This is a genomic window from Streptomyces xingningensis, assembly GCF_054957865.1.
Window position 1 is genome coordinate 111,616 of the sequence record NZ_JBDJPF010000001.1, and the last position, 55,448, is coordinate 167,063.

The 55,448-nt window shown below is 69.5% G+C and carries 57 protein-coding genes, 1 tRNA gene and 1 pseudogene (1 of these 59 running past the window's edge); 30 read left to right on the plus strand and 29 right to left on the minus strand.

Going from position 1 to position 55,448, the window contains the following annotated elements; all coding sequences use genetic code 11:
- Positions 1-97 precede the first annotated feature (97 nt).
- A complete protein-coding gene (locus ABCR83_RS00555) occupies positions 98-1,099 on the plus strand; it encodes a LacI family DNA-binding transcriptional regulator (protein WP_462692320.1) in 1,002 nt (333 codons plus the stop codon).
- A gap of 64 nt (positions 1,100-1,163) precedes the next feature.
- Here the strand turns inward: ABCR83_RS00555 and ABCR83_RS00560 are convergent, their stop codons facing one another.
- Positions 1,164-2,099, minus strand: coding sequence for an NADP-dependent oxidoreductase (locus ABCR83_RS00560; RefSeq protein WP_462692130.1), 936 nt, complete (start codon positions 2,097-2,099; stop codon positions 1,164-1,166).
- Positions 2,100-2,244: 145 nt separating this feature from the next.
- Between ABCR83_RS00560 and ABCR83_RS00565 the strand changes: the two genes are divergently transcribed.
- Positions 2,245-3,228 carry a GlxA family transcriptional regulator gene (locus tag ABCR83_RS00565; RefSeq protein WP_462692131.1) on the plus strand — a complete coding sequence of 328 codons (984 nt, stop codon included), beginning with the start codon at positions 2,245-2,247 and terminating at the stop codon, positions 3,226-3,228.
- Between the two features lie 60 nt (positions 3,229-3,288).
- Here ABCR83_RS00565 and prcA read toward each other — a convergent pair whose 3' ends face one another.
- The 5 genes from prcA to arc all read right to left on the minus strand — a co-directional run bounded on the left by prcA (position 3,289) and on the right by arc (position 9,006).
- The gene (prcA, locus tag ABCR83_RS00570) at positions 3,289-4,050 is read right to left on the minus strand and encodes a proteasome subunit alpha (RefSeq protein ID WP_462692132.1); all 762 of its coding nucleotides are present in this window, start codon (positions 4,048-4,050) and stop codon (positions 3,289-3,291) included.
- A 47-nt stretch (positions 4,051-4,097) separates the two neighbouring features.
- Entirely contained in the window at positions 4,098-4,943 is an 846-nt protein-coding gene (prcB, locus tag ABCR83_RS00575) for a proteasome subunit beta (protein ID WP_462692133.1), read from the minus strand.
- Positions 4,944-5,045: 102 nt separating this feature from the next.
- Positions 5,046-5,264 (minus strand): ubiquitin-like protein Pup, encoded by a 219-nt coding sequence (locus ABCR83_RS00580; protein ID WP_030608326.1) that lies wholly within the window; start codon positions 5,262-5,264, stop codon positions 5,046-5,048.
- 157 nt (positions 5,265-5,421) lie between these two features.
- Positions 5,422-6,933, minus strand: a complete 1,512-nt coding sequence (gene dop, locus ABCR83_RS00585; protein WP_462692134.1) for a depupylase/deamidase Dop — start codon at positions 6,931-6,933, stop codon at positions 5,422-5,424.
- 306 nt (positions 6,934-7,239) lie between these two features.
- Positions 7,240-9,006 carry a proteasome ATPase gene (gene arc, locus ABCR83_RS00590; protein WP_462692135.1) on the minus strand — a complete coding sequence of 589 codons (1,767 nt, stop codon included), beginning with the start codon at positions 9,004-9,006 and terminating at the stop codon, positions 7,240-7,242.
- A 244-nt stretch (positions 9,007-9,250) separates the two neighbouring features.
- On the opposite strand from arc, the gene ABCR83_RS00595 reads away from it, so the two are divergent.
- Positions 9,251-9,571: a ferredoxin gene (locus tag ABCR83_RS00595; protein WP_462692136.1), complete on the plus strand. Its 321-nt coding sequence runs from the start codon at positions 9,251-9,253 to the stop codon at positions 9,569-9,571.
- Positions 9,572-9,575: 4 nt separating this feature from the next.
- Here ABCR83_RS00595 and ABCR83_RS00600 read toward each other — a convergent pair whose 3' ends face one another.
- From ABCR83_RS00600 to ABCR83_RS00610, 3 genes are all read right to left on the minus strand, one after another.
- On the minus strand, positions 9,576-10,142 hold the full coding sequence (locus ABCR83_RS00600; RefSeq protein ID WP_462692137.1) for a hypothetical protein: 567 nt from the start codon (positions 10,140-10,142) through the stop codon (positions 9,576-9,578).
- A 187-nt stretch (positions 10,143-10,329) separates the two neighbouring features.
- Positions 10,330-11,268, minus strand: a complete 939-nt coding sequence (locus tag ABCR83_RS00605; protein WP_462692138.1) for a tRNA (adenine-N1)-methyltransferase — start codon at positions 11,266-11,268, stop codon at positions 10,330-10,332.
- A gap of 44 nt (positions 11,269-11,312) precedes the next feature.
- A complete protein-coding gene (locus tag ABCR83_RS00610) occupies positions 11,313-12,551 on the minus strand; it encodes a site-2 protease family protein (RefSeq protein ID WP_462692139.1) in 1,239 nt (412 codons plus the stop codon).
- Positions 12,552-12,684: 133 nt separating this feature from the next.
- Between ABCR83_RS00610 and ABCR83_RS00615 the strand changes: the two genes are divergently transcribed.
- Together ABCR83_RS00615 and ABCR83_RS00620 are read left to right on the plus strand one after the other, a co-directional pair.
- On the plus strand, positions 12,685-13,605 hold the full coding sequence (locus ABCR83_RS00615) for a RecB family exonuclease (RefSeq protein WP_462692140.1): 921 nt from the start codon (positions 12,685-12,687) through the stop codon (positions 13,603-13,605).
- A gap of 15 nt (positions 13,606-13,620) precedes the next feature.
- On the plus strand, positions 13,621-14,292 hold the full coding sequence (locus ABCR83_RS00620) for a response regulator (RefSeq protein ID WP_087928839.1): 672 nt from the start codon (positions 13,621-13,623) through the stop codon (positions 14,290-14,292).
- A gap of 82 nt (positions 14,293-14,374) precedes the next feature.
- Here ABCR83_RS00620 and ABCR83_RS00625 read toward each other — a convergent pair whose 3' ends face one another.
- The 3 genes from ABCR83_RS00625 to metH form a co-directional block, all read right to left on the minus strand.
- On the minus strand, positions 14,375-15,970 hold the full coding sequence (locus ABCR83_RS00625) for an ABC transporter substrate-binding protein (protein WP_462692141.1): 1,596 nt from the start codon (positions 15,968-15,970) through the stop codon (positions 14,375-14,377).
- Positions 15,971-16,344: 374 nt separating this feature from the next.
- Positions 16,345-17,040 carry an HAD family hydrolase gene (locus tag ABCR83_RS00630; protein WP_462692142.1) on the minus strand — a complete coding sequence of 232 codons (696 nt, stop codon included), beginning with the start codon at positions 17,038-17,040 and terminating at the stop codon, positions 16,345-16,347.
- 252 nt (positions 17,041-17,292) lie between these two features.
- The gene (gene metH / locus ABCR83_RS00635; RefSeq protein ID WP_462692143.1) at positions 17,293-20,796 is read right to left on the minus strand and encodes a methionine synthase; all 3,504 of its coding nucleotides are present in this window, start codon (positions 20,794-20,796) and stop codon (positions 17,293-17,295) included.
- Positions 20,797-21,037: 241 nt separating this feature from the next.
- On the opposite strand from metH, the gene ABCR83_RS00640 reads away from it, so the two are divergent.
- The 6 genes from ABCR83_RS00640 (at position 21,038) to ABCR83_RS00665 (ending at position 28,458) form a co-directional block, all read left to right on the plus strand.
- The gene (locus ABCR83_RS00640) at positions 21,038-21,802 is read left to right on the plus strand and encodes an IclR family transcriptional regulator (protein WP_462692144.1); all 765 of its coding nucleotides are present in this window, start codon (positions 21,038-21,040) and stop codon (positions 21,800-21,802) included.
- Between the two features lie 277 nt (positions 21,803-22,079).
- The gene (locus tag ABCR83_RS00645) at positions 22,080-22,862 is read left to right on the plus strand and encodes an MIP/aquaporin family protein (RefSeq protein WP_462692145.1); all 783 of its coding nucleotides are present in this window, start codon (positions 22,080-22,082) and stop codon (positions 22,860-22,862) included.
- 44 nt (positions 22,863-22,906) lie between these two features.
- Entirely contained in the window at positions 22,907-24,478 is a 1,572-nt protein-coding gene (gene glpK, locus ABCR83_RS00650) for a glycerol kinase GlpK (protein WP_462692146.1), read from the plus strand.
- A 12-nt stretch (positions 24,479-24,490) separates the two neighbouring features.
- Positions 24,491-26,116 (plus strand): glycerol-3-phosphate dehydrogenase/oxidase, encoded by a 1,626-nt coding sequence (locus ABCR83_RS00655; protein WP_462692147.1) that lies wholly within the window; start codon positions 24,491-24,493, stop codon positions 26,114-26,116.
- Positions 26,117-26,235: 119 nt separating this feature from the next.
- Entirely contained in the window at positions 26,236-27,264 is a 1,029-nt protein-coding gene (locus ABCR83_RS00660) for a glycoside hydrolase family 18 protein (protein ID WP_462692148.1), read from the plus strand.
- A 144-nt stretch (positions 27,265-27,408) separates the two neighbouring features.
- The gene (locus tag ABCR83_RS00665) at positions 27,409-28,458 is read left to right on the plus strand and encodes a PAC2 family protein (RefSeq protein WP_462692149.1); all 1,050 of its coding nucleotides are present in this window, start codon (positions 27,409-27,411) and stop codon (positions 28,456-28,458) included.
- 76 nt (positions 28,459-28,534) lie between these two features.
- On the opposite strand, the gene ABCR83_RS00670 is transcribed toward ABCR83_RS00665, so the two are convergent.
- Entirely contained in the window at positions 28,535-28,861 is a 327-nt protein-coding gene (locus ABCR83_RS00670; RefSeq protein WP_462692150.1) for a rhodanese-like domain-containing protein, read from the minus strand.
- Between the two features lie 35 nt (positions 28,862-28,896).
- Here ABCR83_RS00670 and ABCR83_RS00675 point away from each other — a divergent pair, with 35 nt between their 5' ends.
- A complete protein-coding gene (locus ABCR83_RS00675; RefSeq protein WP_462692151.1) occupies positions 28,897-29,511 on the plus strand; it encodes a TetR/AcrR family transcriptional regulator in 615 nt (204 codons plus the stop codon).
- A gap of 40 nt (positions 29,512-29,551) precedes the next feature.
- Here ABCR83_RS00675 and ABCR83_RS00680 read toward each other — a convergent pair whose 3' ends face one another.
- A complete protein-coding gene (locus ABCR83_RS00680; RefSeq protein ID WP_462692152.1) occupies positions 29,552-30,778 on the minus strand; it encodes a hypothetical protein in 1,227 nt (408 codons plus the stop codon).
- A gap of 77 nt (positions 30,779-30,855) precedes the next feature.
- A complete protein-coding gene (locus ABCR83_RS00685; protein ID WP_462692153.1) occupies positions 30,856-31,581 on the minus strand; it encodes an SDR family NAD(P)-dependent oxidoreductase in 726 nt (241 codons plus the stop codon).
- Between the two features lie 150 nt (positions 31,582-31,731).
- Here ABCR83_RS00685 and ABCR83_RS00690 point away from each other — a divergent pair, with 150 nt between their 5' ends.
- On the plus strand, positions 31,732-32,178 hold the full coding sequence (locus tag ABCR83_RS00690) for a winged helix-turn-helix transcriptional regulator (protein ID WP_462692154.1): 447 nt from the start codon (positions 31,732-31,734) through the stop codon (positions 32,176-32,178).
- Between the two features lie 423 nt (positions 32,179-32,601).
- Here the strand turns inward: ABCR83_RS00690 and ABCR83_RS00695 are convergent, their stop codons facing one another.
- The 3 genes from ABCR83_RS00695 to ABCR83_RS00705 all read right to left on the minus strand — a co-directional run bounded on the left by ABCR83_RS00695 (position 32,602) and on the right by ABCR83_RS00705 (position 33,928).
- Positions 32,602-32,814, minus strand: coding sequence for a hypothetical protein (locus tag ABCR83_RS00695; RefSeq protein WP_462692155.1), 213 nt, complete (start codon positions 32,812-32,814; stop codon positions 32,602-32,604).
- 40 nt (positions 32,815-32,854) lie between these two features.
- Complete coding sequence (locus tag ABCR83_RS00700; RefSeq protein ID WP_462692156.1) at positions 32,855-33,622, minus strand: GntR family transcriptional regulator; 768 nt, start codon at positions 33,620-33,622, stop codon at positions 32,855-32,857.
- Positions 33,623-33,802: 180 nt separating this feature from the next.
- Positions 33,803-33,928 carry a hypothetical protein gene (locus tag ABCR83_RS00705; protein WP_462692157.1) on the minus strand — a complete coding sequence of 42 codons (126 nt, stop codon included), beginning with the start codon at positions 33,926-33,928 and terminating at the stop codon, positions 33,803-33,805.
- Positions 33,929-34,023: 95 nt separating this feature from the next.
- Here ABCR83_RS00705 and ABCR83_RS00710 point away from each other — a divergent pair, with 95 nt between their 5' ends.
- Positions 34,024-34,473, plus strand: coding sequence for a hypothetical protein (locus ABCR83_RS00710; protein ID WP_462692158.1), 450 nt, complete (start codon positions 34,024-34,026; stop codon positions 34,471-34,473).
- A 33-nt stretch (positions 34,474-34,506) separates the two neighbouring features.
- Here ABCR83_RS00710 and ABCR83_RS00715 read toward each other — a convergent pair.
- Positions 34,507-34,692: pseudogene (locus tag ABCR83_RS00715) on the minus strand (Lrp/AsnC ligand binding domain-containing protein); the annotation flags it as partial.
- 115 nt (positions 34,693-34,807) lie between these two features.
- On the opposite strand from ABCR83_RS00715, the gene ABCR83_RS00720 reads away from it, so the two are divergent.
- From ABCR83_RS00720 to ABCR83_RS00730, 3 genes are all read left to right on the plus strand, one after another.
- Entirely contained in the window at positions 34,808-35,059 is a 252-nt protein-coding gene (locus tag ABCR83_RS00720) for a hypothetical protein (RefSeq protein ID WP_462692159.1), read from the plus strand.
- 49 nt (positions 35,060-35,108) lie between these two features.
- Positions 35,109-35,408, plus strand: coding sequence for an ArsR/SmtB family transcription factor (locus tag ABCR83_RS00725; RefSeq protein ID WP_462692160.1), 300 nt, complete (start codon positions 35,109-35,111; stop codon positions 35,406-35,408).
- 63 nt (positions 35,409-35,471) lie between these two features.
- Complete coding sequence (locus ABCR83_RS00730; protein ID WP_462692161.1) at positions 35,472-36,116, plus strand: GNAT family N-acetyltransferase; 645 nt, start codon at positions 35,472-35,474, stop codon at positions 36,114-36,116.
- Between the two features lie 57 nt (positions 36,117-36,173).
- Here ABCR83_RS00730 and mshC read toward each other — a convergent pair whose 3' ends face one another.
- From mshC to ABCR83_RS00755, 5 genes are all read right to left on the minus strand, one after another.
- Positions 36,174-37,403 (minus strand): cysteine--1-D-myo-inosityl 2-amino-2-deoxy-alpha-D-glucopyranoside ligase, encoded by a 1,230-nt coding sequence (gene mshC / locus ABCR83_RS00735; RefSeq protein WP_462692162.1) that lies wholly within the window; start codon positions 37,401-37,403, stop codon positions 36,174-36,176.
- 118 nt (positions 37,404-37,521) lie between these two features.
- Positions 37,522-38,361 (minus strand): SCO1664 family protein, encoded by an 840-nt coding sequence (locus tag ABCR83_RS00740; protein WP_462692163.1) that lies wholly within the window; start codon positions 38,359-38,361, stop codon positions 37,522-37,524.
- Positions 38,325-38,915 (minus strand): DUF3090 domain-containing protein, encoded by a 591-nt coding sequence (locus tag ABCR83_RS00745; protein WP_462692164.1) that lies wholly within the window; start codon positions 38,913-38,915, stop codon positions 38,325-38,327. The genes ABCR83_RS00740 and ABCR83_RS00745 overlap by 37 nt, the downstream gene beginning before the upstream one ends.
- Positions 38,916-39,012: 97 nt before the next feature.
- Complete coding sequence (locus ABCR83_RS00750) at positions 39,013-39,708, minus strand: histidine phosphatase family protein (protein ID WP_462692165.1); 696 nt, start codon at positions 39,706-39,708, stop codon at positions 39,013-39,015.
- A 190-nt stretch (positions 39,709-39,898) separates the two neighbouring features.
- A complete protein-coding gene (locus ABCR83_RS00755; RefSeq protein ID WP_462692166.1) occupies positions 39,899-40,948 on the minus strand; it encodes an LLM class F420-dependent oxidoreductase in 1,050 nt (349 codons plus the stop codon).
- Between the two features lie 129 nt (positions 40,949-41,077).
- On the opposite strand from ABCR83_RS00755, the gene ABCR83_RS00760 reads away from it, so the two are divergent.
- Complete coding sequence (locus tag ABCR83_RS00760; protein WP_462692167.1) at positions 41,078-42,061, plus strand: aldo/keto reductase; 984 nt, start codon at positions 41,078-41,080, stop codon at positions 42,059-42,061.
- A complete protein-coding gene (locus ABCR83_RS00765) occupies positions 42,058-44,214 on the plus strand; it encodes a helix-hairpin-helix domain-containing protein (RefSeq protein WP_462692168.1) in 2,157 nt (718 codons plus the stop codon). Before ABCR83_RS00760 ends, ABCR83_RS00765 begins: the two co-directional genes overlap by 4 nt.
- Positions 44,215-44,235: 21 nt before the next feature.
- Here ABCR83_RS00765 and ABCR83_RS00770 read toward each other — a convergent pair whose 3' ends face one another.
- Positions 44,236-45,009 (minus strand): hypothetical protein, encoded by a 774-nt coding sequence (locus ABCR83_RS00770; RefSeq protein WP_462692169.1) that lies wholly within the window; start codon positions 45,007-45,009, stop codon positions 44,236-44,238.
- 47 nt (positions 45,010-45,056) lie between these two features.
- Here ABCR83_RS00770 and ABCR83_RS00775 point away from each other — a divergent pair, with 47 nt between their 5' ends.
- Complete coding sequence (locus ABCR83_RS00775; protein WP_045932285.1) at positions 45,057-45,245, plus strand: DUF5703 family protein; 189 nt, start codon at positions 45,057-45,059, stop codon at positions 45,243-45,245.
- A gap of 91 nt (positions 45,246-45,336) precedes the next feature.
- Here ABCR83_RS00775 and ABCR83_RS00780 read toward each other — a convergent pair whose 3' ends face one another.
- The 3 genes from ABCR83_RS00780 to ABCR83_RS00790 form a co-directional block, all read right to left on the minus strand.
- Positions 45,337-46,197, minus strand: coding sequence for a chaplin (locus tag ABCR83_RS00780; RefSeq protein ID WP_462692170.1), 861 nt, complete (start codon positions 46,195-46,197; stop codon positions 45,337-45,339).
- 155 nt (positions 46,198-46,352) lie between these two features.
- Positions 46,353-46,586: a chaplin gene (locus ABCR83_RS00785; protein ID WP_462692171.1), complete on the minus strand. Its 234-nt coding sequence runs from the start codon at positions 46,584-46,586 to the stop codon at positions 46,353-46,355.
- Between the two features lie 142 nt (positions 46,587-46,728).
- Positions 46,729-48,069 (minus strand): M20/M25/M40 family metallo-hydrolase, encoded by a 1,341-nt coding sequence (locus ABCR83_RS00790; protein WP_462692172.1) that lies wholly within the window; start codon positions 48,067-48,069, stop codon positions 46,729-46,731.
- 251 nt (positions 48,070-48,320) lie between these two features.
- On the opposite strand from ABCR83_RS00790, the gene ABCR83_RS00795 reads away from it, so the two are divergent.
- A tRNA-Leu gene (locus ABCR83_RS00795) sits at positions 48,321-48,408 on the plus strand.
- 88 nt (positions 48,409-48,496) lie between these two features.
- Here ABCR83_RS00795 and ABCR83_RS00800 read toward each other — a convergent pair.
- Positions 48,497-49,768, minus strand: a complete 1,272-nt coding sequence (locus ABCR83_RS00800; RefSeq protein ID WP_462692173.1) for a tyrosine-type recombinase/integrase — start codon at positions 49,766-49,768, stop codon at positions 48,497-48,499.
- A gap of 144 nt (positions 49,769-49,912) precedes the next feature.
- Between ABCR83_RS00800 and ABCR83_RS00805 the strand changes: the two genes are divergently transcribed.
- The 9 genes from ABCR83_RS00805 to ABCR83_RS00845 all read left to right on the plus strand — a co-directional run.
- A complete protein-coding gene (locus ABCR83_RS00805; protein WP_462692174.1) occupies positions 49,913-50,464 on the plus strand; it encodes a hypothetical protein in 552 nt (183 codons plus the stop codon).
- 71 nt (positions 50,465-50,535) lie between these two features.
- Positions 50,536-50,706 (plus strand): helix-turn-helix domain-containing protein, encoded by a 171-nt coding sequence (locus ABCR83_RS00810; protein WP_462692175.1) that lies wholly within the window; start codon positions 50,536-50,538, stop codon positions 50,704-50,706.
- On the plus strand, positions 50,703-51,206 hold the full coding sequence (locus tag ABCR83_RS00815) for a hypothetical protein (protein ID WP_462692176.1): 504 nt from the start codon (positions 50,703-50,705) through the stop codon (positions 51,204-51,206). The genes ABCR83_RS00810 and ABCR83_RS00815 overlap by 4 nt, the downstream gene beginning before the upstream one ends.
- Positions 51,207-51,579: 373 nt before the next feature.
- Positions 51,580-51,846: a helix-turn-helix domain-containing protein gene (locus ABCR83_RS00820; protein ID WP_462692177.1), complete on the plus strand. Its 267-nt coding sequence runs from the start codon at positions 51,580-51,582 to the stop codon at positions 51,844-51,846.
- 45 nt (positions 51,847-51,891) lie between these two features.
- Positions 51,892-52,797 carry a P22 phage major capsid protein family protein gene (locus ABCR83_RS00825; RefSeq protein WP_462692178.1) on the plus strand — a complete coding sequence of 302 codons (906 nt, stop codon included), beginning with the start codon at positions 51,892-51,894 and terminating at the stop codon, positions 52,795-52,797.
- A gap of 119 nt (positions 52,798-52,916) precedes the next feature.
- Complete coding sequence (locus ABCR83_RS00830) at positions 52,917-53,264, plus strand: phage terminase small subunit (RefSeq protein ID WP_462692179.1); 348 nt, start codon at positions 52,917-52,919, stop codon at positions 53,262-53,264.
- 742 nt (positions 53,265-54,006) lie between these two features.
- Positions 54,007-54,510, plus strand: a complete 504-nt coding sequence (locus ABCR83_RS00835; protein WP_462692180.1) for an Lsr2 family DNA-binding protein — start codon at positions 54,007-54,009, stop codon at positions 54,508-54,510.
- Between the two features lie 173 nt (positions 54,511-54,683).
- A complete protein-coding gene (locus ABCR83_RS00840) occupies positions 54,684-54,893 on the plus strand; it encodes a hypothetical protein (RefSeq protein WP_462692181.1) in 210 nt (69 codons plus the stop codon).
- Positions 54,890-55,448: the 5' portion of a DUF3987 domain-containing protein gene (locus ABCR83_RS00845; RefSeq protein ID WP_462692182.1), read on the plus strand. The gene runs 818 nt beyond the window's last position; the window shows 559 of its 1,377 coding nt (coding positions 1-559); it begins with the start codon at positions 54,890-54,892; the stop codon falls past the right edge of the window. The genes ABCR83_RS00840 and ABCR83_RS00845 overlap by 4 nt, the downstream gene beginning before the upstream one ends.

Sequence of the window (55,448 nt, forward strand, 5' to 3'; positions counted from 1 at the left end):
GGGGCTCGCAGCCGTGACAGAGGCCGATGACTCCGGGGGCCGGTGGCCGACGGCACGGGAGACCCATGCGCCCACCGCGCGGGCGACCAGCCGGGACGTGGCACGGGCCGCGGGGGTGTCCCAGGCGACCGTCTCGCTGGTGATGGGCGACAAATGGCGGGGCAGGGTCTCCGAGCGGCGGGCCGAAGCGGTGCGCTCGGCCGCGCGGGAGCTCGGCTACCGGCCCAATCTCGCCGCCCGCAATCTCCGTCTGGGCCGGGCCCGGACCGCGCTGCTGGTGGTGCCCGCGCTCACCAATGAGTTCTTCGCCCGGGTCTATGCGGGCGCGGCCCGGATCGCGGGCGAGCATGGCGTCGGTGTCCTGCTCTATCCGTCCCTGGAGGGGATCGGCCCGGCCCGCGACCCCTTCGCCTCGGCCCGGGCGACGCTCGACGGCGTCATCGCCTCCTCGATGGCGGCCGACGCCCTGGCCGGCATCCGGGCCGGCGGCCTCCCGCTGGTGATGCTGGACAGCGATCCCCGGCGGCCGGAGGCGGCCGCCACCGTCAACTTCGACATCGCCGACGGCATGCGGCAGGTGACGGAGCACCTGCTCGCGCTGGGCCACCGCCGCTTCGCGCGCCTGGCGGCCGACGTCGACTCCTGGACCTTCCGGGTGCGGGCCCGGGCACTGGCCGAGGCACTGCACGGCGTCGCCGACGCCACCGTGGTCCGCACCGAGTCCGCCGCGCTCGACGTGGCGGCCGGCCGGGAGGCCGCCGAGCGGGCCCTCACCGGCCCCTGGCCGCGCCCGACCGCGCTGGTCTGCGACGACGACATCCTGGCGGCGGGGGCCTGCAAGGCGGCCCGGCGGCTCGGCCTGCGGGTGCCCGGCGATGTCTCGGTGACCGGATTCGACGACCTGTCCCTGGCCACGGCGGTCGACCCGGAGCTGACCACGGTCCGGCTGCCGGCGGAGGCGGTGGGCGAGGCGGGTATGCGGGCACTGCTGGACGTGCTCGACGAACGGCCCGTGGGGGCGACGAACCTGCCGGTGGAGCTGGTCGCGCGCGGCTCCACGGGGCGACCCGCGCGGGGCGGCCCGGACGGAGGCCGGTAGGACTCCGTCACCCGGGAAGGCACCTCCGGGCGGGGGTCGTGCGGACCCGGATGCGGCCGACGGTTCAGTCGGCCACGGTGAGCACGAGTTTGCCGGCCGTACGGCGGGTCTCGCCGCGCCGGTGCGCCTCGGCGGCCTGCTCCAGCGGCAGCACGCCTTCGCTCTCGGCGCGCAGGAGGCCCCTGCCGACCAGTGCGGCGATGGCCGTCAGGCCGGCGTGGTCGGCTTCGACGGTCAGATATTCCAGCCGGACGCCACGGTCCTTGGCCGCGGACTTCACTTCTTCAACCCGCGAGAAGACGATGGCGACGAGAATGCCGCCCGGGCGCAGGGTTCGCAGCGAGCGCAGGCCGTAGTCACCGCCGACCGCGTCGAGCACCACATCGACGTCTCGCACCGCCTCGGCGAAATCGGTCTTGGTGTAGTCGATCACTTCATCGGCGCCCAGGCGGCGGACGAAGTCGTGTTTGGGCGCACTGGCGGTACCGATCACCTGCGCGCCGCGGGCCTTGGCGATCTGCACGGCGAGGTGGCCCACCCCGCCCGCCGCGGCATGCACGAGCACGCGCCGGCCGGGCTGTACGTCGGCCGTGTCCACCAGGGCCTGCCAGGCGGTGAGCGCGGCCACCGGCAGCGCGGCGGCCTGTGTGTGGTCGATCCCGGCCGGCTTGCGGACGAAGTTCCGGGACGGGGCGGCCACGTATTCGGCGTAGGCGCCGGCGCCCCGCGGGTAGTCGAGCATGCCGAAGACTTCCTCGCCCGGCTTGTGCAGCGTGACGCCTGCGCCGACTGCCTCGACGACGCCGGACACGTCCCAGCCCAGGACGAACGGCGGCGCGCCCAGATAGAGCCCCGTCGCGCGGTGCAACCAGTCGGTCGGGTTGACGCCGGCGGCGTGCACCCGCACCAGGACGTCGGTGGGCCCGAGCACCGGCCGGTCGAGCTCGACGACCTTGAGGACCTCCGGGCCGCCCAGGGTCTCTTGGCTGATCGCACGCATCAGCGGTTTCCTTCCTCGTGGCACCTTCCGTGCGTACGCCTTCCTCGCGGTCCGTTCCGCGTGCGTACGACGACTGCGATCAGTGTGCTGACATCGGCAGACGGCAGAAAGTGGCCTGATGGCCATGGTGTGCAAGGATCTGGTCATGCACCGAGTCGTCGTACTCGTCCTGGAGAACGTCTATCCATTCGAGCTGGGGATCCCTGCGCGGATCTTCGGCGCGGCCCGGGGCCCCGCGGGAGAGCGGCTCTACGAAGTGATCACGTGTTCGCTCGATGGCGGCCCGGTCGCCACCTCCGCCGATTTCGCCATCGCGGTGGAACACGGCGTCGAGGCGCTCGAGACCGCCGACACCCTGGTCATCCCGCCGTTCGTCTGGGAACCCGAGGACGAGGAGGACCCGCTCGTACTGCCGCCGGACCTGTTCGCCACGCTGCGGCCGGGCACCCGCGTGGTGTCGATCTGCACCGCGGCCGTCCTGCTCGCCGCGGCCGGTGTTCTCAACGGCCGCCCCGCGACCACGCATTGGCAGGAGGCCGAGCGCTGTCGACGACTGTTCCCCCAGGTCCGATGGGACGCGGACGTGCTGTTCGTGGACGACGGGAACGTGCTCACCTCCGCCGGAGTGGCCGCCGGTATCGATCTGTGCATGTACATCATCCGTCGCGACCACGGCAGCGCGGTCGCCAACCGCACGGCCCGCCACTGCGTCGTGCCGCCCTGGCGCGACGGTGGGCAGGCGCAGTACATCGAACAACCGGTGCCAAGCCCGTCGACGGCCGCGACCGCGGCCACTCGGGCCTGGGCGCTGCAACGGCTGGAGCGCCCGCTACCGCTGAGCGAGCTCGCCCGGCACGCCCGGATGAGCGTGCGGACCTTCAGCCGCCGTTTCCGGCAGGAGGTCGGGGTGAGCCCCGGCGACTGGCTGATCCGGCAGCGGGTGGATCTCGCTCGCCACCTGTTGGAGGCCAGCGACCTCCCCATCGACCAGATCGCCCGCCGCGCCGGGTTCGGCACGGCCGCCTCGCTCCGCCAGCACCTGCACACCGCGATCGGCGTATCGCCGCTCGCCTATCGGCGGACGTTCCGCACGGCCGACGGACCCGCGGGCCGACCACCAAGCGGTTGACCCCGGGGCCCGCACCGACCCATGGACACTCCTAAGCGTGCCCCGCCTCCCCGAGACCGCTTAGGACTCGGCGTCCTCCGCGGAGTCCGGACCCGACTCCGGTTCCGACTCGGCCGGCCCCGACCCACCGTCCAGCAGCCGGGACAGCTGACGGCCCAACAGCCGCTTGAATTTGCGCTGTTGCGGACGGGTCCGGTCCAGCACCGCGACCTCGAGCTGCTCGGCGGTCAGGCTCCGCTCCCCGCCGTTGTTGTCACGGGCGAGCGACTCGACGGCGAGCTTGAGCGCTTCGCTCAAGGTCATCCCGTCCCGGTGGCGCTGGTCGAGATAGCTGCTGATCTGGTCGGCATTGCCACCGACCGCCACCGAACCGTGCTCGTCGACAATCGAGCCGTCATGCGGCAGCCGGTAGATCTGGTCGTCCTCGGGGCCCGCGCCGACCTCGGCGACGATCAGCTCGACCTCGTACGGCTTCTCGCCCGCGCTGGAGAAGATGGTGCCCAGGGTCTGTGCATAGACATTGGCGAGACCGCGGGCCGTGACATCGTCACGGTCATAGGTGTAGCCGCGCAGATCGGCGTAGCGCACCCCGCCGATGCGCAGGTTCTCGAACTCGTTGTACTTGCCGACCGCCGCGAACGCGATCCGGTCGTAGATCTCGCTGACCTTGTGCAGCGCGCGGGACGGGTTCTCGGCGACAAAGACAACGCCATCGTTGTATTGGAGGACCACGACGCTGCGGCCACGCGCGATGCCCTTGCGGGCGTACTCGGCACGGTCGGCCATGGCCTGCTGGGGTGAGACATAGAACGGCGTCGACACCGGTTATCCGTCCCTTTCTGTCAGTGGCGAAAACATTCCGGGAAGCCTCAGAGCAGCGCGGCCCGCGGGCCGTCCGGCTCCTCGAGCCGGCGCTCGTGGATCGCGCGGACGACCTCGGAGCACTGGGCCTCGGTGAGCTTCCGGAACCCCTCGTCGGTGATGACGGTGACGATCGGGTAGATGCGGCGTGCGAGATCGGGCCCGCCGGTCGCCGAATCGTCGTCCGCCGCGTCGTACAGCGCCTGGACGACGAGCGTGGTGGCCTGCCCCTCCGTGAGGTCTTCACGGAAGAGCTTTTTGAGCGCACCGCGCGCGAAGAGCGAGCCGGATCCGGTGGCCGAGAAGCCGTGCTCCTCGGAACGCCCGCCGGTTACATCGTAGGAGAAGATGCGGCCCTTCTGGCGGTCCACGTCCCAGCCCGCGAAGAGCGGCACCACGGCCAGGCCCTGCATGGCCATGCTGAGATTGCCGCGGATCATGGTGGAGAGCCGGTTGGCCTTGCCCTCCAGCGAGAGCTGGACGCCCTCGACCTTCTCGAAGTGCTCCAGCTCGAGCTGGAAGAGCTTGACCATTTCCACCGCCAGCCCGGCGGCGCCGGCGATGCCGACGGCCGAGTACTCATCGGTGGGGAAGACCTTTTCGATGTCGCGCTGCGCGATGACATTGCCCATCGTCGCCCGCCGGTCGCCCGCCAGCACCACCCCGCCGGGGAAGGTCGCCGCGACGATGGTGGTGCCGTGCGGGATCTCTATGGCGCCCTTGACGGTGGGCAGGTGCCGGTTGCCCGGCAGCAGCTCCGGCGCATGACTGCCGAGGAAGTCCATGAACGACGAGGAGCCCGGCGTCAGGAAGGCAGCCGGCAGTCGCCCGGTGCTACGAGGGTTGGCTTCCACACGAATCCTTCCAACGGATCTTGAAATACTGCAGGACCTTACCTTCGGGCGGTGAGCAGGCCGTCCCGCACCCCCGCCCGGGGCGCGGGACGGGACTGCGCTCTACTGCCCGCCCTTCTGAACGAACGAGCGCACGAAGTCCTCGGCGTTCTCTTCGAGCACATCATCGATTTCGTCCAGCACGGAATCCACGTCGTCCGACAGCTTCTCGTGACGTTCCTTGAGGTCTTCGGACGCTTGCGCATCCTGCGCCTGCTCCTCGACCTCCTCGGTGGAACGCGTCGCTTTCTGCTGTCCGCCGCCGGTGTCCTTGGTCGCCATGTCCCTCACCCCGCTCGGTTTGACGTACAAGACGCGTACAAGTGCCGTACAAGATCAGACCCTACAAGCAGGGTCGGACATCGGCCCTGTAGTTGCCGGAACGTCCCGGAACCACGGTGATGATTCCCGGAACGCACCCTCCTCAGACCCTCCGCCGTCAGCCGCCGGACAGGACCCGCACCAGGTCCTCGGCCGTCCGGCAGCGGTCCAAGAGCTCCTTGACGTGGTTGCGCGTGCCCCGCAGCGGCTCCAGCGTGGGCACCCGTTGCAGGGAGTCACGGCCCGGGAGGTCGAAGATGACCGAGTCCCAGGAGGCCGCGGCCACGTCGTCCGCGTACTGCTCGAGGCAGCGGCCGCGGAAGTAAGCCCGGGTGTCCTCGGGCGGCGCGGTACGGGCGCGCTCGACATCGGCCTCGTCGAGCAGCCGCTTCATCTTGCCGCGGGCCGCGAGGCGGTTGTACAGCCCCTTGTCCGGCCGTACGTCCGCGTACTGCAGGTCCACCAGGTGCAGCCGGGCCGCGTCCCACTCCAGGCCGTCGCGGCGCCGGTAGCCCTCCAGCAGCTCGCGCTTGGCCACCCAGTCCAGCTCGCCGGACAGGCTCATCGGATCGCGCTCCAGCCGGTTCAGCACGTCCTCCCAGCGGGCCAGGACATCCTTGGTCTGCTCGTCGGCGTCGGCACCGAAGCGGTCCTCCACATGCTTGCGGGCCAGCTCGAAGTACTCCATCTGCAACTGCACCGCCGTCAGCGTGCGCCCGCTGCGCAGCGTGATCAGCCGGCGCAGCGTGGGGTCGTGGCTGACCTGGTGGAGGGTTCGGACCGGCTGTTCCACCGCGAAGTCGGCGGAGATGAAGCCGTCCTCGATCATGGACAGCACCAGCGAGGTGGTGCCGAGCTTGAGGTAGGTGGAGATCTCCGAGAGGTTGGCGTCGCCGATGATGACATGCAGCCGGCGGTACTTCTCGGCATCCGCGTGCGGCTCGTCGCGGGTGTTGATGATGGGCCGCTTCAGGGTGGTCTCCAGGCCGACCTCGACCTCGAAGTAGTCGGCGCGCTGGCTGATCTGGAAGCCGTGCTCGCGGCCGTCCTGGCCGATGCCCACCCGCCCCGCCCCGGTGACGACCTGGCGGGAGACGAAGAAGGGCGTCAGATGGCGCACGATGTCCGAGAAGGGGGTCTCCCGCTTCATCAGGTAGTTCTCATGGGTGCCGTAGGAGGCGCCCTTGTTGTCGGTGTTGTTCTTGTAGAGGTGGATCGGCTGGGCACCGGGCAGCTGGGCAGCGCGCTCGGCCGCCTGCGCCATAATGCGTTCCCCCGCCTTGTCCCACAGGACGGCGTCGCGGGGGTTGGTGATCTCCGGGGAGCTGTATTCGGGGTGGGCGTGGTCCACGTACAGCCGCGCGCCATTGGTGAGGATGACATTGGCGAGGCCGATGTCCTCGTCGGTGAGCTGGCTGGAGTCCGCGGCCTCACGGGCGAGGTCGAAGCCTCGGGCGTCCCGCAGCGGGTTCTCCTCCTCGAAGTCCCAGCGGGCACGTCGTGCCCGGTGCATCGCGGCCGCATAGGCGTTGACGATCTGGGACGAGGTGAGCATGGCATTGGCGTTCGGGTGACCGGGGACGGAGATCCCGTACTCCGTCTCGATGCCCATTACTCGCCGTACGGTCATGCGGCCCTCCTTGCCCGGCGGCGCCCCCTGGTGGGTTCGGCGCTCAAGTACCGCTGCGCAACCGGTGCGTGTACCGTCCCCGGTCCCCCACTGCGCGTCGCGGCGGTACCGAAGAGCCTAGAACGGCTTTGCGGCGGTGGGGAGATCATTACAGTCATTGCTCCGGTTCGTGCCGTGCCGTGCGTTCCTGGCGCAAAACACATCCGGCTGCGGATTCCCGCGGCCCGCCAGGGGCGGGGTGCGGGGAAGGTCCGCAGCCGGACGGGCGGTGCTGTGCCGGCCGGGGGGACGGCCCCCGGGCCCCCGCTACAGGTACTGGCCGGTATTGGCCACGGTGTCGATGGAACGGCCGGTGTCCGCGCCCTGCTTCCCGGTGACCAGGGTGCGGATGAAGACGATCCGCTCGCCCTTCTTGCCGGAGATGCGGGCCCAGTCGTCCGGGTTGGTGGTGTTGGGCAGGTCCTCGTTCTCCTTGAACTCGTCCACGCAGGCGGCGAGCAGATGGGAGACGCGCAGGCCCTTCTGGTTGTGGTCGAGGAAGGCCTTGATGGCCATCTTCTTGGCCCGGTCCACGATGTTCTGGATCATCGCGCCGGAGTTGAAGTCCTTGAAGTAGAGGACTTCCTTGTCACCGTTGGCGTAGGTGACCTCAAGGAAGCGGTTCTCCTCGGACTCCGCGTACATCTGCTCCACCACCGACTGGATCATGCCGTCGATGGCGGCCTTGGCCGATCCGCCGTGCTCGGTGAGGTCGTCCGCGTGCAGCGGCAGGCTCTCGGTCAGGTACTTGGAGAAGATGTCCTTGGCGGCCTCCGCGTCCGGACGCTCGATCTTGATCTTCACATCGAGCCGGCCGGGCCGCAGGATCGCGGGGTCGATCATGTCCTCGCGGTTGGAGGCGCCGATGACGATGACGTTCTCCAGGCCCTCCACGCCGTCGATCTCGGAGAGCAGCTGGGGGACGATGGTGTTCTCCACGTCCGAGCTGACCCCGGAGCCGCGGGTGCGGAAGAGGGAGTCCATCTCGTCGAAGAAGACGATCACCGGCGTGCCCTCGCTGGCCTTCTCCCGGGCCCGCTGGAAGATCAGCCGGATATGCCGCTCGGTCTCGCCGACATACTTGTTGAGCAGTTCGGGGCCCTTGATGTTGAGGAAGAAGCTCTTCCCCGCGGGCTTGCCGGTGACCTCGGCGACCTTCTTGGCAAGGGAGTTGGCCACCGCCTTGGCGATGAGGGTCTTGCCGCAGCCGGGCGGGCCGTACAGCAGCACGCCTTTGGGCGGCCGGAGTTCGTGCTCCTTGAAGAGGTCGGGGTAGAGGTAGGGGAGCTCGACCGCATCGCGGATCAGCTCGATCTGGTTGCCCAGTCCGCCGATCTTCGTGTAGTCGATGTCCGGGACCTCTTCGAGGACGAGCTCCTCGACCTCGCTCTTCGGAATGACTTCGTAGACGTAGCCGGAGCGGGGTTCCAGCAACAGGGCGTCGCCGGGGCGGATGGTGATGTCCAGCAGCGGCTCGGCGAGCCTCACCACGCGCTCCTCGTCGGTGTGCCCGATGACCAGGGCCCGTTCGCCGCCCTCGAGGATCTCCTTGAGGGTGACGATGTCCCCGGCCCGCTCGAACGCCATGGCATCGACCACATTGAGCGCCTCGTTGAGCATGACCTCCTGGCCGGGCCTCAGCTCGTCGGCGTCGACGCTCGGGCTGACGTTCACCCGGAGCTTGCGGCCGCCGGTGAAGATGTCCACCGTGTCGTCGTCGTTCGCCTGGAGAAAGACCCCGAAGCCGGCGGGCGGCTGGGCGAGCCGGTCGACTTCTTCCTTGAGGGCCACGATCTGGTCGCGGGCCTCGCGCAGGGTGTTGGCGAGCCGCTCGTTCTGAGCGGACACTCCGGCCAGGTTGGTCTGGAGCTCAACGATCCGCTCTTCGAGAATCCTCGTGTGTCGCGGAGAGTCGGCGAGCTTCCGCCGCAGGACGGCGATCTCCTGCTCGAGATAGGCAACCTGGCTCGCGGGGTCGTCAGACCCTCGTCCCGGCCGGATGCCGCGGTTCATGTCGTCGTCGTGGGCTGCCACGGTCCTCACCTCCTCCAAGGGGAGCTGGACGCTTCCAGACCCTACCTGGGCCGGTGCAGGTTGAAACCCCTAGATCACAAACCCGGTCGGAGTGTGTCCGATCTTCACCCTTGCGCACGTCCTCACGAGAGGGGAATACCCACCCATCAACATCGGAAAGCGGGCGGTTGTATTGTCGAACTCGGTCAACACCCGTCAGTGCTGGCTCCAATTGGTTCACGCAGGGAGAGGAACGGCAGACGAGATGACCGTGCAGAACGAAGACCGCGCGGCAGTGGCCGAGGCGCCCCAGGACGGTCTCGAGGTGTGGATCGACCAGGACCTGTGCACCGGCGACGGCATCTGTGTGCAGTACGCCCCCGAGGTCTTCGAGCTGGACATCGACGGCCTGGCCTATGTGAAGAGCGCCGACGACGAACTGCTGCAGGACAAGGGCGCCACCACTCCGGTACCGCTGACGCTGCTGGCCGACGTCCGGGATTCGGCGAAGGAGTGCCCCGGGGAGTGCATCCATGTGCGCCGCGTCTCGGACAAGACCGAGGTGTACGGCCCCGACGCCGGGTGACGGCTCACACACTCCCCGCGACGGGCAGTGCGGTCAGCGCGAACTTCCCGTTCTTCCAACGCCATTCGACCGCCCGGCGCAGATCCGGACAGCAGCGCGGCACCTTCATGGAGGAGTAGCCGAGCAGGGTGGCCGAAATGATGCCGTTCCGCACCGCGAAGCCGGTGACGCTCATCCGCTGTGCGGGATCGACCAGGGTGGCCACCACCCGGGGGCCTGCGTACACATCCGAGTCCTTGGGCTGTTCCCGGGTCTTCAGGACGTAGACCCCGCTCGGCGCGGTGCCCGCTCCGGAGCGGCAGCGCACCACGGCGACCGCCTCGGCCCGCTCGTCCCCGTCGAAGTCGGCGGCTGCCCAGCGCACCACCTGCACGCCCGTATTGCCGCAGTCGAGCGGATAGGGCGCCCCGAACACATCGGCCGCCGCAACGGGCCGCGCCGAGGCGGTGGCGGTCTCGTCGCCGGGGCCGATGAGGGCGGCGCCGATGAGCACGGCGGCCAGGCCCACGACGGTGACCAGCCAGTGGACGAGGCGGGGGCGGTTGTGCGGGAGTCCTGCCGGGGGCTGCACGCGCGCTGGCTCCTGTGCGGAAGGGGGCTTGCGGAGATGCTCGCATCGTCGCACACGGCTCCGCGGCGGGGAACGGCGGGCATGGGCCAACGCATGGGTGCCGCCGCCGAGTTCGGTCTCGGCGGCGGCACCCGGGTGCGTACGAAGGTCAGCGGTCGGCGGAATCCCGCCGGTCACCCGGCACGTTTCACTCCCGCCCGCCCGGCGCGCTCTGCTCCCGCCCACCCGGCGCGTTTTGCTCCCGCCCGCCCGGCCCGGTGTAGTCCTCGCCATAGGCGCCCTTCGCCGGACGGCGGCGGCGCAGCGGCGGCTCGACGCCGTCCGCGAGGCGGCGGGCGGTGAGCAGGAAGCCGGTGTGCCCGACCATGCGGTGGTCGGGGCGTACCGCCAGGCCCTCCACATGCCAGGTGCGGACCATGGTCTCCCAGGCCGACGGCTCGTTGAACGAGCCGTGTTCACGGATCGATTCGACGGTGCGGGCGAGCTGCGTGGTGGTGGCCACATACGCGCACAGGATGCCGCCGGGGACCAGGGCCTTGGAGACGGCCTCCAGGCACTCCCAGGGGGCGAGCATGTCGAGGATGACCCGGTCGACCTCGGTGTCGGAGAGGTTGTCCTGGAGGTCACCGACGGTGAGCTGCCAGGCGGGGTGCGGGGAGCCGAAGTAGCGCTCGACGTTCTGCTGGGCGATCTCGGCGAAGTCGGCCCGGCGCTCGTAGGAGTGCAGCATGCCCTGGTCGCCGATGGCGCGCAGCAGGAAGGTGCTGAGCGAGCCGGAGCCGACGCCGGCCTCCACGACGCGGGCGCCGGGGAAGATGTCGGCCATCGCCAGGATCTGCCCCGCGTCCTTGGGGTAGACCACGGCGGCTCCGCGCGGCATGGACAGGACATAGTCGGGGAGCAGCGGGCGCAGCGCGAGGTAGGCGACGTTTCCCGTGGTACGGACAACACTGCCCTCGGGAGCACCGATCAGCTCGTCGTGCGGGAAGGCACCCTTGTGGGTGTGGAACTGCTTCCCGGCTTCGAGCGTGAAGGTGTAGTGGCGTCCCTTGGGGTCGGTGAGCTGGACCTGGTCCCCGACCTGGAAGGGCCCGCGACGGCGGGCGGCACCGGTCGGTTCGGACATGTGACCAGCCTACCGGGCGTATGGAGGGCCTGGCACCACGAGGTTCACGAGGGGGTGCGGGCCATCGCGGCCACGAAGGCGCGCTCCACGTCGGAGGTGGACAGCACGCCGTAGACCTCGCCGGTCTCCTCGACGACGAGGTACTCGGTGGCGGGGGTGGTCCGCAGCACGTCCAGCAGTTCCTCGCCGGAGAGTTCGGCGGAGACGCGCATGCCGTCCGTGATGTCCTGGGCGAGGGTGCCGACGGCGACCCAGGGGCGGCGGTGCGCGGGGACGGCGACGATGGCCGCCTCGCGGACCAGGGCGGTGGGGGTGCCCTGGCTGTCGACGACGACAAGGGCGCGGGCCCCCTCCTCGTTGGCGCGCCGCAGTGCCTCGGAGAGCGGGGTGGCGGCCTCGACGGGCACCGCGCGCCGGGTGAGGGTGCGGGCCCGCAGGCCGGGCAGCCGCTCGCGCAGCCGGGCCATGCGCAGGCTGTTGCCGGCCCCGGTCCAGATGATCGCGGCGAGGATCGCGGCGAGCAGGGCGTCGGTGATCGAGTCGACGCCGCCGAAGCTCTCCGGACGGTCGGCCTGGGTGATCAGGGGCAGCCCGATGAGCACGGTGACGGCGAGCGCGCGGCCGACCCAGGCGGCGGCGACGGTGCCGGTCATGGGCTTGCCGCTGATCTTCCAGACGATGGCCCGGAGCATCCGGCCGCCGTCCAGGGGCAGTCCGGGCAGCAGGTTGAAGATCGCGACCAGCAGGTTGGAGACCATCAGCCCGGCCAGCAGCACGCCGGGTACGGTGCCGGGTTCGACGGCCCGCATGCCGAGCCAGAACAGGCCGGCCAGCACCAGGGACAGCAGTGGGCCGACGAAGGCGAGGACGAATTCCCTGCCGGGGGTCTCGCTTTCCTTCTCGATCTCCGAGACGCCTCCGAAGAACTGCAGCTGGATGCGGCGCACCGGGAGCTTGAAGCGCAGGGCGGCGACCGTGTGGGCGAGTTCATGGACGAGCACGGAGGCGTAGAAGGCGACCGCGAAGAACAGCGAGACGAGGTATCGCGCATTGCCGAGCTCGGGCAGGACGCGGTCGAGCTGGCCGCCGAAGACCCAGGTGATGAGGGCGGCGACGAGGAACCAGCTGGGGGCCACATAGACCGGGACGCCGAACGGCCGGCCCATGAGAATGCCGCCGCCTGCTTCGCGCGGACGCTGCGGCTTGCGGTCTTCGGGCTCGGTCCGCCGGCCACCGCCGCCGGCGCCTCGGTCTCCTCCCGGGCCCTGCCCGCTGTTCTCCACGGTGTCCCCTCATCGGATGCGGCCCCCGCACCCGCCTGGTGCGTTGTGGTGTTGCCACGATCATGCAGTGCGAGGGCTTCTGCCGTCGATGGTATGCCGCACGATGTCGGTCACGGGCCGTAGGGTCTCTGCCATGGATAAAGCTGCCCAGGGTGCCGCCCCGGAGCCGGCCGGGCGGGCCGCCGTCGGGCGGTCGGCCTCGCTTTCGCCGTCGCGCGCGGCCGATTTCATGCGGTGCCCGCTGCTCTACCGCTTCCGTGTGATCGACCGGCTGCCGGAGAAGCCGAGCCCGGCGGCCACCCGGGGCACGGTGGTGCATGCCGTGCTGGAGCGGCTCTTCGACGTTCCGGCCGCCGAGCGCACCGCCCCGCGGGCGCGCGCTCTGGTGCCGGGTGAGTGGGAGAAGCTGCTGGCGGCGCGGCCGGAGCTGGCGGAGCTGTTCCTGCGGGAGGACGGCTCGCCCGACCCCGAGCGGCTGGCGCAGTGGCTGGCGGAGGCGGAGCGGCTGGTCGAGCGGTGGTTCACGCTGGAGGATCCGAGCCGGCTGGAGCCCGCGGAGCGCGAGCTCCAGGTGGAGACGGTGCTGGATTCGGGGCTGGTGCTGCGCGGGATCGTCGACCGGGTGGATGTCGCGCCGACCGGCGAGGTGCGGATCGTCGACTACAAGACGGGCAAGGCCCCGGCTCCGCAGTACCGGGCGGATGCCCTGTTCCAGATGACCTTCTACGCCCTGGTGATCTGGCGGCTGCGCGGGCAGGTGCCGCGCAGGCTGCAGCTGGTGTATCTGGGCAGCGGTGATGTGCTGACGTACGACCCGGTCGAGGCGGAGCTGCTGGCGGTGGAGCGCAAGCTGCGGGCGCTGTGGGAGGCCATCCGGCTGGCCACCGAGACGGGCGACTGGCGGCCGCGTCCGACCAGGCTCTGCGGCTGGTGCGACCACCAGGCGGTCTGTCCGGAATTCGGCGGTACTCCCCCGCCGTATCCGCTGCCGGTGCCGGGCCAGCGCCCGCCGGTGACCGGTGAGGCGGGTCAGGGCAGAATGGATGCGGTCTAGCGAAGGAGAGTTCCTGTGGCGATCCGCGTCCTACTGGTCGATGACCAGCCGCTGCTGCGTACCGGCTTCCGGATGATTCTGGAGGCCGAGCAGGACCTCGCGGTCGTGGGTGAGGCCGGGGACGGTCTGCAGGCGCTCGACCAGGTCCGGGCGCTGCAGCCCGATGTGGTGCTGATGGACATCCGGATGCCCCGGATGGACGGCGTGGAGGCGACCCGGCAGATCACCGGGCCGGAGCGCAACGGCCCGGCGAAGGTGCTGGTGCTGACGACCTTCGACCTCGACGAGTATGTGGTGGAGGCGCTGCGGGCCGGGGCGAGCGGCTTCCTGCTGAAGGACGCGCCCGCCCATGAACTGGTGCAGGCGATCCGGGTGGTGGCGGGCGGCGAGGCGATGCTCGCGCCGAGCATCACCCGGCGGCTGCTGGACAAGTACGCGGGCCATCTGCCGTCCGGCGAGGAGCCGTTGCCGGACACCCTGCACACGCTGACCGACCGTGAGGTCGAGGTGCTCAAGCTGGTGGCCCGCGGCCTGTCGAACGCGGAGATCGCGGCGGATCTCTTTGTGAGCGAGACGACGGTCAAGACGCATGTGGGCCATGTGCTGACCAAGCTGGGGCTGCGGGACCGGGTGCAGGCGGCGGTCTACGCCTATGAGAGCGGACTGGTGCGTCCCGGCGCCCAGTAGGCGGGAGTTGACGGTGAGCCCGCGGTGCGGCCGACCGGGCCCCGGCAGGAGCCGTTGACCCGGTCTTCCGCGCCGCGCGGCGTTACGCCCCGCGGCCGAGTTCCCACAGCTGCAGCTCGGAGGAGGAGCTGAGCAGCCACTCCGCGCCGGTGATATTGTCCCGGGCCGCCACATACTGCTTCCTCTGCCACAGGGGCAGCAGCGGGACCTCGTCGGCGACGATGTCCTGCGCCTGCTCGAAGAGTTTGGCCGCCGATTCTCGCTGGGTGACCTGACGGGACTGCGGGACCAGGCTCTCGATCTTCGCGTTGCGGTAGGGGGAGTGGAGGAAGTTGTCCTTGCCGAAGAACGGGGCGACGAAGTTGTCCGGGTCCGGGAAGTCGGGGAACCAGCCCATGCCGTAGGCCGGGTACTTGCCCTTGCCCGCGTTGGGGCGGAATTCCGACCACTTCACGCCCTGCAACTGCACCTCGAACAGGCCGCTGCCGTTGAGCTGCTTCTGGAGCGCCTTGAACGCCTTGCCGGTGGCGTCACCGTAGTGGTCGGAGGTGTAAGTGAGGGAGAACTTCACCGGAGTGCTGATGTTCGCCGACCGCAGGAGGGCGCGGGCCTTGTCGACGCTGGGGTCCCCATAGCGGTTGGAGAACGAGTTCTGGTGGCCGGTGATGCCGGTGGGAACGAGTGAGTACAGCGGGTCGCTGGTCCGGTCGTACCCGTCACGGGCCAGCGCCTGACGGTCCACCAGCTGGGCGATGGCCTGGCGCACCGCCTTGGGCTTCACGGCCGGGTCCTCCGTGTTGAAGGCCAGATAGCCGATTTCCTGCCCGGGCGACTCCAGCAGCTTCACGCCCTTGCCCGTGTCCTTGCGCAGGCTGCCGATCTGCTCGGGCGACAGGGTGCGGTTGATGACGTCGATCTCGCCGTTCTTGAGCGCCTTCTCCATCGACTTCGCGTCGTCGTAGAAGCGCATCTCGACCCTGTCGTTCTGCGGCTTCACCGCGCCCCGGTAGTCCGGGTTCCTGGTGAAGACGGCCTTGGCGACCCTGCCGTCCTGCTCCTCGGTCTTCAGGGTGTACGGGCCGGAACCCACCACCTTGAGGCCGTTGTCCAGCTTGTCCTTGGCGAACTCCGCGCTGTCCACGATGGCCGCGGCCGGGGTGGCGAGCTTCAGCGGGAAGGTCGCGTCGGGCGACTTGAGCTGGAAGACGATCTCGTGATCGTTGGGGGTCTCCACCCGGTCGATGTTGGCGAGCAGCGAGACGGGTCCATTGTCGAAGTTGATGGCCTTGACCCGGTCGATGGAGAACTTGACGTCCTTGACGGTCACCGGACGGCCGCTGGAGAACTTCATGCCGCTGCGCAGCGTGCACCGGAACTGTTCGTTCTGCCGGTCCGAGAACGAGCACTTGGACGCCGCGTCGGGCACCGGCTCGGAGCCGGAGCGGGGCAGCCGCTCCAGTGTCTGATAGGTGCTGTGCAGCACGTTCCAGACGCTGGCGTCATATGCGGCGGCCGGGTCGAGGGGCGCGGGTGCGTCCGTCGTCTGCTCGAACCGGTCGGTGGTGCCGATGACGATGGCGCCATCGCGCTTGCCTGCCCCGCTGCTGCCGCCGCAGGCGACGAGTACGGGAGCCAGCAGGCCTGCCACCGTGGGCAGCACCAACGTCTTGCGGTTCATTGTCCGGGGTTCTCCCTGTGATGCGATCGGCGCCGGGGCGGAACGGGCCGCCCGCACGGGCAGCCGTGAAGTACTCGCGAAAGGTTAGTCCGCGGAGTCGGCTTCGCCGGAACAGGGCCGAGTCGCCGCCCTTTCGCGCCACCGTGACGGTCGGCGGTCGACCCGGCACAGGAAAGACGGAACGATTCACGCACCAACTGACCAATCGGGACACAAGGGTGTGCTCTCATCCCCTTGAGAGCACTCCAACCGGGCCACGGCCGGGATGCGATCTCGCCAGTCCGGTGACGAACATCACGTGGTCAAGTGTCCTGAAGGGCTTGGAAATCGCGGCCCTTTCCGATCATGGAAACAGCCGGCCGGACGCTCGGAGTTCAGAACCGGATCAGGCTCCGCAGAAATCCGAGATCGACTTCCTCCAGCGAGCCGACGACGGTGCGCCCGGCGGCGGGCGGAATCGCGGCCACGGACGGCACCGCCACCACGGGGCAGCCCGCCGCCTCGGCCGCCGTCACCCCGGTCAGGGTGTCCTCGATGACGGCGCACCGCCGGGGGGCCACCCCGAGCCGGGCCGCCGCCAGCAGATAGGGGTCCGGGTGCGGCTTGGTGCGCTCGATCTCGTCGCCCGCGACGGTCAGCGCGAAGTTCTGCGGGCCGAGTGCGGGCAGCACCCGGTCGATGATCTTCCGGTGCGAGGCGGAGACCAGGGCGGTCGGCACGGAGTGCGCGGCGAGCTCGGCGAGCAGCCGCCGGGCGCCCGGCATCATCGGCACACCGTGCCCGATCATCTCCGCGAAGCGCGTGTTGAGGAGCGCGGTCAGCTCGGCGAGGGCGATCTTCGCCCCGGTGGCCTTGATCAGGAAGGAGGCGCTGCGGGTCATCGGACCACCGACGACGATCTCGCGGTACTCCTCCAGGAGCTGGTGGCCGAGCTCGGCGAAGACGGCGACCTCCACCTCCCACCAGAAGCCCTCGGTGTCGACGAGGGTACCGTCCATGTCGAGCAGAACGGCCTGCAGGGCCGAGCCGGCGGCTGCACGGTCCGCGACGGCGGGGATGCTGCTGGTCATCCGCGCACCTCCAGAGGGGACAAGAAGGCCGGCCCGCGCTTTCCGCTGTATGCGGACGGCGGACCGGCCTTCACCGGACGACAAGTCTACGACTGGTGTGCGGGAAGCGCCCCCTGGTTTTCGGGCGGGCCCTGGTCACCGGGGGCAGCCCCCGGACCCCCGGCCCCTTCACGCGCTACCCCTCACCGCGCTACCGCGCGTTCCTGTACCCACCCGGGGGGCAACCCCCGGACCCCCGGCCGCTTCACCGCGCTATCGCGCGTTGAAGTACTTCGCCTCCGGGTGGTGGATCACAATCGCGTCCGTGGACTGCTCGGGGTGCAGCTGGAACTCCTCCGAGAGCCGTACCCCGATCCGCTCCGGCTCCAGCAGTTCGGCGATCTTCGCCCGGTCCTCCAGGTCGGGGCAGGCGCCATAGCCGAGGGAGAAGCGGGCGCCCCGGTACTTGAGGTCGAACATGTCCGTCACGTCCGCCGGGTCCTCGCCCGCGAAGCCCAGCTCGGCCCGGACCCGTGCGTGCCAGTACTCGGCCAGTGCCTCGGCCAACTGCACGGACAGGCCGTGCAGTTCGAGGTAGTCGCGGTAGGAGTCGGCGTCGAAGAGCCGGGCCGTGGCCTCCCCGATCCGCGAGCCGACGGTGACGACCTGCAGGCCCACCACGTCCCGTTCGCCGGACTCCTCCGGGCGGAAGAAGTCCGCCAGGCACAGTCTGCGGCCGCTCCGCTGGCGCGGGAAGGTGAAGCGGGTGCGCTCGGTGCCGTCCTCGTGCAGGAGGATCAGGTCGTCGCCCTTGGAGTGGCAGGGGAAGTAGCCGTAGACGACGGCGGCTTCCAGCAGGTTCTCGGTGTGCAGCTGGTCCAGCCAGCCGCGCAGCCGGGGGCGGCCCTCGGTCTCGACCAGCTCCTCATAGCCGGGTCCGCCGGTGCGGGCCTGCTTCAGGCCCCACTGGCCCTTGAAGAGCGCGCCCTCGTCCAGCCAGGAGGCGTAGTCCTTGAGCGCGATGCCCTTGACCACCCGGGTGCCCCAGAACGGCGGGGTGGGGACCGGGTTGTCGGTGGCCACATCGGAGCGCGCGGCGCCCTCGGGCTCGCGGTCCGCCACGACCGTGGCGGTGGACCGCACCCGCCGCTGCTTGAGCTCGGGCAGGGTCGCACCGGGGACGCCGCGCTTGACGGCGATCAGCGCGTCCATCAGCCGCAGCCCCTCGAACGCGTCCCGGGCGTAGCGCACTTCGCCCTGGTAGATCTCGTGGAGGTCCTGCTCGACATAGGCCCGGGTCAGCGCGGCGCCACCGAGGATCACCGGGTAAGTGGAGGCCAGCCTGCGCTGGTTGAGCTCCTCCAGGTTCTCCTTCATGATCACCGTGGACTTCACCAGCAGCCCGGACATGCCGATCACATCGGCCCGGTGCTCCTGCGCGGCCTCCAGGATCGCGGAGACGGGCTGTTTGATGCCCAGATTGACCACGTTGTAGCCGTTGTTGGACAGGATGATGTCCACCAGGTTCTTGCCGATGTCATGGACGTCGCCGCGGACCGTGGCCAGCACGATGGTGCCCTTGCCCTCCGCGTCCGACTTCTCCATGTGCGGTTCCAGATAGGCCACCGCGCTCTTCATGACCTCGGCGGACTGGAGCACGAACGGCAGTTGCATCTGGCCGGAGCCGAACAGCTCGCCGACCACTTTCATGCCCTCCAGCAGCGTGTCATTGACGATGTCGAGCGCGGACCGCTCGCCGAGGGCCTCGTCGAGGTCGGCCTCCAGGCCGTTCTTCTCACCGTCGATGATGCGCCGCCGCAGCCGCTCCTCCAGTGGGAGCGCAGCCAGTTCCTCGGTCTTGCCCGCCCTCATCGACTTGGTGTCGACGCCCTCGAAGAGCTCCAGCAGCCGCTGCAGCGGGTCATAGCCCTCCTCGCGGCGGTCGTGGACCAGATCGAGGGCGGTGCGCACCTGCTCCTCGTCCAGGCGCGCAATGGGCAGGATCTTGGAGGCGTGCACAATGGCCGAGTCCAGCCCGGCCTTGACGCATTCGTCCAGGAAGACGGAGTTGAGGACGATCCGGGCGGCCGGGTTGAGGCCGAAGGAGATGTTGGACAGGCCGAGGGTGGTCTGGACGTCCGGGTGGCGGCGCTTGAGTTCGCGGATGGCCTCGATGGTGGCGATGCCGTCCTTGCGGGACTCCTCCTGGCCGGTGCAGATGGTGAAGGTCAGGCAGTCGATGAGGATGTCCGACTCGTGCACGCCCCAGTTGGTGGTGAGGTCGGTGATCAGCCGCTCGGCGATCTCGAGCTTCTTCTCCGGGGTACGGGCCTGGCCCTCCTCGTCGATGGTCAGCGCGATCAGGGCCGCACCGTGCTCGACGGCGAGCCGGGTGATCCGGGCGAACCGGGAGTCGGGGCCGTCGCCGTCCTCGTAGTTGACCGAGTTGATCACCGCCCGGCCGCCCAGCTTCTCCAGGCCGGCCTGGATCACGGCCGGTTCGGTGGAGTCCAGCACGATGGGGAGCGTGGAGGCGGTGGCGAAGCGCCCGGCGATCTCGGCCATGTCGGCGACGCCGTCCCGGCCGACGTAGTCGACGCACAGGTCGAGCAGGTGGGCGCCCTCGCGGATCTGGCCACGGGCCATCTCCACGCAGTCGTCCCACCGGCCCTCCAGCATGGCCTCGCGGAACTTCTTGGAGCCGTTGGCGTTGGTCCGCTCGCCGATGGCGAGGTAGGCGGTGTCCTGGCGGAAGGGCACGGTCTGGTAGAGGGAGGCGGCGCCGGGCTCCGGGCGCGGGCTGCGCTCGGGGGGGCATACGCCGCGGACCCGCTCCACGACCTGGCGCAGGTGCTCCGGTGTGGTGCCGCAGCAGCCGCCGACCAGCGACAGCCCGTACTCGCGGACGAACGTCTCGTGCGCATCGGCCAGTTCGCCCGGGGTGAGCGGGTAGTGGGCGCCGTCCTTGCCCAGCACCGGGAGCCCGGCGTTGGGCATGGCGGAGACCCGGGTGCGGGCGTGCCGGGACAGATAGCGCAGGTGCTCGCTCATCTCGGCCGGTCCGGTGGCGCAGTTGAGGCCGATCATGTCGATGCCCAGCGGTTCCAGCGCGGTGAGCGCCGCGCCGATCTCCGAGCCGAGCAGCATGGTGCCCGTGGTCTCCACCGTCACCTGCACCAGCAGCGGCAGATCCACGCCCAGCGCCGCCATCGCGCGGCGGGCACCGATCACCGAGGCCTTGGTCTGCAGCAGGTCCTGGGTGGTCTCCACCAGGAGCGCGTCCACCCCGCCGGTGACCAGGCCCTCGGCGTTCTGCTGGTAGGCGTCGCGCAGCACGGTGTACGGGGCGTGGCCCAGCGTCGGCAGCTTGGTGCCCGGCCCCATCGAGCCCAGCACCCAGCGGGTGCGGCCGTCCCCGGCCGTGAACTCGTCGGCGACCTCGCGGGCCACCCGGGCGCCCGCCTCGGACAGTTCATGGACGCGGTCCGCGACCTCGTACTCGCCCAGCGCCGCGTGGTTGGCGCCGAAGGTGTTGGTCTCCACGCAGTCCACGCCCACCGCGAAGTACGCCTGGTGGACCGAGCGCACGATGTCGGGCCGGGTGACGTTCAGGATCTCGTTGCAGCCCTCGAGCTGCTGGAAGTCCTCAAGACTGGGGTCCTGCGCCTGGAGCATCGTGCCCATGGCACCGTCGGCCACCACCACTCGGGTGGCGAGCGCCTCGCGCAGCTGCGCGGCTCGGGCGGTACGGACGGTCGATGGCTTTTTCGAGGCCATGGAGATGCTCCCGTGGTTGCGACGGCTGTCGGCTTTGCGCCCTCCCACAGAAGGCGCACAACCGCAAGCGTAGCCGGAGCCACAGCGGAAAGCAGGTGCCATTGCCTGGCTGGATCCGGACCCGGCGTTCCGGCCCCCTCCCGAGCTCAACGATCATGGTCACACCCGGCCGGATACCACTGGTCGGCATCGGCCGATAGTGTTCAGCATTGCCGAACGGCATTTTGAGGAGGTTTGCTCGATGGCACGGACCATCCAGTCGCTCGAACGGGCCGCGGCGATGCTGCGGCTGCTCGCGGGCGGCGAGCGACGGCTGGGCCTGTCCGATGTGGCGTCCGCGCTGGGACTCGCCAAGGGCACCGCGCACGGCATTCTGCGCACCCTGCAGCAGGAGGGGTTCGTCGAGCAGGACCCGGCCTCCGGCCGCTATCAGCTCGGCGCCGAGCTGCTGCGGCTGGGCAACAGCTATCTGGATGTGCACGAGTTGCGGGCCCGCGCCCTGGTCTGGGCGGACGACCTGGCCCGCTCCAGCGGGGAGAGCGTCTACCTCGGCGTGCTCCACCAGCAGGGCGTGCTGATCATCCACCATGTCTTCCGCCCCGACGACAGCCGCCAGGTGCTCGAGGTCGGCGCGATGCAGCCGCTGCACAGCACCGCCCTCGGCAAGGTGCTGTGCGCCTACGACCCGGTGGCCCACAGCGAGCTGACCGAGGCCGTCCGCGAGGCGTTCACCCCGCGGACGGTGACCTCCCCGGCCGAGCTGGAGGGCCTGCTGGACCTGACCCGGGCCCGCGGCTGGGCCTCGGACGTCGAGGAGACCTGGGCGGGCATCGCCTCCGTCGCCGCCCCCATCCACGACCGGCGGCGGATGCCGGTGGGCGCCGTCGGCGTGCTGGGCGCGGTGGAACGGGTCTGCGAGGACGGCGAGCTGCGGGCACAGCTGGTCGCCTCGGTGCGGGACTGCGCCCGGGCGGTCTCCCGCGACCTCGGCGCGGGCCGGTTCTGACGGTCGCGCGCGGCCGTTCGAAACCATCCCGTTACCGGTCAGTAGCCGAACGTACATTTACGGCGAGTTGCACAAGAGTTTCCGGTCACACCGCTCTTGACGAGCTTTTAACCATGGAGAAAACTGCCGTTCATCGGTCGGCATTGTCGAACATCTACCGACATATTCGATATGGTGTGCAGTGCCGCGGGACCGATCACCACCCTCCTGGAGGGTGCGGACCACCGGAGGGACCCGGGGTTCGCCTTCCCCTGGACGAAGGACAAAGGAGTCGCGGGTGTCCAGCTCCGACATTTTCGCCGGCGAGACCATCGGTACCGCCGTACTGATCCTGCTCGGCGGCGGCGTCTGCGCCGCCGTCACCCTGAAGCGTTCAAAGGCGCTCAACGCAGGATGGGTCGCCATCGCATTCGGCTGGGGCTTCGCCGTCCTGACGGGCGCGTACATCGCGCAGCCGTCCGGCGCGCATCTCAACCCGGCCGTCACCCTCGGTCTCGCCATCGACGGCGCGACCAAGTGGAGCGACGTCCCCCTCTACATCGGCTCCCAGATGCTCGGTGCCCTCATCGGCGCGACGCTGGTCTGGCTCGCCTACTACGGGCAGTTCCGGGCCCATCTGACCGATCCCGAGATCGTCGCCACCCTCAACCCCCATGAGGGCATGGTCGACCAGACCTCGGCCCCCAAGGCCGGGCCCGTGCTGGGCATCTTCTCCACCGGCCCCGAGGTCCGCAATGTCGTGCAGAACCTCATCACCGAGATCATCGCCACCGCGGTGCTCGTGCTCGCCATCCTCACCCAGGGTCTGACCAAGGGCCTGGCCCTCAGCGGCACCGGCGTCCTGATGACCGCGTTCGTCGTCGTGGGCATCGGCCTCTCGCTGGGCGGCCCGACCGGGTACGCCATCAACCCCGCCCGAGACCTCGGCCCCCGTATCGTGCACGCGCTGCTGCCGCTGCCGAACAAGGGTGGCTCAGACTGGAGTTACGCCTGGATCCCGGTGGTCGGCCCGCTCGCCGGTGCCGCCCTCGCCGCAGGCATCCACAAGCTCGCGTACTGAGCACCACCCGCCGAGACCCTTCAGACCTCAGGAGCACACACACCATGACCGAGACCTCCGGCGCCCACGGCACTCCTTCGCACGGCCACGGCACTCCTTCGCACGGCCACGGGCCGTTCATTGCGGCCATCGACCAGGGCACCACCTCCTCCCGCTGCATCGTCTTCGACCGCGACGGCCGCATCGTCTCCGTCGACCAGAAGGAGCACGAGCAGATCTTCCCCAAGCCGGGCTGGGTCGAGCACAACGCCAAGGAGATCTGGGCCAACGTCGAGGAGGTCGTCGCGGGCGCCGTCGAGAAGGCGGGCATCACCGCCGCCGACGTCAAGGCGATCGGCATCACCAACCAGCGCGAGACCACGCTGCTCTGGGACAAGAACACCGGTGAGCCCGTCCACAACGCCATCGTCTGGCAGGACACCCGCACCGACGCGCTCTGCAAGGAGCTCGGCCGCAATGTGGGCCAGGACCGCTTCCGCCGCGAGACCGGCCTGCCGCTGGCGTCCTACTTCTCCGGCCCCAAGGTCCGCTGGCTGCTGGACAACGTGGCGGGCCTGCGCGAGCGCGCCGAGCGCGGCGAGATCCTCTTCGGCACCATGGATTCCTGGGTCATCTGGAACCTCACCGGCGGTGTCAACGGCGGCGTCCATGTCACCGACGTCACCAACGCCTCCCGCACCATGCTGATGAACCTGCGCACCCTGGAGTGGGACGAGCGCATCCTCGCCTCCATGGAGATCCCGGCCGCGGTGCTGCCGGAGATCCGCTCCTCCGCCGAGGTCTACGGCACCGCCAAGAGCGGCGCCCTCGCCGGTGTCCCCGTCGCCTCCGCGCTCGGCGACCAGCAGGCGGCCCTGTTCGGCCAGACCTGTTACGACAAGGGCGAGGCCAAGTCCACCTACGGCACCGGCACGTTCATGCTGATGAACACCGGCGACGAGCCCGTCCAGTCCTACAACGGCCTGCTGACGACGGTCGGTTACCGCATCGGCGACCAGAAGCCGGTCTATGCCCTCGAGGGCTCCATCGCCGTCACCGGCTCCCTGGTGCAGTGGATGCGCGACCAGATGGGCCTGATCAAGAGCGCGGCCGAGATCGAGACGCTGGCCAGCTCCGTCGAGGACAACGGCGGCGCCTACTTCGTACCGGCCTTCTCCGGCCTGTTCGCCCCCTACTGGCGCTCCGACGCGCGCGGCGTCATCGCGGGCCTGACCCGCTATGTCACCAAGGCGCACATCGCCCGCGCCGTGCTCGAGGCCACCGCCTGGCAGACCCGCGAGATCACCGACGCCATGACCAAGGACTCCGGCGTCGAGCTGACCGCGCTCAAGGTCGACGGCGGCATGACCTCCAACAACTTGCTGATGCAGACCCTCTCGGACTTCCTGGACGCCCCCGTGGTGCGCCCGATGGTCGCCGAGACCACCTGCCTCGGCGCTGCCTACGCCGCCGGCCTGGCCGTCGGCTTCTGGCCGGACACCGACGCGCTGCGCGCCAACTGGCGCCGGGCCGCCGAGTGGACCCCCCGCATGGACGCGGACACGCGTGACCGCGAGTACAAGAACTGGCTCAAGGCCGTCGAGCGGACCATGGGCTGGCTCGACGACGAGAGCTGACGAGGAGTAATCATGACCACCCCGCAGAGCGTTCCGACCCTGGGAACGCACCCGGCTGCCGGTGCCAATCCTGGCCGCGCCGAGACCCGTGACCGGCTGTCCAACGCGACCTACGACCTCCTGGTGATCGGCGGCGGCATCCTGGGCACCTCGGTGGCCTGGCACGCGGCGCAGTCCGGGCTGCGGGTCGCGATGGTGGACGCCGGCGACTTCGCCGGCGCCACCTCCTCCGCCTCCTCCAAGCTGGTCCACGGCGGTCTGCGCTACCTGCAGACCGGCGCGGTCAAGCTGGTGGCGGAGAACCACCACGAGCGCCGGGTGCTGGCCAAGGACGTGGCCCCGCACCTGGTCAACCCGCTCACCTTCTACCTGCCCGTCTACAAGGGCGGCCCGGTCGGCGCCGCCAAGCTCGGCGCCGGCGTCTTCGCCTACTCCGCGCTGTCCGCCTTCGGCGACGGCGTGGGCAAGGTGATCTCCCCCGCCAAGGCCCAGGCCGCCAACCCCGGCCTGCGCACGGACAACCTCAAGGCCGTGGCGGTCTACTACGACCACCAGATGAACGACTCCCGGGTCGCCGTGATGACGGTCCGCGCGGCCGTCGAGTCCGGCGCGGTCGTCCTCAACCACGCCGAGGTCACCGGCCTGCGCTTCACCCACGGCAAGGTGACCGGCGCGGAGCTCAAGGACCGCCTGGACGGCAGCGAGTTCGGCATCGACGCCCGGGTGGTGCTCAACGCCACCGGCCCCTGGGTCGACCACCTGCGCACGATGGAGGACAAGGGCGCCGCCCCGTCCATCCGCCTCTCCAAGGGCGCGCACATCGTGATGAAGCGCAAGTCGCCCTGGAAGGCCGCCATGGCCACCCCCATCGACAAGTACCGCATCACCTTCGCCCTCCCCTGGGAGGACCAGCTGCTGCTCGGTACCACCGACGAGATGTACGAGGGCGACCCGGCGGATGTGCATGCCACCGAGTCCGACATCCAGCAGATCCTGGACGAGGCCGCGTTCTCCATCCGCGACGCCGACCTCGACCGCTCCCTGATGACCTACGCCTTCGCCGGTCTGCGGGTGCTGCCCGGCGGCCCGGGCGACGTGGCCCAGGCCAAGCGCGAGACGGTCGTCTCCGAGGGCAAGGGCGGCATGCTGTCGGTGGCCGGCGGCAAGTGGACCACCTACCGCCACATCGGCCGTACGGTCATGAACAAGCTCGCCAAGCTGCCCGGCAGCCCGCTCACCGAGGAGATGGAGCCCATCTCCGACCTGGTGCGCCGGGTGCCGCTGCCGGGTGTCGCCAACCCCAACGCCGTCGCCCACCGCCTGCTGGTGGACCGCGAGCCGGGCACCCGCATGGACCCGCTGACGGCCCGTCACCTGGCCTCGCACTACGGCTCGCTGTCCTTCGACATCGCGCGCCTGGTCAACGAGGACCCGGCGCTCGGCGAGCGGATCCACCCCGACGGCCCCGAGATCTGGGCCCAGGTCGTCTACGCGCGTGACCACGAGTGGGCCGAGACGGTCGACGACGTGCTGCGCCGCCGCACCACTCTGACGATCCGCGGCCTGGACAACGAGGACGTCCGCACCCGGGTCAAGGCCCTGCTCCACGAGAAGAGCGGCCTCGACGAGCAGAACTGACCTGCCATCACCCAAGCCGAAGGGGAGGGACACCCACCGGTGTCCCTCCCCTTCGGCATATCGCGGAGGCAACCGACCGGGCCGCCACTCCGTCACTGAAGGTGATGAAGGGGAAGCACATGAAATGGCCCGACCTCCGCCTTGGGCGACCACGCCGGCGCACGGTCAAACGGATCGCCCTCGCCCTGACCCTGCTGGTGGTGCTGCCCGTGGTGGCGGCGGGCAGCGCACTGCGCGCCTCCTACGCGGGATCGCCGGCACCCGACGCCATCACCCGCGGCCGGGACGCAGTCTGGCTGGGCCACGCCTGGGTGGACGGACGGCGCACCGGCAAGGACCTGGCCCGGCTCAAGAAGCGCCTGGCGACCACCGGCATCCGCGATCTGTACGTACATTCCGGGCCCTTGGCACACAACGGCACCCTCTCGCCCTCGGACTACCGGGGCGCCAAGTGGCTGCTCGACTCCGTGCACCGCGAGCTCCCCGGCGTCCGCGTACAGGCCTGGCTGGGCGATGTGGTCGCCCATGGCCGCAAGGACGGGCTGCATCTGGGCTCCCGCACCCACCGCGACGCCATCGTCTCCAGCGCCCGGCAGGTGCTGCGGGCCGGATTCGAAGGGGTCCACCTGGACGTCGAGCCGATCCGCAGCGGCGACGACGGCTACCTCGCCCTGCTGGACGCACTGCGCCCGGCCGTGCACTCCGGCCACGGGGTGCTGTCCGTCGCCGCCCAGCAGATCGACCCGCTGCCCTCGATGCATTCGCTGGGGGACGGCCACAAGTGGTGGTCGCAGAACTACTTCAAGGAAGTGGCCCGCCGCACGGACCAGATCGCCGTGATGTCCTATGACACCGCCCTGCCGTTCGAGAGCCTGTACGGCGGCTATGTGGCCCACCAGACCAAGCTGGCACTGCAGGTCACCCCCAAGGACGTCGATCTGCTGATGGGCCTGCCCTTCTTCCACACCGAGGACATGGGCCACCAGGGCAGTGCCGAGACCGCCCCCGCCGCCGTGCGCGGCGCCCGGCTGGGCCTCACCCGCGGTGACCGGCACCGGGAACACTTCGGTATGGCCCTCTATGTGGACTTCGCCGCCACCGACCGGGACTGGCGCGCCTACCGCGACGGTTGGGGTGCCCGGGGGTGACGTACGAAGGTGATGAGCATCCCGTCCAGGGGCTGCGAACGGGAGTCATGGAAGTCGTAGGCTTGGGGGCACGCAAGGCAACCGCACAAAACGGCAGCCGGCGGTGGTACGGACCAGTCCGCCCCGGCCGGAAGGAGGCGCTGGGTGATCGAGCTTGAGGGGGTTCCCGAGCTGATCGACCCGGTCATGATCTGTGCCTTCGAGGGCTGGAACGACGCCGGTGACGCCGCCTCCAGCGCGGTCGCGCACCTGGACCGGGAGTGGAAGGGCGAGGTCTTCGCCGCGCTGGACGCCGAGGACTACTACGACTTCCAGGTCAACCGCCCCACGGTCTGGCTGGACGGCGGCGTCCGCAAGATCACTTGGCCCACGACCCGGCTGTCCGTGGTCCGGACCGGCGGTGCCGACGGCAGAGCGACGCGCGACCTGGTGCTGGTGCGCGGCATCGAGCCCAGCATGCGCTGGCGCTCGTTCTGCAACGAGATCCTGGGCTTCGCGCATGAGCTCGGCGTCGAGATGGTGGTGATCCTGGGCTCCCTGCTCGGCGACACCCCGCACACCCGTCCGGTGCCGGTCACCGGTGTCACCTCGGACCCCGACCTGGCGCGCACCATGAACCTCGACGAGTCCCGCTACGAGGGGCCGACCGGCATCGTCGGCATCCTCCAGGAGGCCTGTACCCATGCGGGAGTGCCGACCGTGAGCCTGTGGGCGGCCGTTCCGCACTATGTGTCCCAGCCGCCCAATCCCAAGGCCGCCCTGGCTCTCCTCAACCGCCTCGAGGACCTCATCGACCTCCGCGTCCCGCAGGGCGACCTCCCCGAGGACGCGCGGGCCTGGCAGCTGGGCGTCGATCAACTCGCGGCGGAGGACAGCGAGGTGGCGGAGTACGTCCAGTCGCTGGAGCAGGCCCGGGACACGGCCGATCTGCCGGAGGCCTCCGGCGAGGCGATCGCCCGGGAATTTGAGCGTTATCTGCGGCGCCGGGACGGCCAGCCGGGCCCCGGCACCCCACCGGCGCCCGGACAGCCGGGCGGTCTCGCCGCAGAGCCCGGCATAGCGGAGGCGGGCGGCGGCCGGGATGCGTCCTATCTGCGCGATACGTCGAGCGGTCGCACCCGGCCCCCCAAGCCGCAGCCTCCGGCGAAGTCCGACGGCGGCGATGACGAGGGCTCGCCGGATGGCGAGGGCTGAAACCATGCGGAGGGGTGTCCGCCGGAACACCCCTCCGCACCTGATGACGTCATCGCCGCGAAGGCGTTGTCGCGGGTCAGGCGGCCTCGACGGGCAGGCCGGCCTCCACCCAGTCCTGAATGCCCTCGCGGTACTTGCGGACATTGGTGTAGCCGAGAGCGGTGAGCCGCTCGGCGACCTGACCGCTGTTGGGGCAGGCCGGGTTGGAGCAGTAGGTGACGATCGCGGCAGCGCGGTCGGGCAGCAGGGTGGCCGCCTGGGCGTCCACCTCGTCCCGTACCAGGGGGAGCGCACCGGGCAGGTGCTGCTGGGCGTAGTACTCACCGCCGAGCGCGTCGACGACGGTCACCGTACCCGCCTCGATCTGGGCCTTCAGTTCGTCACGCGTGATGAGTGAGGTCATGGGAATCCTCCAGAGAATTGGACTAGAGTCCGCTTATGGCTCACCACATTAACGGACCGCAGTCCGGTTCCGCAATGCCCCTGGAGCTGCTGCGCACCCCTCCCCCCAAGGAGCGCGCCGACGCGGCCCGCAACCGGGCGGCGGTACTGGAGGCGGCGGCGAAGCTCTTCGCCGAGCACGGCGTGCACAAGGTCTCGATGGACCAGGTGGCCACCGCCGCCGGGGTCGGCAAGGGCACCCTCTTCCGCCGCTTCGGCGACAAGTCCGGCCTGGCCGCGGCCCTGTTGGACTCCCGCGAGCGCACCCTGCAGGAGGCGATCCTGCACGGGCCCCCGCCGCTGGGCCCGGGAGCGCCGCCCGAGGGCCGGCTGGTGGCCTTCGTGGACGCCTATCTCGACTATCTGCTGGAGCACTTGGACCTGGTGCGGATGTCGGAGACCGCCGTGCCGGGTGCGCGCTACCGGATCGGGGCGTACCGGTTCTGGCACCGCCATGTGGCGATCCTGCTCGCCGGCACGACGGATCCCGAGTACACCGCCCACGCGGTGCTGGCCGCGCTTGCCGCGGACCATGTCTGCGCACTTCTCCCGGAGTTGGGCGAGGCGCGGATGCGCGAGGGAGTGCGGCGGCTGGTGCGCGCGGTGCGATGAGCGGACGGCCGGATCCGCCGATAGCGGGCTCGGCCAAGGACTACCCGAGGTTTATCCGTTCGGCACCGAAGTCCGCGACGATCTCCACGCGCCCGCCAAGTGCCTGAACATAGTCGGCGAGCGTCCGTATCTCGGTGGCCCCCGCATCCGCCCGCTCGATCGCCGCTATCCACCCCTCCCGCACTCCCATCCGCTCGGCCAGCTGTGCCTGGGTGAACCCGGCCCGCCTGCGCACGTCCACCAGCGGGCGCACTCGGTTACCGGCCACCAACCGGGCCGCTCCGGCGTCCAGTTGAGCTTCCTCGGTGGGGAAGAACTCGCGGAGGAAGGACTCCCGGCCGTAGGAGGCGTGGGCAGCCTGCCCGGACAGCAGGTGCCGGGCGAACGGAAGTGCCTCCTGGTACCACTCCAGCCACCGCGACCCTTGCCCCCTCTCCGCGGCGGCCAGCAGGAGCACGGTGCCGGGAGGCTCGATGGCGAACAGGATCCGTATGTCATGGCCGGTCAGCGCGCCGAGCCGCAGCTCCCGAAGCGGGGGTTGCAGCGCCTCGTCGGGTGGGCCGGTCTCCTCGCCCGCCGCCACTCGGGCTTCCTGCTCCAGCTCGCGGGCATCGTCCAGCATCGCCTCGACGGTCAACCGTGCGGTGGCGATCGCCTCGTCCGGTGACGGGGCGTCCTCCTCACCCGCGTCCGCAAGTGCCTCCTCGATCTCCGCCTGCGCCCGCCCCACGATGAAGGCGCACTTGACGCCCTCCTTGCGGGTCCGGAAGGCATCCACCCTCATCTGCAGCCGCTGGGCGGACGCCTCGGCCTGCCTTTCGGCCTCCTGCAACTCCGCATACTGGCGGCCGACTTCCGCCAGTTGTTCGCGCACCGCGCACTGACGGGTGCGTGCTTCCTCGGCGAGGTCGTCCCGGCCGATGTCGGCCGCTTTCGCACCCTGCTCGCCGAGTTTTCCCTCCTGCCCCGTCAACTGGCCGATATGGAGCTCGACCCGCCTACGCGAGGTGGCCACATCGGCAACGCTTCGGCGCACCCGCTGCAGCAACTCGAGCTGCCGCTGGTAGGAGTGGTCGAGCGCCATCCCTACGTCATGCGCCCGCAGCGCGGGTTCCACCGCGACCACCAGCGGCGACCCCAGGGCGGCCCCCTCGTCCAGCAGCGCGATCACGGCTTCACCGGCGAGCCGGGCTCCCGCAAGATCGCGGCTGCGCAGCCCGGTCAGCCAGCTCCGGACCTCAGCCGTCATCTGCAACCGGTGGCTCATGGCCTCACACTCCCTCACGGCACGGCATGTGCCTGAACTGTGCCATGGAGGGCGGCCGTTGAGGACATCGGCCGCATCTACAACACCATCGGTGCGGCCGGATTGCCACGCCGCGCTGCCTGGGCGACGAGGGTTCGGAAGTCATCCAGGTCGCCGATGACCTCTTCGGCACGGTTCCGCTGCTGGTACATGCCGTAGTAGCGGGCGCCGATGGCGTCAGGGTCGGCCTCACCGCCGCCGGGGACGATACCGGAGGCAATCGTCACCGTTCCCGCGTAGATTCCCTGCGGCTTGAGTTCGGCGTGCAGAGCGTGAGCCCAGTTTCGCAGCCCGGCCATGGCCATACCCACGTTGGCCAGAAAGGGAGCGGGGACCATCGAGGACACGCCCGTGGTCAACAGCAGCGTGCCGGCGCCCCGTTCCAGCATCTCGGGCAGCACCTGGCCCACGGCCGTCACCGCGCCCAGCACATGCAGCTCGAACTGCGCGGTCACGGAGTCGACCGTGCTCTGTGCGGCGTGAGTGATCGACCCGGTCGGGCTGGGACTGTACTCGAGCACGTCGACTGGCCCCAGCACATCCCTCGCCGCCGCGAGAGCGGTGATCAGCGCGTCACGATCACGGATATCGGCGGGAAACGCGGCAGCGGTGACACCCAGCCCGGTCAGCTCCCCGACCAGGGTGTCCAGCTGCCGCTTGGTACGGGCTATCAGCCCGACCTGGAACCCCTGGAGACCGAACGCACGAGCCACTCCCATCCCCAGCCCCGGGCCGGCACCGACAACGACGAGGGTCTTCACCACGACAGGTCCTTTCCGCCACAGCGATCGGACCGCTGTCATCTCACCGCCGGCGCCGACCACTTACTGTTTGTTCGTGGCCCCATGATTCATCACCGGAAAAACCGCAACAAGACGGCACATTCATGTCAGTGACGCACACGGAGGTAACCGATGGCGCCCCGCAGGAACACCTCCCCGCTCTCGCCGCACGCCGACTCCGCACAATCTGCGACAGCACACACCGACCGCGAGCCGGACGAGGAAGCATGCCGACAGGTGCTCCAGATCCTCGGGCTGATCGGCAGCAAGTGGAGCATCCTGATCATCGGGCAACTCCGCGACCGCACGCTGCGCTTCGGTGAACTGCACCGCACCGTCAGCGGCATCTCCCAGCGCATGCTCACCCTGACGCTGCGGCAACTCGAACGCGACGGTCTGCTGACCCGCACCGTCCACCCCAGCGTTCCCCCACGCGTGGACTACACGCTCACCGAACTCGGTACGACACTGCTGGACTCCGTAGTCGCCCTGGGAGAATGGGCCACCGCACACCGCCACGAGATCAACAACAACCGGCACCACTACGACGCCACACATCCAGCGCAAACACAGCCCTGAAGCCCCCACTCAAGCCGCAGAGTTTGGCCACTTCCCCGGTTCTCCGGCAATCGAAGCGCACATGCGGACTTCGCTGCTTCACCGTGCCGATGGGTGCCCAGGTTCCGGGGCAGGCCCAACGTCCGGAAAGGTCGCTGGAGGTGGCAGTCGCTCCTCGTCCACAGGCGGCGGACTCCACGGCGTGGGATCGGCGGGCGGCGCGAACGGGCCCGCGTTCTTTCCCATGAGCACCATCATTACCACCAAGAAGAGCAAGCTGATGACGATCAGGGCGAGGCCCACAGGATTGCGAGGATTGTAGATGTAGTGATTTGTTCCCCACCTGCTCTTCTTGAAGACCGGCTCGTCATCATGATCCACAGTCCGGATCCTACGTCGAACATGCGAATGACCGGAGTGCGGTCGCCAGGGACGGTCCGGTAGTCAGTCACGGGACTCAAACGCATTCAGGGCCAGTTGCCACGGATACGAACCGATCCGCTCACCACCCCTGCCAGGAGCGTGAGGAGTCCACTCCCCATCGACGGCGGCCTGGGTTGCGATCACGCCGACGTCCCAGCCATGATCCGCGGCAGCGACGACCAGGCGGCTGGCCTCTCCCACTGAGCCTGCGGCGCACACGATGAAGTACAGCACGCGAGAAAGGGTTCACGCCTTCGCCCCCGACCGCCGGGCATCAAGTTCCTTCTCCCTCAACAGAGATCTCGTACGCGATCTCCCACCGCGCGTCCGGGACCACGATGTCGGCCGTTTCGACTGGACGACCATCCGAGTCGTAGTAGGTCCGCTCAATCTCCGTGATCAGGTCGCCGAGACTGATCCCCAACAGATTCGCCTGCGCCTGCGTGGCTCGTGCCGGACGCGGGACCTCGACAGCGGTTTCGATGACGACTCCGATCGAGCGCATCCGCTCAACAACACCCATGCCCGCGAACGGGCCGAGTTCAGGCAGCACGACCGGGGTCTCCCCGGTAATGGCCATGGGCTCCCAGCTCTCGGAGAGCTGCACCGGCTGGCCGTCCGCGAGGAACTCGTAGGAGGTACGGACACACGGGTCGCCAGGCCGGATGGCAAGCCGCTGAGCGATGCGCTCCGGTGCCGCGACGCGTGCTTCGGAGTGGGATTCCCAAGAGCCGTGCCGCCCTTGCTCACGCATGTCCGACCGAAACGGGGAGTCATACCGCCGTTCGCGGTGGCGGGAGCGGACCATACGAAGACGCTCGCGCGGCTTACGCACATATGTGCCGGATCCGGCACGGCCCTCCAACAGGCCCTCGATGATGAGACGTTCCTGTGCCTTCTGCAGGACGTTCGACCCAACCTCGTACTCGACAGCGAGCTGCGCACGCGAGGGAAGGCGCTCACCTACGGACCACTCACCTGCAGTGATCCTCCGACGCAGTTCATCGGCAACGCGCATGTACGGCGGTTGTTTTGCGGCCATGGGTCTCTCCGTGCTGCCCGTCAAGGCTGGGATGCGGCGGCATTGACAACCTAGTGCATTAGCTGGATTCTAATGCATTAGAAATACGTTAGGTGATCAACCGCTCACCCGGGGGCATTCGTGTGCACCGCAAAAGCCCAGGCCATGGCGCTTGCCGCCCGATTCGCGGCGGCCACCGGGCTAGCACCGCGCACCGACGAGACACCTGACCACATCCGCGTCGAAGTAGACCTTCCTCCGGAGCTGAGCGAACCGGCTCGCCGTGTTGTCCTCGCCGGCCTCATCGACGCGGATCGCTACGGACACGACCACACCAGACACGGCGCTGTCGTATGGGCTGAACTGGACCAGAGGAGAGACAAGTGCCCCAAACCACATCAACCTCAGAATCACTGACCCGCTTGACACGTTGGCTCTCCCAGGCATCCGTCAACTCCCGGTCCACAGATGCCCAATGGAAGGCATGTCAGACTGCCCCGCTGCTCGTCGGACACCTATGGGACCTGATCCAGATCGACTTCACCCCGGCCACCGCCGCCATCACCCACCTCAAGGCCCAAGGCCACCACATCGGCCCCTACCTGATGGGCGGCATGGAGCACGCCATGTGGTGGCCGCTCCCGCTCAACACCACCCGCCGGCTCGCCGGAACGCCGGGCGTGATCGTACGTCCCAAAGGTTCGGAACTCTTCGTCCCGCCTCCGGGCAAGTATCTCGGCGACCGTGTCTGGGTCATCCCCGACCAGAGCGATGACCGTTGGAACACCCTCACTTCAACGGACAACCTCCACAGTGCCCTTGAAGCCGCAGCCCGCCAACTGGCCCGAAGAGCGGCCACCCCATGCCCCTGACCCACACCAGCCAGCCATACGCCACACCGTCGGTCAGGAATCAGGCGGCACCCGATCCGGCAGCGGAAGGGCGCGTGGCGGTACCGGCGTGGACACCACGATGGACGTGGTGGTCGTGCCATGGAGTAGGAACCGGCCGAGGATGGCGTCGAGTTGGTCGACCGCGGGAGCGTGGATCTCGACGAGCAGGCAGTCCTCTCCGGTGATCCGATAGCACTCATGGACGCACGGCGGGCCCTTATGGACTTATGCGAGGGTCGCTCGGGCCGTTTCACCGAACTGCACATACTCGATGGTCGCCCCGCCGGGGTGCCGCACGGTCGGATTGCGGCCGGTGGGCACCTCGTCGGGGCCGTCGACGATCTCCCCTGCGCTCGGCGAGGCTCAGGACCTCGTCGATGGAGTCGACGATCGCGGTGGCATGGTCGCCACGATACGGAGCGAGGGCTTCCGCGGTGCCCGCGAGCAGCAAGTACGAGCCGATGCTCGCGAGTTCGAGGTCACGGTACTGAAGCGCCGCCCCGCGAAGGTGGTGAGCAGGGTCATGTCCGTCTCCTCGATCATTTCGATTCTCCCGAAACGTTGAAGCGATCTGCATACTAGACCGGCAACCCGGCCGAAGGCGAGGAGAATTGATGCGAGAGCCCGACCTCGAGGACCTGGACATGGCCACGGTGTTGCACGCGCTGGGCGATCCGGTCCGACTGCTGCTGGTCCGGGAGATGGCCGGCCAGGGCGAGAGCGCATGCAGCCCGGCGAATGTCGAGGTGCCTCGCTCGACGCTCTCCAATCACTGGCGCATCCTGCGCGAGGCGGGCGTGACCCGGACCCGGCGGGCCGGCAAGGCGCGCCTGATGACACTGCGGCGTGCGGATCTCGACGCACGGTTTCCGGGGCTGCTGGCTGCCGTGCTGGGCGACTCCGTCCGCACCTGACGAACCCACCAAGGATGAGTAATAGGCTATGGTCCAGTTGGCCTATTACCCGCGGGAGGACACATGGACACGGCAATCGTGCGCGCCTGGGTGGAGGGCTGGACGGTTTCGCGCGCGACGGCGCCCCCGGTGGCAGAGCCCTGGGGTTTCACCATCGACGTCGGCCTACCCGCGCAGGTGACCAGGCATGTCCTGCACGATGCGGACGAGCCGCTGGTCCGCAAGCTCACGGAGACGGTGACCGCACCCGGCACCTGGCTCAAGATGTTCCTGCCCCCGGAGACCATCGAGCCCTGGATCGCACCCGGTTGGCGCTTCGACTCCCCCGGCTTCCTGATGTCGGCGCCGCTGCGCCCGTCCCCCGCCGACGCCCCCGACGGCTACCGGCTGCGTACCTGGCACCGGGGCGGCGTCACCCGTGCGCTGGTCGTCACCGACGGCGGCGCCTTCGCCGCGCGGGGTCAGGTCGCCGTCCCTCCGGGCGGCCGCACCGCCGTCATCGACCAGATAGAGACCGCCCCGGAGCACCGTCGCAGGGGCCTGGGCAGCCTGGTGATGCGTGCGCTGGCGAATGCGGCGGTCGAGGCGGGCGCCCCAACCGCCGTACTGGGGGCGACGGTCGAGGGGCGGGCACTCTATGAGTCGATCGGCTGGTGCACCCACGCCCCGGTGACCGGCGTCATTCTCGACCGGAGCGGGGTCCGCTGATACGGCAGAGGGTGCGCCCCGCCGCGACGGCGGGGTGCACCCTCGGGGCGTACCGCGTCAGAGCGCCACGCCCAACAGCGCGTCCACCGCGCGCGAGACGAGCCCGGGCGCGCCCGGGTCCATACCGCCGGCGTCGGTCTGGGCGGCGGCCCAGCGGTCGACGGCCGCGAGGGCGGCCGGTGCGTCCAGGTCGTCCGCGAGGGCCGCGCGGATCTCCTCGACCAGTGCGTCGGCGGGCAGTCCGTCCGGGCGGGAGACCGCAGCGCGCCAGCGGCCGAGCCGGGCCACGGCCTCGGCCAGCACCGCGTCCGTCCACTCCCAGTCGGCGCGGTAGTGGTGGGAGAGCAGCGCCAGGCGGATGGCAGCGGGGTCGACGCCCTCGCGGCGCAGGGTGGAGACGAAGACCAGGTTGCCCTTGGACTTGGACATCTTCTCGCCGTCCAGGGCAACCATCCCGGCGTGCACATAGGTCTTGGCGAAGGGGTGCTCGCCGGTGAGCGCCTGGGCGTGCGAGGCGCCCATCTCATGGTGCGGGAAGATCAGATCGGAGCCGCCGCCCTGGACGTCGAAGCCCATGCCGAGGTGCTCAAGGGCGATGGCGACGCACTCGATGTGCCAGCCGGGACGGCCCGGGCCGAGGGATGCGCCGTCCCAGCTCGGCTCGCCCGGGCGGGCCGCCATCCAGAGCATGGGGTCGACGGGGTTCTTCTTGCCGGGGCGGTCCGGGTCGCCGCCGCGCTCGGCGGAGAGCAGGCGCATGGCCTCGGCGTCGAGGTGGGAGACCCCGCCGAAGTGGGGGTCGGAGGCGACGGAGAAGTAGATGTCGCCGTCGAGTTCATAGGCGGCGCCCGCGTCGCGCAGCCGCTCCACCAGGGGGACGATCTTGGGTATCGACTCGACGGCGCCCACGTAGTGGCGGGGCGGGAGCATCCGCAGGGCGGTCATGTCCTCGCGGAAGAGGGTGGTCTCCCGCTCGGCGAGGGCGGTCCAGTCGTCGCCGTTGGCGACGGCCCGCTCCAGCAGCGGGTCGTCGATGTCCGTGACGTTCTGGATGTAGTGCACCTGCCGCTCGGTGTCTAGCCACACGCGCTGTACGAGGTCGAACGCGTTGTAGGTCGCCGCGTGCCCCAGGTGGGTGGCGTCATAAGGCGTGATGCCACAGACGTAGAGGCGGGCGACGGGGCCGGGGGCGAGGGTCACTCGCTCACCGGTCGCGGTGTCGTGGATCCGGAGGTCGCGTCCCCTGCCGGGCAGGGCGGGTACCTCAGAAGCGGGCCAGGCATGCATGTCCTGAGCGTAACCGGACGCATGTTCCGGATACGAACCGGATCGGTTGGTTGGCCGAAGGTGCGGTCTTGCGGGGTGCCGTGGTGGTGTGCAGGGGTGGCCCTCGTCCGGCCCTGTACTACACCGGCGGCCAGGGGATGGCGGGCCATTGCCCGCTTGGCTTGCGGTGCTGTCCGGTACGCAGGAGGTCCGCCACCCGGGCCCGGAGGGCGTCGATCTCGGCCGGGCTGATGAGCTCCGACAGCCGTATGGCGAGCGGGCACCCTTCGGCCAGATCGGCCGAAAGTCGCCGCAGGGCGTCGAGGGCCTCCTCGGTCAGTGGCTCGCCCGCCCAGCCCCAGAGCAGGGTGCGCAGCTTGTCGTCGGCGTTGAAGGTCACCCCGTGGTCGATGGCGTACAGCCGGCCGTCGGCGGCGGGCAGCAGGTGTCCGCCCTTGCGGTCACCGTTGTTGATCACCGCGTCGAGCACGGCCAGCCTGCGCAGTCGCTCGTCGTCAGCGTGCACCAGCAGCGCGGGGCGTTCCGCCCCCACGTCCGCGTAGCCGACGGCCTTCCAGCCGGGCCCGGCCTCGTCGCCCTCGACCAGGGCGAGCAGGCGTTCCTCGGCCCGTTCGGCCGCGTCCTCGGCGGGCGCCTCGATCCACAGCTGGCACATCCCCCGGCCATAGGGGCCGTCGCGGAGCACCGTGGGCGGGATCAGCCCCCAGCCCATGGCCTCGGAGAGCTCATAGGCGGCCACCTCGCGCTGGGCCAGGGTGCCGTCGGGGAAGTCCCACAACGGGCGTTCCCCGGCGATCGGTTTGTAGACGCAGGCGGCGCTCACGTCCCGGTACTCGACCGTGCAGTAGAGGACCGCGTTGGATGCCTCACGGACGCGCCCGCGCACCGTCAGCTCGCCCAGGGCGAGCAGTTCCTGGGGAGTCACGCCCCGCGGCGGTATCCGTTCTGGCGCGGACATACGTGTCCCTCCGGGTCGAGCGGCAGGCTGCACAGCGGGCACGGCGGGCGGCCGGCGTTGACGACCTCCAGGGCGCGCTTGGCGAACGCCCGGGCCATGGTGCCGGTGATCCGCACGCGCAGCATGGGCGGCCCGTTCAGCTCGTCCTGGAGGAGACGTTCCTCCGCCTCGGCGAGGTCCTCGTCGGTGTCCGCCTCCAGCTCGACGAGCGCCTGGGCCTCGACGACCATGCGCTGGCTCTCGCCGTCCCAGGCGAGGGCCATGGTGCCGACCCGGAACTCCTCCTCGACGGGGGTGTCGAGGGGTTCGGCGTCGGAGAGTTCGGCGGGGGCCACGGCCGGTACGGGGGCACTGCCGCCGGTGCGCCGGACGACCTCGTCCAGCAACTCGTCGATGCGTTCGGCGAGTGCCTCGACCTGTGCCTTCTCCAGAGCGACGCTGGTGGTCCGGCCGGCCGCGGTGGCCTGGAGGAAGAAAGTGCGGCGGCCCGGCAGCCCGACCGTGCCGGCGACGAAGCGGTCCGGCGGGTCATAGAGGAACACCTGACGGGACAACGTCCTGCTCCATTGGGTTCGGTGGTCGGAGTGGGGTGCGGTGGAGGTCACGGGCGCCCGGGGGCGGTCCGCGCCACCACCCTACTGCGCACGGCGATCACGGTGCTCCCGCACCACCTCCCACCGTCGCGTCCCCGGTGCCGTTGCCCGGTGCGCTCTCGTGCGGGGCCAGGCCGTCGAGTTCCCCGGTGTCACCGAGGCGCAGCAGATAGGGGCGTTGCGGGGTGTAGCGGATGGCGGTGACCGAGCAGGGGTCGGCGTGGATCCGCTGGAAGAGGTCCAGGTGCAGGCCGAGGGCGTCGGCGACGACCGCTTTGATGATGTCGCCGTGTGAGCACATGAGGTAGACGGCGTCCGTGCCGTGTTCCCGCTCGATGCGCCCGTTCCAGTCGCCTACCGCGTCCACCGCCCGGGCCTGCATGGCGCGCAGGGATTCGCCGCCGGGGAAGACGGCGGCGGAGGGGTGCTGCTGGACGACGGTCATCAGGGGCTCTTCGGCGAGTTCGGCGAGCTTGCGGCCCGACCAGTCGCCGTAGTGGCACTCGCCGATCCGCTCGTCGGTGTGCAGCGGCAGTTCCGGCCGGGCGGCGAGCAGCGGTGCGAGGGTTTCCCGGCAGCGTTGCAGCGGGCTGGTGACGGCGGCGGCGAGGGGAATGCGGCGCAGCCGGTCCGGGAGCGCGGCCGCCTGGGCGGTGCCCCGCTCGTCCAGGGCGACGCCGGGGGTCCATCCGGCGAGCACCCCGCCGGTGTTGGCGGTGGACCGGCCGTGCCGGACCAGGATCAGGGTGGCCATGCCCGTCAGCCTAGTCCGTTGCCCCGGAGCGGCCGTCGGGCGGCGGGCCGCCCGGCACGCCGAGGCGTTCTGCCGCGTACTCGCCGCGCTGCCCGTAACCCCGGGCGGCGTACGGGCGTTGTCCCCGGTGTCGGCCGTGGCGGGGTGGACACCCCCGAGCCCCCACCACGGCCGCAGGATTCCTTCCGGCTCAGGCCAGTCCGGCCCGCTCCAGTGCATCGACTCCCGCCCGCAGCCCGGCGATCCGCTCCTCCAGGGTGAAGCCCGCGGGGGTCAGCGACAGGGTGCTGACGCCCGCCTCGGCGTAGGCCCGCATGCGGTCGGCGATGCGCTCGACGGGTCCGAGCAGCGAGGTGGAGTCGATCAGCTTGCGAGGGACGGCGGCGGCGGCGCCCTGTTTGTCCCCGGAGAGGTACTTCTCCTGGATCTCGGCGGCTTCCTTCTCGTAACCCATGCGCTGCGCCAGCTTGTTGTAGAAGTTCTGCTTGGCACTGCCCATGCCGCCCACGTACAGCGCGGTGTACGGGCGGAAGAGGTCCGCCAGCGCGTCGACGTCGTCGCCCAGGGCCATGGGCACGGTCGGCACCAGATCGAAACCCTCGAGGTCCTTGCCCGCCGTGGCACGGCCGGTGCGAATCGGGGCGAGGGTGGTCTCCTCGGCGTGCTCGGGGGCGAAGAAGAGGACCAGGGCGCCGTCGGCGATCTCGCCGGTCTGCTCCAGGTTCTTCGGGCCGATGGCCGCGATGTACAGCGGAATGTGCTCGCGCACGGGGTGCACGGTGAGCTTGATGGGCTTGCCCGGACCGCCGGGCAGCGGCAGGGTCCAGTGCTCGCCCTCGTGGGTGAGGCGCTCCCGGGACATGGCCTTGCGGACGATCTCGACGTACTCGCGGGTGCGGGCGAGCGGCTTGTCGAACTTCACGCCGTACCAGCCCTCGGAGACCTGTGGGCCGGAGACCCCGAGGCCGAGCCGGAAGCGGCCGCCGGAGAGCGAATCGAGGGTGGCGGCCGTCATCGCCGTCATCGCGGGGGTACGGGCTGGGATCTGGAAGATCGCCGAGCCGATGTCGATCCGCTCGGTCTGCGCCGCCACCCAGGACAGCACGGTGGCCGCGTCCGAGCCGTACGCCTCGGCGGCCCAGCAAACCGCGTAGCCCAGGCGGTCGGCCTCGCGAGCGACCTCGAGATTGTCCGCGTCCATCCCGGCTCCCCAGTAGCCGAGGTTGATTCCGAGGCGCATCCGAGTACCCCTTACCCATCAGTAACGTCCGCTGTTGCGGGGACTCTAGCGCGCGGACCTCGAGTACGTCATCGGCGAGTTGTCCGTGGTCGGCCACGATGTGGACCTTGCCAGCTAATCTCAGCGCTCATGGAGCAAAGGCACCTCGGCCGCACGGGCCTGCGGGTATCCCGGATCGGGCTCGGCACCCTCACCTGGGGCCGGGACACCGATGAGCACGATGCCGCCGAGCAGCTCAGGACGTTCCGGGATGCGGGCGGCACGCTCGTGGACACCGCGGATGTCTATGCGGGCGGTGGTGCCGAGTACCTCCTCGGGCAGCTCCTGGACGTCGTGGTGCCCCGCCGGGAGCTGGTCATCGCGACCAAGGCGGGCAGCATCCTGGACCCGGACCGGCGGATCGACGCCTCCCGCGGCCATCTGCTCGCCGCACTCGACGCCTCGCTGGAGCGGCTCGGCACGGACTATGTCGACCTGTGGCAGATACACGCCTTTGACCCCGGCACACCGGTCGAGGAGACCCTGCAGGCCGTCGACGCCGCCATCGGCAGCGGGCGGGCCCGCTACGCCGGGGTCTCCAACTTCTGCGGCTGGCAGCTCGCCAAGGCGGGCACCTGGCAGCTCGCCGCGCCGGGAGCACGGACCCGGCTGGCCAGCACGCAGATGGAGTACTCGCTGCTGCAGCGCGGCATCGAGCGGGAGGTGCTGCCCGCCGCGCTCGACCTCGGCATCGGCGTCCTGCCGTCCTCCCCGCTCGGCCGCGGCGTGCTCACCGGCAAGTACCGCCATGCGACCCCGGCCGACTCGCGGGGGGCCTCCGAACACCTGGCGCCCTTTGTCGCCCCGTATCTGGACGAGACCGCGAGCCGCATCGTCGATGCCGTGGCCATAGCGGCCGACGGCCTCGCCAGCACGCCCCTGGAGGTGGCCCTCGCCTGGGTGCGCGACCGGCCTGGCGTGGCCGCGCCGATCGTCGGCGCGCGCAACGCGCGGCAGCTCAGAGGGGCATTGTCAGTGGAGGCCCTTACTCTTCCTGACGAGATCTGCCAGGCGCTCGACGATGTGTCGGCGCCCGTGCACCGCTACCCCGATCAGGACTGGAGCACGCTGTGACCGCGTTTTCCCGGGGGACGGCCCCCGGTCCCCCGGCCGACCGCCCCGCCGACCAGGACGACCCCGCCGACGCGGTGCGGTCCGACGAGCCGGATCCGGCACCCGGCGGCGGGCGCGACGACGGCGAGCCCGCCGCCGGTGACCCCGTTGCCGGCGAACCGGGCCCGGTCATCGGCGAGCCGGGCTCGGCGGGGCCGCCCGGCAAACGGTCCGCCGTCGCGGAGGCGCTGGCCGCCGCCGTGCGGGCGGTGGAGAGCGGTGAGCGGTCGGCGGCGTCGTTCTTCAACCAGCCCGGCCGGCCCGCGGCGCCGGCCCCGCGCAAGCCCGCCCGGGCGGACGCGGGCCCGGCGCCGGTGGCCGTCCCGCCGCCCGCCCGGGCGGTGGCCGACGCGGCCCCCGCCGAGGAGCTGCCCGCCGTCCGGCAGGTGCTCGCCTCCGGCGGGGCGCCCGAGCAGCTGGCCGAACAGGCGCTCACCGCCCTCGGCGAACACGCGGCCGAAGTGCTGCACGAAGACCCCTGGCAGCTGCTGGCCGTCGAGGGCGTACGCCCCGAGCAGGCGGACGGCTTCGCCCGGGCGCTGCTGGGCCCGCAGTGCGGTCCGGGGGACGAGCGCCGGGTTCGGGCCCTGATCGGCTGGCTGCTGGAGCGGGCCGCGCTGGCCGGGCACACGGTGCTGGAGTCCACGACGCTGCGCGAGCAGCTCGGCGGCCGCTCCGTACCCGATCCGGATACCGCGCTGCACGGCGCCATCGCCGAGGGTTCGGTGCTGGTGTTCCGGGAGGGAGTGGAGCCGGAACAGGCGGAAGCGGAACAGACGGAGCCGGAAGCGGCGCCGGTCCGGCTGCTGCTCGGCCTGGACCGCCTTGCCATGGCCGAGGAGAGCCTCGCCGACGGACTGGCCCGGCTGCGGAGCACCCTTGAGCCGGAAGCCCTTGAGCCGGAGGCCGCCCCCGAGGGCCGGACAGGCCCGGAGGGCTGGGAGACGGCGGCGGCCGAGGCCGTCCCGCCGTCCGCCGCCGAGCTGATCCGGTCCGTGGCCGCCGCCGGCCTGGTGGCGCACTGCGGCGGCGAGACGGCGCGGGCGGAGCCCGCCGCCGTGGTCGCCGCCGCGCGCTCGCTGGGCCTGCGGGCCTGCGCCGCCGCGCACACCGAGGACGGCAGACGGCGCCTGGCCTCGCTCGGCGTCGACGACGCCGTCACCGTGGCGGGCCTGCTCGCGGACCGGGAAGGGCCCGGCCGTGATGCGGAGGGAACTCTCCAGATCGACCTGCTCGCCGTGCTGGACGCCCAGCAGCTGGATGTGGAGTCGGCGGCGGCCCTGGTCGAGTCGCTGGCGGACGGCGCCCGCCTGGTGCTGAGCGGCGACCCGGGCGGGCTGTGGTCGGCGGGGCCGGGCCGGGTGTTCGCGGATGTGGTGGCGGCCCGCGCCTGCCCGGTGATCGTCTCGCGCACCCCCGACCCGGGTCCCATCGGCGAGCTGGTGTCGGGCATCGGCGCCGGGGAGTTGAGCGAGGTGTCGGCGCCCGGCAAGGAGGTCGTGATCACCCCGGTGCGGGACGGGGGCGAGGCGGTGCACCGTACGGTGCAGCTCGTCGCGGATTCGGTGCCGCGCGCGATCGGCGTGCCCGCGGAGCACACCCAGGTGATCACGCCCGGTCACGGTGGCGCGGCCGGCACCCGTGCGCTCAATGCCGCGCTCAAACAGCGGCTCAACCCGGGCCCGGGCCGGTTCGGCGGGTTCGATCCCGGCGACCGGGTGGCGTATGTCCCGGCGCCCGGCCGGATGATCCCCGGCACGGTGGTCTCGGCGGACGCCGAGGGGCTGCGGCTGGACTGCTCGAGCACCCCTGTCGTGGTGCCGCCCGGCCGGGTGGCGGCACAGGTGCGGCACGGCTGGGCCGTCACCGCGCACCAAGCCGCCGGGACGCGCTGGCCGGCGGTTGTGGTGGTGCTGCCGGGCGACGCGTCCCAGGCGCTGACGAGGGCCTGGATCCATACGGCGTTCGGCCGGGGCGAGCGCCATCTGTCGGTGGTGCACGGGGTGGGCCAGGCGCTGCCGCACGCGGTCGCCCAGGTGCCGGTCAAGGAGCGGACCACCCGGCTGCGGTCCCTGCTGAGCGGTCCTGGGGACCGGCCGGACCCGGCCGGGTGATCGACGGCTGACGGCCCCGGGTCAGTTCGCCCGGTCCGGGGCCTTGCCGTTCTCCTCCACGTCGAGGATGTCGAGGGCTTCGTCGAAATCCTCGTCGATGCCGTCGTCCTCCATCCCGTCGTCCCCGTCGTCCATCCCGTCGTCCATCCCGTCGTCGAGTTCCTCGTCGAAGACGGCACTGACGTCGAAGCGGCAGACGACCCGCTGCGGATCCGCCTGGTCGAAGGGCGCCGCCAGCCACTCCCCCGGCTCGGCGAGGTCGTCGGCGGCCGCCACCCAGAGCGTGGAGTCGCCTTCCTCCAGCCCGAACTCCTTGTGCCGGGAGGCGATTTCATCCGGCTCGTACTCGCCGAAGAGCACCCCGAGCGCCGCATGCACACTGCTGCCGACGAGGCCCGCCGCACCACGGCCGCGCCCCGCGTCCACATCGAGATCGGGGGCGTCGGGATCCAGGTCGGCGACCCGCTGGGCCTGTGCGAGCAGGCGCTGCGGGTCGGCCACGGCATAGTCCCGGCGGATCAGCACGCTGAGCGCATGGGGTTCTTCCGGCCCCGCGTATGCGGGCAGCGTCTCATCGCCGGGGATCTCGAAGGGCGTGACCTCGTCGTAGGTGTCGTACAGCAGCTCGTCGTACGCCTCGGCTGCCGCGGCCAGCTCGTTGAACGCGGCATAGACGGCCGGGTCCTCCTCTCCGGACCGGCGTTCGACGGCGTCGAGGTGGCGGTCCAGAGCGGCTTTGACCGCCTCGGCGGCGGCCCGTACCTCGGCAGCGGTTGGCTGCGCAGCATCAGACATAGTGCAGACGCTATCCGTACCGGGGCTGTTCCCGCACAATAGATGCGATGCCGGAATACGAATTCTGTGATGTGTATGTGCCTCGAGGGGTCTCCCGCAGGGCCGCCACCCGCCTGCTGACCGACCACGCCGAGTATGGGCACTGGGAGTTGGACCGACTCCGTCTGTACCCCGACGGCAGCCGCAAAGTGCGGCTTCGGCGCCGGATCATCCGCCAGCTGCGGGCCACCTGGTGAGCCTGAACACACGAAGCGGGCCCCGCGACCGCGGAGCCCGCTCTGTGCCGATCCGCTCTGTGCCGATCCGGCGGGGTGACTAGGTCACCGCTCAGTTCTGCCCGGCGCGCGCCCGCCGGTAGAGCATCGTGCCGCCCAGCAGCAAACCCGCGCTGGCCGCACCGGCCATGCCCAGCTGGCCCGCACCGGTGTGCGCGAGCTCGGTGGCCTTCTCCTCCGCGGGCGCCTGCTCGGCGTGCGGGGCGGGACGGTGCGCGTCCTTCACCTCGGTGACCGGCCCGGCATGGCCGGCCGGGTGGTGGGTGGAGTGCTCGGCGGGTGGGGCGTGCTCCCCGGCCGGCGGGTTCTCGTCCGACGGCTCGTGGCCGGGCTTGTGCTCGGCCGGCGGGTTGTGGTGCGAAGGCTGGTGCGGAGCCGGGCAGTTGGGCTCGTGCGGCCTCGGGTGCTCCGGCGCGTGCTCCCGGTGGCCACCGTTGAGGCAGTCATTGCCCAGGGCCGGGTTGCCGATGCCGACGACATTGACCGAGTCGCCGCAGGCGTTGACCGGCACATGGACCGGCACCTGCGCCACATTCCCGGAGATCACTCCGGGTGACCCGATGGCCTCGCCGTCCGCCTGGTGTCCGGATCCCCCCTCATGACGGCCGTGCTCACGGCCGTCGCCGTCGTGGCCGCGGTGGCCCTCGTGCCCATGCTGACGGTGGTGACCGGACACCCCGTTGGCACACCGGTTGCCCATGGCCGGGTTGAGTGCCCCGATCACGTTGATGGTGTTGCCGCAGACGTTCACCGGTACGTCGACCGGTACCTGGACGGTGTTCCCGGACCCGACGCCCGGGGAGTGCGCGGCGACGCCCTGCGCTCCGTCCGCGTAGGCGTAGCCGCCGGTTGCGGCGAGCACGCTGCCCGCCGCCGCTACCGTCATCAGGCCCTTTTTAGTGACCTGTCGCATTGCTTTTCCCCTCCTGCTGCTTTTCTATGTGGAATGCGTGCGGGCGGACCGCCCGCATTTTCGGGAAGCCCGACTGAAAGCCCGGCGGCCCCGGGGCGCATGGCGCGCACTCCGGGGCCGCCCGGTTTCAGTCCCTCACCAGGTGAGGCGCAACGTCACTTGTTGATGCAGACGTTGCCCGTGGCGGGGTTGAGCAAACCGACCACATTGATGGTGTCGCCGCAGACATTCACCGGCACCTCGACCGGGACCTGGATGACGTTGCCCGAGACGACGCCGGGAGAGTTCACGGCAGCACCCTGAGCTCCCCCGTCGGCAGCAGCCAGACCCGCGCCCGCGAGCACGAGACCGCCGGTGGCAGCCGCGGTGGCGACGACCTTCTTGAGCATTGGTTTCCTCCTAGTTGGCAATGCGGTCCCAGCCGCGGACCGCACACCTGTAACGACACCAGGAGAACCGGGCTACGTAACCTTGAGCGCGTTCACTCTTTCTGATTAAGAAAACGCCAACAACGCACAGTCAAGCGAAACTTCAGCACTCATCCAGGAACCGGTCGAGCACACGCACTCCGAATTTCAGACCATCAAGGGGCACTCTTTCGTCAACTCCATGGAACATCCCGGCGAAGTCCAGTTCGGGCGGCAGCTTGAGCGGAGCGAACCCGAAGCCGCGGATGCCCAGGTCGTCGAAGTGCTTGGCATCGGTACCGCCGGAGAGCATGTACGGCACCGCGCGGGCGACCGGGTCCTCGGCCCGGAGCGCGGTCTGCATGGCCGCGACCAGGTCGCCGTCGAAGGTCGTCTCCAGCGCCTTGGCGGCGTGCGGGACGGTGTCCTCCCGCTTGACCTTCGGCCCGAGGATCCGGTCGAGGTCGGCGAAGAACTCCTCCTTGTACCCCGGCAGGAACCGGCCGTCGATGTGCGCCGTGGCCTGCCCCGGGATCACATTGACCTTGTACCCGGCGCCGAGCATCGTCGGGGAGGCGGTGTTGCTCAGCGTCGCCCCGATGATCTTCGCTATCCCGCCGAGCTTGGCGAGCGTGGCCTCCATGTCGTCGGGGTCCAACGGGGTGCCGAGCGCATCGGAGAGCTCGTCCAGGAAGGCCCGTACGGTCTTGGTCACCCGGACCGGGAACTTGTGCCGCCCCAGCCGGCCCACCGCCTCGCAGAGCTCGGTGACCGCGTTGTCCGTATTGGTCATCGAACCGTGGCCCGCCGTGCCCTCCACGGTGAGCCGCATCCAGTGGATGCCCTTCTGGGCGGTCTCGATCAGATAGAGCCGCAGGTTCTCGTTGACGGTGAACGAGAAGCCGCCGACCTCGCTGATCGCCTCGGTCACGCCCTCGAAGAGACCGGGGTGCTCGTCCACCAGATACCGGGCGCCATGGGTGCCGCCCGCCTCCTCGTCGGCGAGGAACGCCAGCACGACGTCACGCGGGGGCTTGCGCCCGGTGCGCAGGCGGTCGCGGACGACCGCGAGCGTCATGGCGTCCATGTCCTTCATGTCGACCGCGCCGCGCCCCCACAGGCACCCGTCGGCAATCTCGCCCGCGAACGGGTGGTGGGTCCAGTCGGCCGCGTTGGCCGGTACGACATCGGTGTGCCCATGGATGAGCAGCGCCGGCCGGGACGGATCCTCGCCCTCGATCCGGGCGACCGTGGAGGCCCTGCCCCGGTGGGACTCGAAGATCTGCGGCTCCAGGCCCACCTCGGCCAGCTTCTCGGCCACATATTCGGCGGCGGCCCGCTCGCCGGGCCCGGAGTGGTCCCCGTAATTACTGGTGTCGATCCGGATCAGGTCACGGCAGAGGTCGACGACCTCCTCCTCGGCGCCCGCGCCCACTCCCCCGCGGGCCGGCTTCGGCTCACTCACGCTGCCTCCTCGTCGTTGCGACGCCGACGGCCTCCCGAACCGCCGCGTACTGGCGGTGTACCGGCGGCCCCCGGCGTTGGTCCACCGCCATCCTCCCTCTCCCACCGCCCGGGCCCAAGGCCGCAACACTGCCGCCATACGGCTGTAAAAGCGCCTGCTCCGGCCGCTCGGCCGGGTGATCGAGCACCTCCGGATGTTTGGTATCGTTTTCCCTGTCGCTGCGGGGAACGCCTCGCAGCGGCAGGCACCTGGTCCGGGTGGCGGAATGGCAGACGCGCTAGCTTGAGGTGCTAGTGCCCTTTATCGGGCGTGGGGGTTCAAGTCCCCCCTCGGACACCAGCTGAGACCCCTGTTCATCAGGGGTTTTCTGCTTTTCTGGGGCGTGGCGTGACCAACCACGTGACCAACGGCCCAGGGAATCGCCTGGTCAGACCAGGGATGAGAGGCCGAGTCGGCCCGCACCGGAAGCGGCGAGCTTCCGCGCTCCGTCCTTACGTGAGTGCCCGTAGCGGGCCATCGTGTAGCCCGGCGAGTGGTGCCGGACGTTCGCGGAGACCTCGACGGGGTTCTCCCCGGCCTCCAGATCGTTCGTGACCTTGCTGTGCCTCCAGTCGTGAATCCGGAACTCCTCCGGGAGCTTCAACCGGGTGCGCAGGGTGCGCCACCGCGCCGAGACCTTCTCGGGGTCCTGTGGTCCTCCGGCTTCGCCTCGGTAGAGCTTGAAGCCGTCGCGGGCGAACACCAGGTCGTGATCCGTCCAGGCGGAGCCGAGGCGTTCGCGCTCCGCGTCCTGGCGCTCCTTCTGCCACTTGAGGACGTTCATCACGGACTGATCGACATGGATCTGGGCGTTGGCGTTGCCGTCTTTGGTGAGCTTGCGGAGCCGGTACGTGTTGCCCTCCTCGACCACGACCCAGCCCAGTTCGATGGAGCCCTCTGCCCAGTTGATGAGGGACCACTTCATACCCAGGGCTTCACTGCGCCGCACTCCGGTGGCGGCGTAGACGGTCCACAGCGGAGCGTCCCGCAGGCAGTGATGGGTCAGGCCGCCGTCACAGGCCCGGTTACCGCAGGGCTCCCACACCGAGGACAGGAACCGGGCGGTTCCGTCGTCGTCCAGGGTGGGGAAGTCGCGTTCCTGTGCCCGGATTTCCCGGCCTGTGGGCGGGTTGGCCGTGGCGGCCGGGTTGGTCGGTATCAGCTTGGGCACCGCTGCGCCGAGCGCGCCGGACAGGATGTTGTGGACGTGGCGGACGCTCTTGGCGCCGAGCGGCTTGCCCTTGTTGGTGGGGCACGGCACGGTTTCCAGCAGCCGGTACAGGTCGTCCAACGTGTCGTCGGTGACCTCGGTCAGCTTCATGCCGCCGATGTGCGGCTTGATGTGCAGCCGGATCTTGGTTTCGTACCCGGCCACGGTCGTCCCCTCCTTCCTTAGATTGCTGTGCCAGCGGTCGAGCCATGCCCCCAGTGTCATGTCCGAGCGAGGTGCGACCTTCCCCGCCTCATAGTCGGTGTGCCAGTCGCGAAGTGCCTTCTCCGCTGCGGTCTTGGTCTTGTAGTCCCTGCCGATCCAATAGCGCTCCTGCTCTCCGGTTGCCTTGTTGAAGTGGAGGGGCGTGCGCACGCCCCAGGTGTTCGGCCGTCCCGCCCGCTTGATCTCCGTTGGGGTGCCGCCGAGTCCGTTTCCGCGCTTTGCCACGGGTGGTGGTGCTCTCTCTGTCGGGTCCGCCGGTCGGCGCGTGCCGTGCCGGGCCGGTGTGTTGCTCCGGCGCCCTCAGTTTGATCACGATCCACCATCTATTGTCAACTGATGGTGGACCACCGTCCGTGGTACGGTTTTGGCATGGACGCAGACGAGACCGGGTTCGAGATCACCCAGCACCAAGGCGCGTGGGACATCCACATGTGGTGGCCCAGCGGGCCCGTGACCGGAGGACCGCAACGCATCACGATCGAGAAGGCCCAAGAAGCCCCCGCCCGCGACGTGGCGCGCGGCATCTCCACCACCGTGCTTCGCAGGCTCGACCTCACAGAAGCAGTCCAGGCGGCGCAGAAGGCCGCCCCCAGCCTCGAAGAAGGCGCTCGGGAGATCACGCAGACGATCGAGGAGGCGGCGAAGCTGGCCGGGCGGTTGCTCGCTCTCGAAGGGGTCTCGGCTCCCTATCTGGTCATGCTGTCGGCTGTGTACGTCCAGATGGCGGGCACTGGTGCGAGCCGTCCCGTGGACTGGCTGGCAGGGTTGATCGAGCGACGGCCGGAGACCATTCGGGACCACCTCAAGAAGGCCCGCAGGGACGGGTACTTGAGTTCCCTAGCAGGCAAGGCCGGTGGGGACCTGACCGACAAGGCCACGGCCGTACTCGATTCTCTGCCGGATGTGGGAGAAGCACGGTAGTCCCTGTTCTGCGCGCCTACATGACCACGCCCCCGAGGCCATCGGGGGCTTTCTTTTTCTCGGAGGATTCTTTGACCAAGCTGATGACCGTTGACGACGTTGCCGAATACCTGAATGTCCCTAAGTCGTGGGTCTACAACAACCACAAGCGGGAGGGCATCCCCTTTATGAAGGTTGGCCAATCTCTTCGTTGCCGCATGAATGACCTTGCCCACTGGCTGGACAAGCAGGGGGCGCAGTGATCGACCTGGATACGGACCCGTTCGCCAAGCGCCCGGCCTGGGAGAGGCCCGAGCCGATAGCGCTGGCCGACCCACGCGGAGCGTCACGGCCGGCCGAACGGTGCGTGAAAGGGAGCGGCGAACCGGAGTTGAATAGTTCGTCACCCAAACCCAGGTCCGCGATCCGCTACGAGTGGGAACGGGCCTTGTGGAACTGCCCTGACGTGGCGGGCAAGTACAAGCACGTCTTGGCAGCGGCCTCGTTCTTCGCCACCTTCGATACCGGCCGGGACCTTCGCGCACCGCAGGAACTCATCGCCGAGGCTTCCGGGGCGTCGCTGAGCACGGTAGGCCGAGCCATCAAGTACGGCCGAGAGAACGGCTGGTTGTGGGTGGAACACAAGTCGAAGGGTAAGGGGGACTGTGACGTGCACTGGCTGACGATTCCCCGGCACGAGCATGGGCACAGTTTGACGGACATGAAGGCCAGGGCCAGAGAGTACGACCACACGTCACGCTGACCTACTACCTAGTGATGTTCACCTAGTGCTCTCTACCGAGGGAGGCTCACCAAGGGTTGTTGACCGAGTGATCCTGGGCTGGTTAGGCCTGGGCTGCTGAGATGGCCAGCCTTGAGGGGCTGGCCTTTCTCATGCTCTGAAGTATGACTTCTACCAGCCAAGGCAGATCAAGGATTTCAGTTCCGCCCGCCCCGTGACGGGCGTCTCACTTTCTCGCAGATGTGTCCCCTGCCCCTCGTAGGGACACCGACATTATTAGTGAGAGAGAAGGTTCCCCATAACGCCTTCAGCCCCGGCCACTTGCATGTGTGGGCCGGGGTCTTCTTTTTGCCCGCAGAGTCGCGGTTCAGCTACCAACTGCTAGGAGTTCCTTATGTTCGATCGTCACGCATTCACTGCCCGTCGCGTCACCCTTGGCCTGTCCGTTGAGGAGCTGGCCGACGAAATGATGGTTGCTCGCTCCACCGTCTACCGGTGGGAGAACGGGGAGACCAGCCCGAGCCTTCGCATGCTCGTCCAGGCATCGCGTCATCTGTGTACTCCGCTGCTGTCGCTCATGAGCGATGACGACACCGAGCAGCATCGCAAGGCCACGGCCGTTGACGCCCTGCTTCGCGAGGGCCATTCCGCGACTCACTGATGTCCGGCCCGTAGACCACAGTTTTATTGATTATTAGGAGTGAGTATGACTGATCAGAAGCCTATGACTATCCAGGAAGCCGTTAAGTCCGAGAACAGCTTTGCCATTTCGCAGATCGTTGCGTCAACAGCCCTTGAAATGCTGGTGGGATTCAAGGGCCTGGCACACACCGTGCACCGGGACGCGGAGGAGGATTTCCGGGGCGGTGTCGGCACCAAGGTCCGTATCCGGCGCCCCGAGGTGCTGAAGGCTGCCAACTTCAACGGCTCGGTGAACAGCATGGTGCAGCCGGTCAAGGAGACCACCATCGAGCTGGAGATCACCGACCACGCCCTGTCGGCGGTGGAGATCACCGACAAGGAAATGCGCTTCGACCTCTACACCTTCGAGCAGCAGATCACGCTTCCCCAGTCCGCAGGAGTCGGTGACTACCTGGAACAGAACATCGCCAACACGATGAACCAGCGGACCGCCGAGAAGGCCTCCGACCTCATCACGATGAAGGCCGACCAGCCCCGGCACGCGATCATCGATGCGGGCACGGTCCTGGACAAGAGCCGTACAGCGGGCCGCCGTTGGCTGGCCGTCTCCCCGGACGTGAAGAACGTTCTGCTGAAGGACGACAACTTCTCTCAGGTGGCCCAGGCCGGTTCGGATGAGACGTTGCGCGGCGGCATCATCGGCGAGGCGTACGGCTTCACCGTCGTCTACTCGCCCTACCTGGCCGACAAGACCGCAGTTGCCTACGTCGGCTCGGCGTTCGCCATGGCCGTCTGCTCCCCGCCCGTGGTGCGGAGTGAGTTCTCCGCCACGGCTGGGCATCAGGGCTACTCGATGCGCTGGCTGATGACCTTCAACGACGACAGCCTGAACCAGCGCTCCATCATGGATGCCTACGTGGGCTCGACCGTCCTGGACGAGCGGCGCTCGGTCGGCATCAAGCTGGCCTAACCCTGGATTAGTTCGGGCCCCTGCCGATAGGTGGGGGCCCACTTCTGTTCACACTCCGTCGAGCAGCCGGCGCGCTGCTCGGTCACGCTCTGCCGACATAAACAGGAGGGCACACCCTCATGCCCAAGATGCGCAACCCCAATTCTCCGCACTCCCGATTCAAGGGTTTGATAGAGCTGCCGTGGGACCACGGTCTACCGGTTCCTGATCTGCCCGCAATTCGTGAGTGGTCTGATTCTGAGCGCGACCAGTGGCGGCAGTGGTGGCAGTCGCCGCAGGCCGCCATGTGGGACGAGTCGTTCATCCCGACCGTGGCAGTGATGCTGACGTATTTTGGGAAGATCCTGGATGGCTCAGCGAATGCCAACCATCAGATGGAATTCCGCCACCTATCCACCGCGCTCGGGCTCACCGCAGACGGCATGAAGCGCCTGGGATGGACATTCGAGAGTGGTGGTGGCCAGTGAGCGCACGCAGGGCAGCCAAGGCCGGAGCCGCTGCCACTCACGACGGCACCCATCGCCCCGGCATCGAATGCCTCTGGTCAGAGCCGCAGTGCTCGGGCTGCGTACAAGAGTTCGCCATCCACACCGGCTGGGAGCTGACGAGCCTGGCACGGCCCTGGGGGGATGACCTGGAGCACGACCCGAAAAGCTGCTTCACCTGCCGTGGAATGAGCTGAGAATGGGGAGAAGTCATGACTCCTAATTCCTCATATTCTGATTGGCAAACACGGTCGAAGTGCGGCACCCCTGGTGGGTGCTTTCCGGTTAACTAAAGCCATTACCCCCGTTATTGAATTCATGATAGTAATGCTCTAGATATCTGTTCGTTACCGTTCCGTGATAGATGGCGGGCAGGGTTGATCTCGAACCGCAAGGCTGAATGCGGTGGCCGTCAGAGACTCACTCCGGCCCACGTCCGAGACTCACTCGCTCCGCCCTATCTAAGGATTCCGTGCCATGCGTAAGACCGTTCTTGTTCCCGTCCTCAAGACGCTGTGCGATGCCCAAGCGAGAGGCGACAGACACGCTGACCCTGGGGGTCCGCACGTGGGACCTGTGCACGGAGCACGCGGGCAAGTTCGCTGGCTTCCTCGTGGATGCCCTGGGGGACGCGGGTGAGCCTGCCTCTGACGAGTCGACCCCTGAGCCTGCCCCGGCTCCCGAACCTGAGCCGGTTCCCGTGCCTGTGGTCGAGTCGTCTCCCGTGATTGAGGAGGACCTCAACACCGAGGGCGTGATCGAGGAAGCGACGGAAGCTGAGCCTGTGCGATCCGTCATGGTGGCCGGAGAGATCGACGGGTACGACTGGCAGGCAGCGCGGGACGCGCTTCGGAACGCTGGCTATGAGGTCGTGGGCCGTGCGGACGAGTCCACCGTGTTGCTGATCCTGGGTGAGGGTGGGGAGCGCAACGGCCACAAGCTCCGTGATGCCCGTGAACGCTCGATTCCCTGCCTGGACGTGCGCGAGCCTGGCCGTTTCAAGGCGGCCGTGTGCGCTGCTGAGTTCACCGGTGGTGACCCGCTCCCTGAGCCTGCCAAGGTGGACGGCTCCGGGATGTCGGAGCGTGAGCGCAACAAGGCTGTACGCAGGTGGGCCCGTGCTCAGGGCTTCACCGTGCCGGACCGTGGCCGCATCCCGCTCCACGTGCGCCATGCATGGCAGCTGGCCCACCGGGACGCCACGGAGGGAAAAGCTGTAGCGGCCTGAGTGCCGCCACCATCACGGCGGCCGACTGCCCGCCGTACCGGCCGCGTCGCCTCCCTGCCTGGCGACGCGCCCCCAAACCGAGCAAGCGCAGCTACGGCCCCGGCAGTTGGATCACGTGGACCACTCACCGGGGCCAGAAACGCTCAGGGATCGTCACCACTGATCCGGTCACCGTGGCGCAGGTCAAGCGCGCAGCCGGGGTGAGCGCAGCCAAGGACGCCCGCGCACGGGCCGCTGTGATCCCTGCCGATGGCGGAGAGACGGTTCCGCTGTGTCTGCCGAACAGCAACAACCCTGACGCCCAAGTCAAGGACTCCGGACGGTGGCGCCGGGCCATCCCGGTCAACCATCAAACCAACTCCCAGGAAGCGAAAGCAGCATGAGCACCCCCGTTCTCCATGGTCCGATCGGTCGCGCAGTCCAGAGGATCGCGCCGTACGTCGAGACTGACGCGCTCGGCATCTACATAGCGGCCCTGTCCATGTGGTCGGCCGCGATCGGGGGCACGGTCAAGGTGTCGTCCCGAGGCAATGCCCGCCCCGTACTCCTGTGGAGCGCGTTGGTGGCCGGAACGGGCCGGGGCAAGGGAACTGCGCTCCGTGCCGCTCAGCACGTGGTGAACCCGTCCCTGGGCCGCTTCCTGGCCACCCACACCACGTCCGGGATCACGTCCGGGGCGAGCATGGTGCACCACCTGTGGGAGCAACAAGAGGCCACGGCGGAAACGGAGGCCGGGACCGATCGGCGCTGCCTCGTAGTTGAAGAGGAATGGTCGGAAGTGCTCCGCAGGGTCAAGCGGGACGCTTCCTTCACCACCAAGCTCCGCGCCGCGTGGGACGGCGCCACGCTCCGCAACACCACCAAGGAAGAGGCCCAGGAAGTCCGCGACCCCGCCATGGTGTTCCACGCTCATGTGACACCCTCCGACTGGTCCAAGT

Excerpts from the sequence above, each read along its gene's own strand:
- ABCR83_RS00700 (WP_462692156.1), bottom strand. The coding sequence starts at position 33,622 with ATGGCCGCAAAACAACCGCCGTACATGCGCGTTGCCGATGAACTGCGT.
- ABCR83_RS00825 (WP_462692178.1), top strand. The coding sequence starts at position 51,892 with ATGACTGATCAGAAGCCTATGACTATCCAGGAAGCCGTTAAGTCCGAG.
- ABCR83_RS00675 (WP_462692151.1), top strand. The coding sequence starts at position 28,897 with ATGGCTCACCACATTAACGGACCGCAGTCCGGTTCCGCAATGCCCCTG.
- dop (WP_462692134.1), bottom strand. The coding sequence starts at position 6,933 with ATGACCGTACGGCGAGTAATGGGCATCGAGACGGAGTACGGGATCTCC.
- ABCR83_RS00670 (WP_462692150.1), bottom strand. The coding sequence starts at position 28,861 with ATGACCTCACTCATCACGCGTGACGAACTGAAGGCCCAGATCGAGGCG.
- ABCR83_RS00595 (WP_462692136.1), top strand. The coding sequence starts at position 9,251 with ATGACCGTGCAGAACGAAGACCGCGCGGCAGTGGCCGAGGCGCCCCAG.
- ABCR83_RS00580 (WP_030608326.1), bottom strand. The coding sequence starts at position 5,264 with ATGGCGACCAAGGACACCGGCGGCGGACAGCAGAAAGCGACGCGTTCC.
- ABCR83_RS00565 (WP_462692131.1), top strand. The coding sequence starts at position 2,245 with ATGCACCGAGTCGTCGTACTCGTCCTGGAGAACGTCTATCCATTCGAG.
- ABCR83_RS00680 (WP_462692152.1), bottom strand. The coding sequence starts at position 30,778 with ATGAGCCACCGGTTGCAGATGACGGCTGAGGTCCGGAGCTGGCTGACC.
- ABCR83_RS00730 (WP_462692161.1), top strand. The coding sequence starts at position 35,472 with ATGGACACGGCAATCGTGCGCGCCTGGGTGGAGGGCTGGACGGTTTCG.
- metH (WP_462692143.1), bottom strand. The coding sequence starts at position 20,796 with ATGGCCTCGAAAAAGCCATCGACCGTCCGTACCGCCCGAGCCGCGCAG.
- ABCR83_RS00805 (WP_462692174.1), top strand. The coding sequence starts at position 49,913 with ATGGACGCAGACGAGACCGGGTTCGAGATCACCCAGCACCAAGGCGCG.
- ABCR83_RS00725 (WP_462692160.1), top strand. The coding sequence starts at position 35,109 with ATGCGAGAGCCCGACCTCGAGGACCTGGACATGGCCACGGTGTTGCAC.
- ABCR83_RS00740 (WP_462692163.1), bottom strand. The coding sequence starts at position 38,361 with ATGTCCGCGCCAGAACGGATACCGCCGCGGGGCGTGACTCCCCAGGAA.
- ABCR83_RS00630 (WP_462692142.1), bottom strand. The coding sequence starts at position 17,040 with ATGACCAGCAGCATCCCCGCCGTCGCGGACCGTGCAGCCGCCGGCTCG.
- ABCR83_RS00830 (WP_462692179.1), top strand. The coding sequence starts at position 52,917 with ATGCCCAAGATGCGCAACCCCAATTCTCCGCACTCCCGATTCAAGGGT.
- ABCR83_RS00780 (WP_462692170.1), bottom strand. The coding sequence starts at position 46,197 with ATGCGACAGGTCACTAAAAAGGGCCTGATGACGGTAGCGGCGGCGGGC.
- ABCR83_RS00785 (WP_462692171.1), bottom strand. The coding sequence starts at position 46,586 with ATGCTCAAGAAGGTCGTCGCCACCGCGGCTGCCACCGGCGGTCTCGTG.
- ABCR83_RS00615 (WP_462692140.1), top strand. The coding sequence starts at position 12,685 with ATGGATAAAGCTGCCCAGGGTGCCGCCCCGGAGCCGGCCGGGCGGGCC.
- ABCR83_RS00770 (WP_462692169.1), bottom strand. The coding sequence starts at position 45,009 with ATGTCTGATGCTGCGCAGCCAACCGCTGCCGAGGTACGGGCCGCCGCC.
- ABCR83_RS00625 (WP_462692141.1), bottom strand. The coding sequence starts at position 15,970 with ATGAACCGCAAGACGTTGGTGCTGCCCACGGTGGCAGGCCTGCTGGCT.
- ABCR83_RS00775 (WP_045932285.1), top strand. The coding sequence starts at position 45,057 with ATGCCGGAATACGAATTCTGTGATGTGTATGTGCCTCGAGGGGTCTCC.
- mshC (WP_462692162.1), bottom strand. The coding sequence starts at position 37,403 with ATGCATGCCTGGCCCGCTTCTGAGGTACCCGCCCTGCCCGGCAGGGGA.
- ABCR83_RS00640 (WP_462692144.1), top strand. The coding sequence starts at position 21,038 with ATGGCACGGACCATCCAGTCGCTCGAACGGGCCGCGGCGATGCTGCGG.
- ABCR83_RS00660 (WP_462692148.1), top strand. The coding sequence starts at position 26,236 with ATGAAATGGCCCGACCTCCGCCTTGGGCGACCACGCCGGCGCACGGTC.
- ABCR83_RS00690 (WP_462692154.1), top strand. The coding sequence starts at position 31,732 with ATGGCGCCCCGCAGGAACACCTCCCCGCTCTCGCCGCACGCCGACTCC.
- ABCR83_RS00655 (WP_462692147.1), top strand. The coding sequence starts at position 24,491 with ATGACCACCCCGCAGAGCGTTCCGACCCTGGGAACGCACCCGGCTGCC.
- ABCR83_RS00605 (WP_462692138.1), bottom strand. The coding sequence starts at position 11,268 with ATGTCCGAACCGACCGGTGCCGCCCGCCGTCGCGGGCCCTTCCAGGTC.
- ABCR83_RS00755 (WP_462692166.1), bottom strand. The coding sequence starts at position 40,948 with ATGCGCCTCGGAATCAACCTCGGCTACTGGGGAGCCGGGATGGACGCG.
- ABCR83_RS00750 (WP_462692165.1), bottom strand. The coding sequence starts at position 39,708 with ATGGCCACCCTGATCCTGGTCCGGCACGGCCGGTCCACCGCCAACACC.
- ABCR83_RS00560 (WP_462692130.1), bottom strand. The coding sequence starts at position 2,099 with ATGCGTGCGATCAGCCAAGAGACCCTGGGCGGCCCGGAGGTCCTCAAG.
- glpK (WP_462692146.1), top strand. The coding sequence starts at position 22,907 with ATGACCGAGACCTCCGGCGCCCACGGCACTCCTTCGCACGGCCACGGC.
- ABCR83_RS00820 (WP_462692177.1), top strand. The coding sequence starts at position 51,580 with ATGTTCGATCGTCACGCATTCACTGCCCGTCGCGTCACCCTTGGCCTG.
- ABCR83_RS00760 (WP_462692167.1), top strand. The coding sequence starts at position 41,078 with ATGGAGCAAAGGCACCTCGGCCGCACGGGCCTGCGGGTATCCCGGATC.